We start from the raw sequence: 55,940 nt of genomic DNA, 5'->3' as shown, positions 1-55,940 counted from the left end.
CCTTCGAGACCAACAACGCCCTGATAACGCTCGCCCTCTTCAGGGGTAATGGTGATCACCAGGAAACCATTGCCAACCAGCGTTTTCAAATCGGCGCCTTCCGGGACTTCGCCCTGCACGCGCGCAACACCCCGCATCTGCTGCTGGTTATTGCCGTTAATGACCGCCAGCGTCATCGGACCATCGCCTTGCAGCTGTACGGTGATATCACCGGCGAATTTCAGCGTCGCGGTCAGAAGGCTGGTGGCCACCAGTAGTTCGCCGAGGATATTTTTTACCGGCTGCGGATAGGCGTGGTTTTCGAGGATCTGTTTCCAGGTCTCAGAGACGGTTACCAGTTCGCCACGAACGGCAAATTGCTCAAACAGATAGCGGTGTAATTGGTCGTGTTGGGCCATAATTTTCTCTCTTCAAACGGCGACTATTCATTTTCGCCGTATTTAAATTTCATCAGATCGCGACGTTCTTTTTTGTCCGGTCGTCTGTCGGGGTGCGGCATGGTCAGGGCATTCATCTTGCGTGCCAGCGCCACTTTTTCGCGCTTTTCAACGCTTTGGACAGTCTCTTCGTACAGTTCAACAGCTTCGGTTGCCGGACGACGATGCTCAGTAATGGCTTTAATCACGACTGTTTTTTCATCGTTACCCTGACGCAATGTCAGGGTGGCATTCAGCTCGACAAGTTTACTCGGCTTGCTGCGCTGCCCGTTGTAATGCACCTTTCCGCCTTCAACCATTTCGCGGGCAAGGGCGCGGGTTTTATAAAAACGGGCCGCCCATAGCCATTTATCCAGTCTTACCCCATCAGAGGGCTTCTCTTTCATGGCTTCTCCTTCACGCTGAGTGAGGGGATCATTCGGCGATAGTCATTCAGCGCCGGATGCCGCAGATAGCTTTTTTCAGCCTGGCCAGAATCAGGGTTGGTCACACCCAGACAATAGCGAATACCGAATGTCGCCGCCGCATCCAGAATTGGTTCGCTGTCATCAATGAACAGCGTTCTTTCTGGCTGTAAACCGGTCTCTTCCGCGACGGCCTGCCACAATCGTTGATCCTCTTTCGGATAACCAAATGTGTGGGTGGAAAGCAATAAATCAAGGTGCGACGATAATCCGGTATGTTCCAGCTTGACTGCCAGATTATGCGGATGCGCGTTGGTCAGCAAAATACGGCGTTTACCGCTCGCTTTCAGCGCATCCAGAAAAGGCACGGTATCGTCGCGCAGAACCGCGTGTGGCCCCTGAGCGGTGGTCATGGCGCAAATATCCAGACCCAGACGTTCGCTCCAGTAATCCAGGCAGTACCAGTTTAGCGTATGCTGGACGGCGTGATACTGCTGGCGAATGTAATCCTGCGCTTCTGCCGGAGAAATGCCCTGCTGCGCACCATAGGTTTCAGGTACCAGCTTTTGCCAGAAATGGGTATCGAATGCGAGATCGAGCAGCGTGCCGTCCATATCCAGCAGGACGGTATCAACGTCCTGCCAGGCGATATCAAGATGCATGAGGGGGAACTCTCCAGCCAGAAGAAACGTGCGCGACAGGGTAGCACAACTTGTCGCGCAGAGGCGTTATCCGATCAGGCTCTCCGGCGCGGAGATGAGTTTGGGATTGAGGCAGCTATCGTAATAGGCCTGGATTTCAGCCAGACGCGTGCGGGAGCGTTGATAGCGACGAATCGCCGCGACACCGTTCCAGATAACGCACATCAGCATCGCGAACATCAGCAGCGTGGTGCCGATATAGCGCCATAAGCCTGCGCTGTCCGGCATACGGTGAAGGTCAATGTGACGAGTGCCATTGGCATCGGTAACGATGCCCGTCACAATCCCTTCTGCGCTAAATGGCGTTTGCATCAGCATTTGCGCCAGGCGCTGGAATTCACCCCATTGCTCCTGAGCCGGATAATCATAAAGGGCAACGGGAGGATAGGGCTGATCGACCAAATCGCTACCCTCATCGCTCACAATCACAAAACCGCCCGGAGCCGGACTGTTTAAAGCCTGCGCTGCACGAGTGGTTTCACGCATGACGAATGGCGCAGTGGAAGTGGACACCAGGTTTTCCAGCGACTCGGCGCTGACCGGGCGCAGTAACACGTTTACGCCATCAAGTCGGCCTGCGCTGGCTCGTTTGACCAGCGCTTCCCAGTCTTTGCTGTTGCCGAGGTTAACCAGTGCATTTTTGAGGCGCACACACTCATCTTCCGCAGAACATAAATCCTGTGTTTTCATCACGATGTCACCAAAATCATCCAGCAGCACCATCCCGGATTTCTGAATGGCTGAACGCAGAGACTGGCTCACGCGGGAGTTATCTTCCGGTTTGGGATGCAACTGACGGTTAATGGCCTGCGTCAACGCCGTCGCTTTACTGACGGTATCAGATTCTGGCAGCGGTAACGGCGGGGCATCGTTCCAGATTATCTGTGAACAATCGAACGGCGTGAACGGTGAGTTCTGGCGCGTGTTCCAGGTGCCTGGCGCGTGGATATTGCACATGCCGGTGCCTTTCAGCTGCAGCGTATCACCCACACGAACCCCGGCCTCTTCCAGCTGATTAACGCTGGTGGCCTCCACGGTTTGCGCGCCTTTGATCCACGAAAGAGTGAATTTGATGGGCATATCGAGCGGAACAAAGAACACCAGCATTGCCAGCACGATGGCCGCGCCTCCGGCGATCACCGTGCTACGAAGCCAGTGCTGGAGCGGAAAATTCTTCACCTCATCATGAAGTGATAAGAAACGGCCCTGGCGCACGACCTGGCGATCGAGATAAATATCAATATCGGTTTTTTGCCCCAAATCCTGGGCGATCCACGGCTGCCAGTGGCGCGGGTAGATCAGATCGATAATGCCGAGCGAGATGTTGTTGATATGTTCCTGATCGTTCTCGCCGAACAGGCCCCAGCGCTTTGGCGTACCGCGTAAGCAGTGGATTTCACGTAGCGCGGTTTTAGCCGGTGGGGCAAACAGCCCCCACAGCCCGGCGGCAAGCAGCAGGAGCGCGCCGCCCGCCAGCCACGGAGCAAAAACGTCCGGGGTGATCAGGCAGAAGAAAAAGAGCAGGAAGGCGGCGACGATCAGTACCGCTTCGCGGATCCCATCCGGGCGGCTGAGCGCGTACTCTTCATGCGTCTCCTGACGAATATTAAGCAGCTCAATTTGTTCGGTCTCTTCGCCACGAATGGATGCCTGAGTGGCGCTTGTGCGCTCCAGTGCAAAACGCGGCGCTTCCTGCACATATTCGCTCAGGGTATGGCCATTGAGGGAGATGACCAGAGGAATAGAGTCGGTATGGATCAGTTCAACGCTGTTTTCATCATTAATGTATTGCTCCCAGAATGGCGGCAGATGCACCTCGACCGAATCGAGGTAGTAGCGCCATTTATTGGGATCGTCAGTGTTGATGCCATAGCGGGTGATCGAGCGCGTCACGCACAGCACGGTATCGCTTTGCGCGTTAAGCGTAATTGACACAGGGGCAGTACTGGCGCCGGTTGGTCCAGGCGTCAGTTGAATACGGTTTAACGTATCGAGGTAATTTTCGATCGCGCTGCGTTCTTCGGGCGCAAGTTTACGCGTCGTCGCACCGGCAAAGGCATTTAAAAATGGCAGCCGATATCGACGTTGGGCCCGACGCCGGTATAACCATCCTGCAGCAAATGCGCAGACCAGCATGGCCGCGAGAAATATCAAAATGGTGCTCATGCTTTCCCCATCTTACTTATCTTCAGGTGTAGTCAGTTGCACCTTCTACCGTGAATGAGTCTCTGTGGTTGGCTATCGGCAAGTATGGAGTCGAACTTGAGCATTTTGAAGCGCATCCCAGTGACCGGAGATAATAGCAAAGGCAACCCAGGCGCGATATCAGCAAATTCCTGGAGTTATTTCAACCTCTTGACTTTTGTTTTGAAATGATGATTGATTTAAGATAAGTTGCATAAATGTAAATAAAGCGCAATTGACATTGCCGAAACCGTGCGGCATATCGCACAATGCATTCAGTTCACACAGCAAAGACCCGTCAAGATGAGCAAACCCTTACAAAAACCCATTATTCTGAACGTTGAAACCGTCGCCAAATCGCGTCTGTTCACGGTCGAAAGTGTGGATCTTGAATTCAGCAACGGCGTGCGTCGCGTCTATGAACGCATGCGTCCGTCCACGCGCGAAGCCGTCATGATTCTCCCGATTGTGGACGATCATCTGATCCTGATTCGGGAATATGCGGTGGGGACAGAGTCCTATGAACTGGGTTTCTCAAAGGGGTTGATCGATCCGGGTGAAACGGTTTTCGAAGCCGCTAACCGTGAGCTGAAAGAAGAGGTGGGATTCGGTGCGAACGATCTGACCTTCCTGAAAAAGCTGAGTATGGCGCCCTCGTATTTCTCCAGCAAAATGAATATCGTTGTGGCTGAAGATCTCTATCCGGAATCACTGGAAGGGGATGAACCCGAGCCGCTGCCGCAGGTTCGCTGGCCGCTTGCGCATTTGATGGATTTGCTGGAAGACCCTGATTTTAACGAAGCCCGGAACGTGAGCGCGCTTTTCCTGGTGCGTGAATGGCTGAAAGGGCAGGGACGTTTATAGCTGGCTGATGCCCGCTCCCCACTCTTTTCCCCGTAAGCTGGCAAAAAAAACGGTAACCACTGGTTACCGTTTTTGCTTTTTGCAGGTGTCAGAACAACTCGTGCGTCTCGCCGTTGTCGATAAGCTCGGTTCCCACCTCATGCACCGCCTGAGTGGTCGGCTGCGTGCCTTCGATGAAATACTCTGCCCGGCTGTTGCCGCCGTTCGCTAACTGACCCGTGCTGCGATCGATATTCACCGTCACGACGCCCGGCGGCGGGGTGAGTGGCTGCTCCGGAACGCCTTCGAGCACGGCTTTCATGTAAGCGTCCCACGCCGGTTGCGCACTCTTCGCGCCGCCTTCGTAACCCGAAATCTGGTCTTTGATCGCCCCGGAAGCACTGGTACGACCCAGGTCACGGCGGTGATCGTCAAAACCGATCCAGACGGACGTCACCACACCCGGCCCGTATCCTGAGAACCAGGCGTCTTTCGAGCTGTTGGTGGTCCCGGTTTTACCGCCGATATCATGGCGCTGTAAATCGCGGCCTGCACGCCAGCCAGTACCCTGCCAGCCCGGTTCACCAAAGATGTTGGTATTCAGAGCGCTCTTGATCAGGAACGACAGCGGGGTATTGATCACGTGTGGAGCATACTCCGGCGCACCACTCTGAGCGACCAGCGCCTGGTTGGCCTGTTCAAGCTGCGGCTTCGGAACGAAGGCATTCTGTTGCTCTTGCGACATGGCAACGTCTTCCATGTCTTTATTATCCAGAACGTTAGATTTCGGCGTATCGCCGTAAATCACAGGGATATCACATTCAGGACAGGCAATTTTTGGCTTCGCTTCAAACAGTACGCCGCCCTGATCGTTCTCGATTTTGCTGATGAAATACGGATCGACCAGGAAACCGCCGTTGGCCATTACCGAGTAGCCGCGCGCCACCTGTAATGGCGTAAAGGAGGCGGAGCCGAGGGCCAGCGATTCGGTATGCACGATGTTTTGCGCCGGGAAGCCGAAGCGTTGCAGATATTCAGCCGCATAATCGACGCCCATGGCGCGCATGGCACGTACCATCACCACGTTTTTGGATTGCCCCAGACCCTGGCGTAAACGGATTGGCCCTGAATACTCTGGCGGGGAGTTTTTCGGCTGCCAGTCGGAGCCGGCACCGGCATCCCAGCGCGAAATCGGTACGTCGTTGAGAATACTCGCCAGCGTCAGACCTTTATCCATCGCCGCGGTATACAGGAACGGTTTGATATTCGAACCGACCTGACGCAGCGCCTGAGTGGCGCGGTTAAATTTGCTCTGGTTGAAATCAAACCCACCCACCAGCGCCATGACGGCACCGTTTTGCGGATTGATCGACACCAGCGCGGAGTTCACGTCGGGAACCTGCGCCAGCCACCAGGCGTCGTTGACCTGACGAACCCAGATTTGCTGCCCGGTTTGCACGACATCGGTCACTTTACGCGGGGTCGGGCCTTGCGACGTATCGGAGCGATACGGGCGAGCCCAGCGGATCCCGTCCATGCGCAGCGATACGGAGGTGCCGTCGGCCATCATCGCGGTGGCTTCCTGCGGATCCGCGCTGGTGACCACTGCCGGTAACAGCGGCCCGTAGGTCGGCAGGGTTTTCAGCGAGTCGATGATTTTTTTGCTGTCCCATGCGCTTTCGCCCACTTTCCACAGCACGTTCGACGGGCCACGATAGCCGTGGCGCATGTCGTAATCCATCACATTGTTACGAACGGCCTGCTGCGCGGCCTGCTGTACTTTGCGGGTGATGGTGGTGGTGATGCGATAGCCATCTTCATACGCCTGTTCGCCGTAGCGGCTAAACATCTCCTGGCGCACCATCTCGGTGAGATACGGTGCTGAGAAGGCGATTTCTGGCGCGTGATAATTGGCGTCGATAACATCGTTGCGGGCCTGATCGTACTCAGCCTGGCTGATATAGCCTTCGCTCAACATACGCGACAGCACCACGTTGCGGCGCGCAGTCGCCCGGTCGAGTGAGTAAAGCGGGTTGAACGTTGACGGTGCTTTCGGCAGACCGGCAATGGTGGCCATTTCACTCAGCGTGAGCTGTTCAATCGGCTTACCAAAATAGACCTGCGCGGCAGCACCGACGCCATAGGCGCGATACCCCAGGTAGATCTTATTCAGGTACAGCTCAAGGATCTCGTCTTTGCTCAGCAGTTGCTCGATGCGGATAGCGAGGAACACTTCCTTGATCTTACGTGTCAGCGTTTTTTCCGGGCTGAGGAAGAAGTTACGCGCCAGCTGCTGCGTAATGGTACTCGCCCCCTGAGACGCATGACCGGAGAACAACGCGACGCTGGCGGCACGGAATATCCCCACCGGATCAACGCCGTGGTGTTCATAAAAACGGCTGTCTTCTGTGGCGATAAAGGCCTTCACCATCACCGGCGGGATCTGGTTTAACGTCAATGGGATACGACGCTTCTCTCCATACTGGGCGATCAGCTCGCCATCGGCGCTATAGACCTGCATTGGGATCTGGAGTCGCACATCACGGAGTGTGGCGACATCGGGTAGTTGCGGCTCGATATATTTGTATAAACCGTAAATCGAGCCTGCTCCCAGCAGAATGCAACAGACTGCAAGGATCAATAAATACTTTACGAACTTCACTGGAGATTTCCCATTTAGTTTCACTTGGGCAGTTTCTAAACAATCGCGCGGTAGTATAAAGGCAAGCCTGATTCATTGATATAGCCGTCAACCTGATGGTCGATAAGGAGATCGTGACGCATGGCTTTCAAAACATGGCGAACAGGTGTTCACATTCAACAAGATAGGGTGATAGCCGTTGCCCTTACCAAAGAGCGTTCCGCATGGTATCTGCGCCGTTGGTGGCAAATTCCCTTGCTGCCGGATGCCATACGTGACGGGCAAATCGTCAATCCGGAACAGGTCGTGTCCGCGCTGAGTGAGTGGAGTCGGGCATTGCCGCGTTACCATCGGATATTTCTCGCCTTTCCCGCCGCCCGAACGCTGCAAAAAGCCCTCCCGCGCCCGGGGATGCGGCTGAACGACAGTGAACAGGCTTCCTGGATTGCTTCCGCGATGTCGCGTGAACTTGAGATGGCGCCTGATGCGCTCTGTTTTGACTATGTGGAAGATACCTTGACCCAGGCATTCCACGTCACCGCCGCACAAAACAAAGAAGTTGCGGACCTGTTGATGCTGGCAAAAACGCTGCGTCTGAATCTCACGGCGATCACGCCGGATGCCGGTGCGCTGACGAATCTGTTACCTCTGCTCGCGGCTCCGGTTCAGTGCGTTGCCTGGTGCGACAGCAATCAATGGCTGTGGGCCATGCGCCACCAGTGGGGAAGAAAGAGACACGATGAGGCGGAAAACGTGGCAGATCTGGCAGCGCTACTGGCGCTTAACCCGCAGGAAATTGTCCTCTTCGATGCCCGGCAGCACGATCCTTTTAGCCTGATTTCACGCTATCAGCCGCCGTTACCCGAAAATGGCGCTGACTTCACTGTCGCTCTGGCCCTCGCAATGGGGGAGATACTGGAGTGAAAATGACCAACTTTTTGCCCTGGAGGCAGCAGCGAAAACAGCGCTGCGGGCGTTTTTGGGCACTGCTTATTGTCGGATCACTGATGATTTCGCTCGCTGCGATGATAAGCCTGCGCTCCCTCTACAGCGTTAAGGCGCAAGCGCTACAGGCACGACTGAAGGGCGACACGGCGATATTGCATCAGCTTGAGTCACATCGTGCGCAGTGGCGCGCACAGCATGAGCAGCAGTTAACACAACAAGCCGGATCCGCGCGCGTGAAAAGCCACGCCTGGCAACCCGCGCTGGTTTCACTGGCTTCCTCAATGCCTGAGCAGGCGTGGCTCACGCAGATGAGTTATCAGCACTCCAGTCTGGAGTTGACGGGCTATACCGCGACGTTTTCCGCGCTTTCAACGCTGGCGGAATCCCTGAAAAAAGTGCCAGGGTTTGTCCTTGGGCCTGCAGGTGAAATGCAGCAGGAAAGCCAGGGGCGCTGGATGTTTAGTTTCAGGCTCCAGAGTCAGGGGTGAAGCGTGGGCATCTTATTTGAACGCTGGTATTCGTTTCGTCCGCGCACCCGCATTCTCTGCTGGAGTATGAGCACAGGCGTGATTCTGTTAGGGGTCTGGCTGGCGCTGGCGCGTCCGGTATCGCTGGCGTTATCTGAGTTTGAGGCGAAGCGAGAGACGACCTCGGCTGCGATGACGGCGCTTTGGCACAGCGAGGTACGGCGACCACATCTTAGCTTCTCGGAATCAGAGCGTGTTGCGGCCGTTCCTTTCTCTCCGCTGGATTTTCAAACGCGCGACGTCCGCCTGGTCCGCTGGTCGCCCGATGCGCGGGGCGGAGAATTAACGCTTGATGCAGACTGGGCTCAGATCCCGGCTTTGTTTGAGCGTTTTACGCGCGGCGGTATGGAGATCACGGCGTTTTCGATTGAGCCCGGTAAATCGCTATTGAAGCTGATAGTGCAGGTGGAGAGCGTTAATGCGAATTGAACTGCGCGGCTTAATCCTCTGCTCACTGGTGTTTCTTACCGGCATGCGTGACCCCTTTCGCCCACCGGACGATCGCTGCGCAATCGCAAAGCTCGATCGCTGGCGGTACCAAGGGGCTGTTCGCAGCGTAGACGCCGTGGGCATGGTGAAGGATGAACAAGATCGTTGGCATCGTGTCCGGCAGGCAGATCGCTTGCCCGAGGGCTGGCGAGTGCTTGTGGTCAATGAAACTGAGATGGTCGTCGAGGTCGGTGAAGGGTGTGATCCGAAGGAGTGGCGATGGCAACGAGAAGGAGCGAAAAATGCGATACACAGGGATAGCCGTCCTGCTAATGATGTTCAGCCTGAGCGCATGGAGCGCCACGCCCAAACCCAGGCCGGTGACGCTGGCAATAGATGATGTTCCGGTGATTCAGGTGCTGCAATCACTGGCGGAGCTTGAGAACCGGAATCTGATTGTGTCTCCTGATGTTAACGGCACGCTGTCGCTACATCTGTCTCAGGTGCCATGGCGACAGGCGCTGCAGACGGTAGTCACCAGTGCCGGACTGGTGCTGCGGGAGGAGGGCGGGATTCTGTATGTTCACACTGTCGCTGGGCTGCGTGAACAACAGGCACATAGTGAGGAGGAGCAGACTCGCCGACAGCTGAACGTACCGCTGGCGTCGCGCACGTTGTCGCTGGCGTATGCCGATGCGACTGAATTGCAGAAAGCCGCTGAAAAACAGCTCAGCCCTAAGGGAAGCCTGTCCGTCGACAAACGCACCAATCGTCTGTTGGCAAGGGATATTCCTTCCGCGCTGGATAATCTTCAGCACTGGGTCGAAGAGATGGATTTGCCCGTGGCTCAGGTAGAACTGGCAGCGCATATCGTCACCATTAATGAAAAAAGCCTGCGTGAATTAGGGGTGAAATGGAGTCTGGCAGAAGGGAGCGGTGGCGGTTCTCCCGGGCAAGTGACCACCATGGGAGCCGATCTGTCCGTGGCTAACGCAACCACACATGTGGGATTTAACATTGGCCGAATCAACGGCAGGCTTTTGGATATGGAGCTTTCGGCTCTCGAACAAAAGCAACAGCTTGAGATCATCGCCAGTCCTCGTCTTCTGGCTTCGCACATGCAACCCGCGAGCATCAAGCAAGGTAGTGAAATTCCTTATCAGGTTTCCAGCGGAGAGAGCGGCGCAACATCGGTGGAGTTTAAAGAGGCCGTCCTTGGGATGGAGGTGACGCCTGTCGTTTTGCCGAATGGTCGAGTGCGTCTGAAACTTCATATAAGCGAAAACATGCCCGGGCAGGTTTTACAGCAGGCCGATGGGGAAACTCTGGCTATCGATAAACAGGAAATTGAGACGCAGGTGGAAGTGAAAAGCGGTGAAACGCTGGCACTGGGCGGCATTTTCTCGCAAAAAAACAAGTCGGGCACGGATAGCGTCCCGGGACTGAGCCAGGTTCCGTGGTTTGGACAGTTCTTTCGCCACGATGGAAAAGATAATGAGCGACGCGAGCTGGTGGTGTTTATTACGCCACGCCTGACGGGTATTCCATAATGAAAGCGATCTGGCGGCAGGATTTTGCATCCAGTTTGTTGCAGATGTTTGACGTGGGGCATGAATTAGCATACAAGGAGTACCGATTTGAGTTTCAGCTTATCCTGTCTTTCCTCTTGTTATTGCCTTAAGCATCTGGCGTGGTGATTTAATCAGTTGCCAAACAAGCAGGACTACTGAGATAATTTTTAGTCTGACTCTCGCACTATCGCATATGAGGTTTCAGTTCATGTCCTGCTACGCTGGGTGTCTGCGAAGCGGGAATTACCATTAACGAATAGTCTTAGTAGTACCGAAAAAATGGCAGAGAAACGCAATATCTTTCTGGTTGGGCCTATGGGTGCCGGCAAAAGCACTATTGGGCGCCAGTTAGCTCAACAACTCAATATGGAATTTTACGATTCTGATCAAGAGATTGAGAAACGAACCGGAGCTGATGTGGGCTGGGTCTTCGATGTAGAAGGCGAAGAAGGTTTCCGTGACCGTGAAGAAAAAGTTATCAATGAACTTACGGAAAAACAGGGCATCGTGCTGGCAACAGGCGGTGGTTCTGTAAAATCTCGCGAAACCCGTAACCGTCTCTCCGCCCGCGGCGTTGTGGTCTATCTTGAGACGACCATTGAAAAACAGCTCGCACGTACGCAGCGTGATAAAAAGCGCCCGTTACTGCAGGTTGAAACGCCTCCACGTGAAGTTCTGGAAGCATTGGCTGGAGAACGCAATCCACTGTACGAAGAGATTGCTGATGTGACCATTCGTACCGACGATCAGAGCGCTAAAGTGGTTGCAAACCAGATTATTCATATGCTGGAAAGCAACTGATTCTGGCTTTATATACACTCGCCCGCGGGTATAAGCATTTAAGGTGGATGTCGCGTCATGGAGAGGATTACAGTTACTCTCGGGGAACGTAGTTACCCTATCACCATCGCGGCTGGTTTGTTTAACGATCCAGCTTCCTTCTTACCACTGAAAGCGGGTGATCATGCAATGCTTGTCACCAACGAGACTTTGGCTCCGCTTTATCTCGACAAAATTCGTCATCTGCTTGAACAGGCGGGTGTGAAAGTCGACAGTGTGATTCTGCCTGATGGCGAGCAGTATAAAAGCCTGGCGGTACTGGATACCGTCTTCACCGCATTACTGCAAAAACCGCATGGTCGCGATACGACACTACTTGCCCTCGGCGGTGGTGTTGTTGGCGATCTGACCGGTTTTGCTGCGGCAAGTTACCAACGTGGTGTGCGTTTTATTCAAATTCCTACCACGCTATTATCTCAGGTTGATTCTTCCGTTGGCGGCAAAACAGCTGTTAACCATCCGCTCGGCAAAAACATGATTGGCGCTTTCTACCAGCCTGCTTCGGTGGTGGTGGATATCGACTGTCTGAAAACGCTGCCACCGCGTGAGCTGGCCTCCGGGCTTGCTGAAGTGATCAAATACGGCATTATTCTGGACGGTGATTTCTTCGCCTGGCTGGAAGAAAATATGGATGCCTTGCTGAAGCTCGACGAGAAAGCTCTGGCGTATTGCATCCGCCGTTGTTGTGAGCTGAAAGCAGAAGTCGTGGCAGCAGACGAGCGTGAAACCGGCTTACGTGCTTTACTCAATCTTGGGCATACATTCGGTCATGCGATCGAGGCCGAAATGGGTTACGGCAACTGGCTTCATGGCGAAGCGGTTGCGGCAGGTATGGTGATGGCCGCACGGACGTCAGAGCGCCTGGGTCAATTCAGTAAAGAAGAGACTCAACGCATCATTACGCTCCTTGAGCGAGCGGGTCTACCCGTGGCGGGACCGCGCGAAATGTCTTCGCAAGCGTATTTACCCCACATGATGCGCGATAAAAAAGTTTTAGCTGGCGAGATGCGTTTGGTCCTCCCGCTGGCGATAGGAAAGAGTGAAGTACGCGGCGGTGTGTCGCACGATGTCGTTCTTGGCGCTATTGCTGATTGCCAGCAGGCGTAAAAACTAGAAAGGTCAGGCTACGGTTAAACGTAGCTATTTAGCTTCAGGTGAAATGCAACGTCGTAAGCATGAGCCTTTGAGTGGGGTGTTAAATGGATGAATTCAAACCAGAAGACGAGCTGAAACCCGATCCCAGCGATCGTCGTACTGGTCGTTCTCGTCAATCTTCTGAACGCGATAATGAGCCACAAATCAACTTTGACGATGTTGATTTGGATGCGGACGATCGTCGCCCGTCACGTAGCCGCAATGCGCGCGATGAGCGAGAAGAAGAGGAATATGAGTCTGATGATTCAATGGACGGAGAGCCAGTAGAGCCTCGCCCGCGCAAACGTAAAAAAGCGTCGGCCCAAAAACCCGCTTCTCGTCAGTATATTATGATGGGTCTTGGTGTATTTGTTCTGCTGCTGCTGATTATCGGCATTGGTTCCGCGCTGAAGGCTCCGTCAACCAACTCAAATGAGCAGACCGCTCCCGCCGAAAAGAGCATCAATCTTTCGGGTAACGATGCTGCCGATCAGGCCAACGGTGCGCAGCCAGCCCCTGGCACGACCTCGGCTGAACAGACGGCGGGTAACACCACTCAGTCTCCGCAGGATGTCTCTCTGCCGCCGGTTTCTTCGACACCGACTCAGGGCCAGGCGACTGCCGCTCCTGAAGGCCAGCAACGTGTTGAGGTTCAAGGTGATCTGAACAATGCCCTGACGCAGCCGCAGAATCAGGATCAAGTGAACAACGTGGTGGCGAGCTCCACGCTGCCAACTGAACCTGCTACCGTGGCGCCGATTCGCGGCGGTGCGGCTCAGCCGCAGACAGCCGCAACAGAAACCAAACCGCGTCAGACACAAACGGCTCCTCGTCAGGAACGTAAACAGACCGTCATTGAGCCGAAGCGTGAAACCAAGCCACAGGCCGTTGTGAAAGCTCCGGAAGCGAAACCTGTTACACAGCCGAAGCACACTGAAACCGCAGCCGCGAAAGCGCCTGCTGCGACCACCGCTGCACCGAAGGCCACAGCACCTGCTGCGACGCCAGCGCCAGCAGCGACGGCATCAGCCAGCTCTGCGACAACGGGTAAAACGGCAGGCAACGTGGGATCGCTGAAATCAGCACCATCGAGCAACTACACGCTGCAGCTGAGTAGCTCTTCGAGCTATGACAATCTGAACGGTTGGGCGAAGAAATCGAATCTGAAAAACTATGTGGTTTATCAGACGACCCGCAATGGGCAACCATGGTATGTGCTGGTGAGCGGCGTGTACGCTTCTAAAGACGAAGCGAAACGTGCCGTTGCGGCGCTGCCTGCTGATGTGCAGGCAAAAAATCCGTGGGCGAAACCGATTCATCAGGTTCAGGCCGATTTGAAGTAATGGTTAAAGCGCAGGTTGCTGTCGGAGCTTTCTCCACAGCCGGAGAAGGTGTAATCAGTTAGTCAGCATGAAAAAAAATCGCGCTTTTCTAAAATGGGCGGGGGGGAAATACCCCCTGCTCGACGATATTAATAAACATCTGCCGAAAGGCGAGTGTCTTATCGAGCCCTTCGTGGGCGCAGGGTCGGTGTTCCTGAACACCGACTTTTCTCGCTATATCCTTGCGGATATCAACAGCGATCTCATTACCCTCTACAACATCGTTAAGACTCAGACAAATGAGTATATCGATGCGGCGCGTGAACTCTTTACCCCAGAGAACAACAACCCGGACGCTTACTATCAGTTTCGCGCAGAGTTCAACCAGAGCCAGGATCCGTTCCGGCGGGCGCTGTTATTCCTGTATCTGAACCGACACGGCTACAATGGCCTGTGCCGATATAATCTGCGTGGCGAATTCAACGTGCCGTTTGGCCGCTACAAGCGCCCATACTTCCCGCTGGCCGAGCTGCTGCATTTTGCTGAAAAGGCACAGAAAGCGGAATTCCATTGCATTTCGTATGAAAAGTGCATGGAAATGGCAAACGCGGATTCGGTGGTTTATTGCGATCCGCCGTATGCCCCTTTGTCTGCGACCGCGAATTTTACCGCCTACCACACCAATAGCTTCAGCCCCTTAGAGCAGGCTCATCTGGCTGAAATGGCGGAAAAACTGGTCAGTAAGCAAATCACGGTGCTAATTTCGAACCATGACACGCCGGATACCCGCGAGTGGTACAAAGCGGCGAAGCACCATTTCAAGGTTAAAGTGCGGCGCAGCATCAGCAGCAACGGCGGCACACGTAAAAAGGTGGACGAACTGCTGGCTCTTTATCGACCCTGAGCCGTTTCGCCCGTCGGCAAATACACTTCAAGGAGATGCGGATGAAACAGTTTTTGATTGCTCCCTCAATTCTGTCAGCCGATTTTGCCCGCCTGGGTGAAGACACGGCAAAAGCGCTGGCTGCCGGTGCGGATGTGGTTCATTTCGATGTCATGGATAACCACTACGTGCCAAATCTGACCATCGGACCGATGGTTCTTAAAGCGCTACGCAACTACGGCATCACCGCACCGATCGACGTTCATCTGATGGTTAAACCGGTCGATCGCATCGTGCCGGATTTTGCCGCAGCGGGTGCCAGCATTATCACTTTCCATCCTGAAGCCTCCGAACATGTCGATCGCACGCTGCAGCTGATTAAAGAAAACGGCTGCAAAGCGGGTCTGGTGTTTAACCCGGCAACCCCGCTCAGCTACCTTGATTACGTAATGGATAAGCTGGATGTGATCCTGCTGATGTCCGTCAACCCAGGCTTTGGCGGCCAGTCCTTTATTCCGCAAACGCTGGACAAACTGCGTGAAGTCCGTCGTCGCATTGACGAGTCTGGCTATGACATCCGCCTCGAAGTGGATGGCGGCGTGAAGGTGAGCAATATCGGCGCAATCGCCGCAGCGGGAGCCGATATGTTTGTGGCAGGCTCGGCGATTTTCGATCAGCCCGATTACAAAAAAGTCATTGATGAAATGCGCGGTGAACTGGCAAAGGTAAGTCATGAATAAATTGCAGGCAATTCGGGGTGTGGCGTTCGACCTCGACGGCACGCTGGTGGATAGCGCGCCAGGTTTAACCAGCGCAGTCGATCAGGCGCTGTATGCGCTGGAGCTGCCGGTCGCAGGCGAAGAACGTGTGATAACCTGGATTGGTAATGGTGCCGACGTACTGATGGAGCGTGCGCTGACCTGGGCACGCCAGGAGCGGGCGATACAGCGTGCCGCGCAGGGCAAGCCGGGCGTCGACCATGCGGATATCCCTCAGGACGAGCAGCTGCGTGTTCTGCGTAAGCTGTTCAATCGCTATTATGAAGAGACCGTGGAAGAGGGGAGTTTTCTGTTCCCGGATGTTGTGGAAACGCTGAACGCTTTGCATACCCAAGGCATGCCGCTGGCGCTGGTGACGAACAAGCCGACGCCGTTTGTTGCGCCGCTGCTCGAGGCGTTAGATATCGCGAAATATTTCTCCGTGATTGTCGGCGGTGACGATGTGAAGAACAAAAAGCCGCATCCGGAACCGATCTTACTGGTGGCCGGAAAATTATCCTTAACGCCTGAACAGCTGCTCTTTGTCGGTGATTCGCGTAATGATATTCTGGCTGCCAAAGCGGCGGGATCGCCCTCCGTTGGGTTAACCTATGGCTATAACTACGGTGAAGCCATCACGTTGAGTGAGCCGGACGTCGTGTTCGATCACTTCAAAGATTTACTGCCCGCGCTCGGGCTTTCGCACAGTGAAAATCAGGAATCGAAAAATGACTAAGCCCATCGTTTTTAGTGGCGCACAGCCTTCAGGTGAATTGACCATTGGCAACTACATGGGTGCGTTGCGTCAGTGGGTGAACATGCAGGATGATTACCATTGCATCTACTGTATCGTTGATTTGCATGCGATTACCGCGCGCCAGGACCCTGAAAAACTGCGCAAAGCAACGCTCGATACGCTGGCGCTTTATCTGGCCTGCGGTATCGATCCTGAAAAAAGCACTATTTTCGTCCAGTCCCACGTGCCAGAACATGCACAGCTGGGCTGGGCGCTGAACTGCTATACCTATTTCGGTGAACTGAGCCGCATGACGCAGTTCAAAGACAAATCAGCGCGCTACTCCGAAAACATCAATGCCGGCCTGTTTGACTATCCGGTGCTGATGGCGGCAGATATTCTGCTGTACCAGACCAACCAGGTTCCTGTCGGTGAAGACCAGAAACAGCACCTGGAACTGAGCCGCGATATCGCCCAGCGTTTCAACGCTATTTATGGCGACGTGTTCAAAGTGCCTGAGCCATTTATCCCGAAATCAGGCGCGCGGGTCATGTCTCTGCTTGAGCCAACCAAAAAGATGTCCAAGTCTGACGATAACCGTAACAACGTTATCGGGCTGCTGGAAGATCCAAAATCGGTGGTCAAGAAGCTGAAACGTGCCGTGACGGATTCCGATGAGCCGCCTGTCGTGCGTTACGATGTGCAGAATAAAGCGGGCGTATCTAACCTGCTGGATATTCTCTCCGGTGTCACCGGGCAGAGCATCCCGGAACTGGAACAGCACTTTGAAGGGAAAATGTATGGCCACCTGAAGGGTGAAGTGGCTGATGCGGTGTCTGGCATGCTGACCGAGCTGCAGGAGCGTTACAACCGCTTCCGCAACGATGAAGCATTCCTGCAGCAGGTAATGAGAGACGGCGCCGGGAAAGCCAGCGCGCGTGCTGCTGAAACGCTGAAAGCCGTCTACGAAGCGATTGGCTTTGTCGCTAAGCCGTAGGTAAAAGCAAAACGGTAACCACGTTACCGTTTTTAGGGTTTGTTCCCGCTCCCACAGAGAGAGGGCCTGGGCATCAGGCCATACAACCCATGCACCACCCAAACAAAAAAACCGGGATTTTCCCGGTTTTTTTATGCCTGCAAAACGCTTACTGATCGGCCGCCGGGCCGCAGCCACCGATCATTTTCGAAATCGAGATCGCCGGGTGCAGCAAATAATCGTAGCTACAGTTATTTTTGGTGTTTTGAACGTGTCCGGTGCAAGCAGTAAGGGTCGATAATACGCCGACTAAAATAGCGGCCTTCGCCAGTTTGAACATACTCTTTCCTTGTCTTATGAACTCAGTTTGGATGTAACACGAGGGATTAAATGGAAAAATTCCATTTCGCAGGCGGTATGTTATCGACAGGAGTAAGAGGGGAGTAGTCCAGTTAAGGACTACTCTTTGAAGGGGAATTATGCAGGCTCTTGTTGCGGGTTCTTGTTAGTGGTTGGAAAACCAGTTCAGCTTTTCCCGCAGTTCCACAACGCGGCCAACCACGATCAGCGACGGGCTTTCGACCTGCTTCGCCAGCTCGCCCAGTTGGGTTAATACCCCGCTCACGACACGCTGTTTAATTGCCGTGCCGTTTTCCACCAGCGCCACCGGCATATCCTCCGGCATACCGTGTTCCAGCAGTTTTTGCTGGATGGTGGCGGCCTGGTTCAGCCCCATGTAGAACACCAGCGTCTGTTTTTCCGCAGCCAGATTATGCCAGTCCAGCTCGCTGCCCGTTTTCAGGTGTCCCGTCACCAGACGCACACTTTGCGCATAATCGCGATGGGTGAGCGGGATACCGGAATAGGCCGAACAGCCCGACGCGGCGGTAATACCTGGTACCACAGAGAACGGAACGCCGGCATGACACAGGGTTTCCAGCTCTTCGCCGCCGCGACCAAAGATAAACGGATCGCCGCCCTTGAGGCGCACCACGCGTTTACCCTTTTGCGCTTCGCGCAGCAGGATCTGATTGATCTCCTCCTGCGGCACGCAGTGATAGCCAGCCCGCTTGCCGACGAATACGCGGTCAGCGTCACGGCGCACCAGATTCATGATGTCGTCAGAGACCAGGCGGTCATACACCACGATGTCCGCCTGTTGAATTTGCTGCAGCCCCTTGAGGGTTAACAGTCCCGCGTCTCCAGGCCCTGCGCCCACCAGAACGACTTCTCCGCGATGGTCAAGTGGCTCAGCCAGCAGGCGCTCGGTTGTCTCTGCGACGGCTTTCTGATCCTGATTGGCCAGCGACTGCGCCAGCCGATCGTTAACAAAGAATTTTTCCCAGAAACGACGCCGTTCGCCCACGGTAGCGAAGGTTTTTTTAACTCGGGCGCGGAGCTGGCCCGCGTAGCGCGCCACCTGGCCGAGGTGTTGGGGTAAAATCGCTTCCAGCTTTTCACGTAGTAAACGCGCCAGCACCGGCGATGTACCGCCGGAAGAGACCGCCACCATCAGCGGCGAACGGTCAATGATTGACGGCATGATAAAACTGGCCTCTTTCGGGGCATCCACGACGTTACAGAAAATGCGGCGAGTTTCGCAGGCGTCGCTGACGCGCTGATTGACTTCATCATTGTCCGTTGCGGCAATTGTCAGCCAGCAGGTATCCAGCAGGGATTCGTTGAATTCCCCCTGCACCAGCGTCAGCATCCCTTCCTGTGCCCAGACTTCAAACTGTGGGGCGAAGGCGAGGGCGTTAACGGTCAGACGAGCACCCGCATCAAGCAGGAGGCGTGCTTTGCGCTCGGCAACATCCCCGCCCCCAACCAGCAGGCAGTCGCGATGGCGTAATTGACAAAAAATCGGCAGATGTTCCACGACTTGACCTCACAGCAGTAACGGGTAGAGAGAGGGGAATAATTTGACGTCAGGATAACAGCAGGAGCCGCATAAAACATACGGATTTTCCTGCCGTTACCCATTAGGGGTCATAAGCCTTTCTTATTGAAAAGGCGAGGAATTTGAAGGGATTATCCCCGCAGCTGTACGTGACCGTCTTTTACCCGCACGTCGTAATGCTTCACGGAATGACTTTCATCTTCCATGCACAGTCCATCGCTTAAACGGAAACGCTGCTTTTTCAGCGGGCTGGCAACCCACAGCTCACCCTGATGTTCCGCAATCAGGCCGCGGGACAGCACGCTGGATTCAAAGAACGGGTCAATATTGCTGATCGCAAAGACCTGTTCGTCATGACGAGGGCGGAAAATGGCAACCTGCTCTGTTCCCAAAAGCGCACAGACGCCGGTCGCCGGGATGATATCCTGGATTTTGCAGATGTTTACCCACTGGCTCATGCGTTTTCCTCCACCAGAGTCACCGGAATGCGTTCGTATGGGGTCGCCGGACGATGCTGTTCACGCTCAGGCACAACCTGTACGTTTGGATCGCGCTGGGCGCTGTTGATAAAGTGTTTGAAGCGAACCTGTGCCGCTGGCGTGTTCACGGTTTCAGTCCACTCACAAATTACCGCTTCGCGCAGGCGGGCAATCTCTTCTTCCAGATGTTCGTTCAGACCGAGTTTGTCGTCGATGATCACTGATTTCAGATACTCAATGCCACCTTCGAGGTTATCCAGCCAGGAAGCCGTACGGGTCAGTTTATCGGCGGTACGGATGTAGAACATCATGAAGCGGTCAAGATACTTCAGCAGAGTTTCGCGATCGAGATCGGCGGCCAGCAGGTCGGCGTGACGCGGTTTCATCCCACCGTTACCGCAAACGTACAGATTCCAGCCTTTCTCGGTGGCGATGATCCCCACGTCTTTGCCCTGGGCTTCTGCGCATTCACGGGTACAGCCCGAGACGCCAAACTTCATTTTGTGTGGGGTACGGATGCCTTTGTAGCGGTTTTCCAGCTCAACGCCGAAGCCCACGCTATCGCCCACGCCGTAACGGCACCAGGTGCTGCCCACGCAGGTTTTGGCCATGCGCAGCGCTTTGGCATAGGCGTGACCGGTTTCGAAGCCCGCTTCGATCAGCTGACGCCAGATCTCCGGCAGGTCATCTTTCTGCGCGCCAAACAGACCGATACGCTGGGAACCGGTGATTTTGGTGTACAGGTTAAATTCGCGCGCCACGCGGCCCACGGCTACCAGACCTTCAGGGGTAATTTCACCGCCTGCAGAACGTGGGATCACCGAGTAAGTCCCGTCTTTCTGGATGTTCGCCAGGAAGTTGTCGTTGGTATCCTGGAGCGGCGTGTGCTCCGGTTTCAGAATGTAATCGTTCCAGCAGGAAGCCAGCAGTGAACCGACGGTCGGTTTACACACTTCACAGCCGTAGCCCTGACCGTGTTTTTCCAGTAGTTCGTCGAAGGTTTTGATGCCTTCCACGCGGATCAGGTGGTAAATCTCCTGGCGTGAGTAAGAGAAGTGCTCACACAGATTGTTGTTCACTTCGATGCCCTGTTTCGCCAGCTCGGCGTTCAGCACCTGAGTGACCAGCGGAATACAACCCCCGCAGCCGGTCCCGGCTTTGGTTTCGGCTTTCAGCGCGGCAACGGTATGGCAGCCTTTATTGATCGCCGAGATCAGCATGCCTTTGGTCACGTCGAAGCAGGAGCAAATCTGCGCGCTGTCCGGCAGTTTATCCACGCCGATGGATGGCTTACCGTTGGAGGCATGCGCCGGCAGAATCAACGCATCCGGGTTTTCCGGCAGTTCGATGGCATTCAATACCAGCTGCAGCAGATTGCCGAAATCACTGGTATCACCCACCAGCACCGCGCCCAGCAGGTTTTTGTTGTCCTGGCTGACGATCAGGCGTTTGTAGACTTCTTTGCTTTCATCCAGATAAACGTAGCTGCGACAGCCTGGGGTGCGGCCGTGCGCATCGCCGATACCGCCGACGTCCACGCCGAGCAGTTTCAGCTTGGCGCTCATGTCTGCACCGGTGAAGGCGTTTTCATTGCCGAGGATATGGTCAACGGCGACCTGCGCCATTTTATATCCTGGCGCGACAAGACCGTACACGCGGTTGTTCCAGCTGGCGCATTCGCCGATAGCGTAGATGTCTGGATCGGATGTCTGGCAGGCATCGTTAATCATGATCCCGCCGCGCTGAGCCACGGCCAGACCGCACTGGTTAGCCATTTTGTCGCGTGGGCGGATACCGGTGGAGAAGACGATAAAATCGACTTCCAGCTCGCTACCGTCGGCAAAACGCATGGTTTTGCGCGCTTCGGTGCCTTCCTGCACGATCTCTTTGGTATTTTTGCTGGTGTGAACTTTCACACCCATGCTTTCGATTTTACGGCGCAGCTGGTCGCCGCCCATATGGTCAAGCTGCTCTGCCATCAGCATCGGGGCAAATTCGATGACGTGGGTTTCGACGCCTAAATTTTTCAGCGCACCTGCGGCTTCGAGGCCCAGCAGACCGCCGCCGACTACCGCGCCGCGTTTGCTGCGACGGGCGCAGGATTCGATCGCTTTGAGGTCTTCGATGGTACGATAAACGAAGCAATCCTGTGTCTCTGAGCCTTTAATCGGCGGGATCCACGGGTAAGAGCCAGTCGCCATGATCAACTTATCGTAAAAAACCGTGCGTCCGGCACTGGAGTGAATCACTTTTTCCTGGCGGTTGATGGTGATCGCGCGTTCGCCCACCAGCACTTTGACGCCATGCTTCTCGTAGAAACCTTCACGGACCAGAGAGAGCTCTTCGGCGGTGTGGTGAGAGAAGTAGGAAGAGAGGTGTACACGATCGTATGCTATGCGGGGTTCTTCACAGAAGACGGTAATATCGAACTGGGCAGCGTCAGCTTTATCAAGGAGATCCTCAATAAAGCGGTGGCCGACCATGCCGTTACCGATGATAGCGAGTCTGACTTTGCTCATTTTTGCCTCGATTTCTTTTCTATTACTGCCTACCTTAACGATTCAGCAGGGGCACTTATTGATGCAAATCAAATACGCCTTAACCTACCACTTAGTGGGTATATCGCTGATTTGTCAGGATTTTTATAAGTCATGGAAATAGCTGGCTTTTCGTCGTCGTCGATTTTGTGTACAAATCAGGGGGCAAATTGTGGAAACAACGTACTCCTAAATTTCAGCAGCGCTTTTCGGGAGAAAGGTATGACAACAACACCGCTTTGGCTAATCCAGAATGTCCGCTTACCGGGTCGGGAGGGGTTATGGCAAATTGGCATTGAGAAGGGTCGTTTTGCAGAGATCATCCCGATGAGCGACGCCCATGACGAAAGCCATGAAGTGCTTAACGCTCGCGGTGGGCTGGCGATCCCGCCATTTATCGAGCCTCATATTCATCTTGATACGACGCAAACCGCCGGTGAGCCGAGCTGGAACCAGTCCGGAACGCTGTTTGAAGGGATTGAGCGCTGGGCAGAACGTAAGGCGCTGTTGAGCCACGAAGATGTTAAAGCGCGGGCGTGGAAGACGTTAAAGTGGCAAATGGCCAACGGTATTCAGTTTGTTCGCACCCACGTTGATGTGTCCGATCCGACCCTCACCGCACTGAAAGCGATGCTGGAAGTGAAGCAAGAAGTCGCGCCGTGGATCACCCTGCAAATTGTTGCCTTTCCGCAAGAGGGCATTCTTTCGTATCCCAACGGGGCCGCACTGCTCGAAGAGGCTTTAAAGCTGGGGGCCGATGTGGTGGGGGCGATACCCCACTTTGAATTTACCCGTGAATACGGTGTGCAGTCTTTGCATATCGCCTTTGAACTGGCGAAAAAATATGACCGCCCGCTCGATATCCATTGTGATGAGATCGATGACGAACAGTCGCGCTTCGTTGAAACCGTGGCGGCGCTGGCCCTCGAAGCCGGCATCGGTCCGCGCGTGACGGCAAGCCATACCACGGCGATGCACTCGTACAACGGGGCATACACGTCGCGCCTGTTCCGTCTGTTGAAAATGTCCGGGATTAACTTTGTTGCTAATCCGCTGGTGAATATCCATCTGCAGGGCCGTTTTGACGATTATCCAAAGCGCCGGGGAATCACCCGCGTGAAAGAGTTACAGGAAGCCGGTATCAATGTCTGCTTCGGTCATGACGATGTCTTTGACCCGTGGTATCCGCTGGGTACCGGTAATATGTTGCAGGTGCTGCATATGGGCTTACACGTCTGCCAGCTCATGGGCTATTCGCAGATTGATAGCGGACTTAATCTGATCACCCATAACAGCGCCAGAACCTTTGGCCTGAGCGATTACGGCATTGAGACAGGCAACCCGGCGAACCTGATTATTCTGCCAGCAGAAAGCGGATTTGAAGCGGTGCGCTGCCAGGTGCCGGTGCGCTGGTCAATTCGGCAGGGAAGGGTGATTGCCACAACGCAGCTGGCGCAGACGTGGATACAAACAGACAGCGGGGGAGAAGAGGTCTCTTTCAGTCGAAACAGCCCCTTCGCTGAGCGCAAAGGGGCATAGAGCATTAATGTGAAGCCGCTACCGTGTTGTGCTGACGGTGGCGGGTCACAAAGCCCAGTACCAGACACATCACAAACACCACGGCATACAGGCCATTTGCCGTATGTAACGCTGCCAGCGGGCCGCTGTGCGCCACAATCGGGCCCGTCACCACGAAGGTCAGCATGGTGCCGATGGTGCCGCAGGTCAGGACAAAGTTAACCAGTTTTGGTGATGCCACTTTGGTTTGCAGCGATCCGAGCGTGATAATCGAGGTATAAATCGCGCTGGAGAAGAAGCCAAGCGTCAGGATAAACCACGGCATATGCTCTGGTGAGCCGTTGATGAACAGATACATCAGCACGGTTGCCAGGCCTGCCAGAACGGTCAGGATACGCTGCAGGTCGAAGAAACGCAGGATGAAGCTAAACGCCCACATGCCAAACATGTACGACATCCAGAAATCGCTCACCAGTTTACCCGCATCGTTCAGACTCATGCCCAAACCTTTGGCGTATTCCGGCACCCAGGAGATAAAGCCCAGCTGGCCGAGGATGTAGCACAGCGCGGCAACGGAGAGGAACAGCACGCCGATACCCCATTTTTCTTTTGCGACCGGCTCAGCGGTGGACTGCGCCTTTTTGCCGAGAACCGGGAACTCACAGCCGAAGGTCAGAATAAAGATCGCCACATAGACCAGGCCGATGCAGGCATACACCCAGTACCATTCGATGCTGCGCGCGAGCAGAACCGCGGCAACCATCGGGAAAATCATCCCGGCCATGCTGAAGAAGGAATCGGTGAACAGCAGACGCGCGCCGCGCTGACGCCCTTCATACATGTGGGTGATCAGGAACGTACCGATGGACATGGTGATCCCACTCACCAGGCCAAGCACGAACATGGCGGCCGAGAACAGGGCAATGCTGTGGCTGAGCATCAGGCCTGCGACGGCAGCCACCATCAGCACAAAGCCGAAACGCAGCTGCGTTTTCAGGGGAACGATTTCCATCAGCCAGGCATTCAGGAAAATGGAGATCAGGATCCCGGCGTTAAGGAAGGTGAAGGTGTTACTCATGCTGGAAACGGGCAGCTGGAAGTAGTCTGCGATATTTCCCATCACCATCCCGGTGACAATTACCAGTGCGCCGGTCAGGGCGTACGAGAAGAAGCTGATCCATGTGAGCTTGATGCGGTTGCTGTTAGTCATGTCTGGCCTGTGTTTTACCCGTCATTCTTCAGGACGCCGATGCGCTGGCGACACTTCATCACCCCGCCACTGAGTTGAGTCAGCTTCGGGAGTGCGTCGTTTGCCGCGCTCCTGCATCGTGAATAATTCAGGGTATAAGAATGTAAAGCGCATTGACGCGCTGAGTGCGGGCAGATTTTAGTCATTAAAGTGATCCATTTAAATCTTTTATGCGAAATATGATCGTCATTGCACTATTTGATGTGATCTTGATCACGTTAAGCAGCGCTAAAGACAACCGTTTGCGTGGTTACAACTGTTTCAAATTCGTAAAATTAGGTAAAAGGCTGGCCTCCGTTCATACTGCTCTTTAGAATCAAGCCACTTGCCTTCTTTACTGCGCTTTGTTAAGGAATTCTCATGCTCAAATCAACTCTGGCGGCTGTCGCAGCTGTGTTTGCTCTCTCTGCAGTCTCCCCTGCCGTTCTGGCAGCGAAAGGCGACCCCCATGTTTTGCTGACAACCTCCGCCGGAAATATTGAGCTGGAACTGAACAGCCAGAAAGCTCCTGTTTCTGTTAAAAACTTTCTCGATTACGTGAACAGCGGCTTTTATAACAACACCACGTTCCACCGCGTGATCCCGGGCTTTATGCTTCAGGGCGGTGGTTTTAACGAGCAAATGCAGCAAAAGCAGCCGAACGCGCCAATCAAAAACGAAGCCGACAACGGCTTGCGTAACACCCGCGGCACCATCTCTATGGCGCGTACCGCCGATAAAGACAGCGCAACCAGCCAGTTCTTCCTCAACGTGGCTGATAATGCTTTCCTCGATCACGGCCAGCGTGATTTCGGTTATGCGGTCTTCGGTAAAGTTGTGAAAGGGATGGACGTGGCTGACAAGATCTCTCAGGTGCAGACCCACGACGTCGGTCCTTACCAGAATGTCCCGACAAAACCGGTAGTTATCCTCTCCGCTAAAGTACTGCCTTAATCTTCTCTTCGGCGGGCGTTTCTCGCCCGCACGGCTGACACCTCCCTGCGAAAGCGCGTTTTGCTGCTTATACTTGTGGCAAATGGGCACATCAGGGAGGCGTTAAGTGAAAAAACTCACCGATAAACAAAAATCCCGTCTCTGGGAGCAGCAGCGAAATATTAATTTTCAGGCCAGCCGACGTCTGGAAGGCATTGATAGCCCGTTAGTTGAGCTTAACGCGGAAGCGGCGCAGGCGCGTCTTGAGGAACTCAGGAGGCACTATGAGCGATAAAATTGGTGACGATCGCGACCCGTATCTCTATCCCGGTCTCAATGTGATGCGCAACAAGCTCAGTATCCGTCAGGCGGAGCGTCTGGCGCAGGCCGCTTATGAGCTGACCGCGCTGCGTGCCGCCACGTTGCCGCTCGGACCTCCAGCCCGCGGTTTACCGCACCTGTGCGCTATCCATCGCCATCTTTATCAGGATATTTTTAGCTGGGCTGGCGAGTTCCGTGAGGTTGATATCTACCAGGGCGACACGCGTTTTTGCCACTTTGCTTATATCGAGAAAGAGGGCAATGCGCTGATGCAGGATCTGGAGGACGAAGGCTATCTGACGGGTCTTGAGCGCGACGAATTTATCGCCCGCCTCAGCCACTACTACTGTGAAATAAACGTTTTACACCCGTTCCGCATTGGCAACGGGATTGCTCAGCGCGTGTTCTTTGAACAGCTGGCGATCCACGCGGGGTACCAGCTAAGCTGGCAGGATATCGATCCAAAGGCGTGGTCAGACGCTAACCAAAGTGGCGCGATGGGGGATTTGACCCCACTCAATACCATCTTTGCCAAAGTAGTGAGTGAAGCGCGGGAAACTGAGTAGAATAGGGCGGCCTTTTTGTCCCGGAGCCGCCATGATTCTGCTGATTGATAACTACGATTCCTTTACCTGGAACCTTTACCAGTATTTTTGTGAACTGGGTGCGGAGGTGGTGGTGCGGCGCAATGATGAGCTGACGCTGGCTGACGTTCAATCGCTGTCGCCAGAGAAAATCGTCATTTCGCCGGGGCCCTGCACGCCCGATGAGTCCGGTATTTCCCTGGATGTTATCCGCCATTTCGCGGGTAAATTGCCGATCCTTGGCGTCTGTCTGGGGCATCAGGCCATCGGCCAGGTCTTCGGCGCCACGATTGTTCGTGCTGCGAAAGTGATGCACGGCAAAACATCCCCGGTGACTCACACGGGAACGGGGGTGTTCATTGGCCTGAATAATCCTCTTACCGTTACGCGTTATCACTCGCTGGTTATCGATCCGCCCACGTTGCCTGAGTGCTTTGAGGTTACCGCCTGGAGCGACACCCGGGAGATCATGGGCATTCGCCATCGCGAATGGGATCTCGAAGGGGTGCAGTTCCACCCGGAGAGCATACTGAGCGAACAGGGCCACCAGCTTCTCGCCAATTTCGTCAATCGCTGAATTTTTATTGCCTTGTTGTGATTTTTTATGCATATTTTGTGATTATATTCTCACTAAAAATGTGACATAAAATGGATGGGCATGACATGGCAACTGAGCAATCTGCAATTACACGCGCAACATTCGACGAAGTGATCCTGCCAATTTATGCACCGGCGGAGTTTATCCCGGTTAAAGGCAAAGGTAGCCGGGTATGGGATCAGCAGGGCAAAGAGTACGTGGATTTTGCGGGCGGTATTGCAGTGACGGCGCTGGGGCATTGCCATCCTGCCCTGGTCGACGCGCTAAAAACCCAGGGCGAAACGTTGTGGCATACCAGCAACGTATTTACCAATGAACCGGCGCTGCGTCTGGGCCGCAAGATGATCGACGCGACGTTTGCCGAGCGCGTGCTGTTTATGAACTCCGGCACCGAAGCCAACGAAACCGCCTTCAAACTGGCGCGCTATTACGCATCCACTCGCCACAGCCCCTATAAAAGCAAAATTATCGCGTTCCACAATGCGTTCCACGGCCGTTCGCTGTTCACGGTCTCCGTGGGTGGGCAGCCGAAATACTCTGACGGTTTCGGCCCGAAACCGGCCGATATTATCCATGTGCCATTTAACGATCTGCATGCCGTAAAAGCCGTGATGGACGATCACACCTGCGCGGTAGTGGTGGAGCCGATCCAGGGTGAGGGCGGCGTAACCGCCGCAACGCCAGAGTTCCTGAAAGGCCTGCGCGCGCTGTGCGATGCGCATCAGGCGCTGCTGGTGTTTGATGAGGTGCAAAGTGGAATGGGGCGTACCGGCGATCTGTTTGCGTATATGCACTATGGTGTAACGCCGGATATTCTGACCAGTGCGAAAGCCCTGGGCGGCGGTTTCCCGGTGAGCGCCGTACTGACGACGCAAGAGATCGCATCAGCCTTCCACGTCGGCTCTCACGGTTCCACTTATGGCGGCAACCCGCTGGCGTGCGCGATTGCCGGAGCGGCGTTCGATATTATCAACACCCCGGAAGTGCTGAACGGCGTCAACGCGAAGCGCGAGCAGTTTGTGCAGCATCTTCAGAAGATCGACGCACAGTACGACGTGTTCAGCGATATTCGCGGCATGGGACTGTTAGTCGGTGCGGAACTGAAGCCGCAGTATAAAGGCCGCGCGCGTGACTTCCTCCATGCGGCTGCGCACGAAGGGGTGATGGTACTGAATGCCGGCCCAGATGTAATGCGCTTTGCGCCGTCGCTGGTGGTGGAAGAGCAGGATATCGAAGCCGGGATGACGCGTTTTGCCAGTGCGGTGAAGAAGATCGTTCAGGGCTAATGGAGTCGCCAGGTAGCGGCTTGGTTTTGTCCCGGAATACGGAGCCGCAAAACTTACGACGCCTTACGGCGCATAATCCGCGTCAGCCAAATGCCGTGATGCGGGCGCTGACGCCATGCGACCGACGAAATGGTGTGCATGGTGTTCAGATGTCCCAGAACGCGCTGTAAATGCTGTTCCAGCGTGCTCATAGGGCCCCAGGTGAGCGTTTCCGGTGCTTCAAGAATGTTAGAGTCTCCGGATTCCCCCGGCGCGTCATACTCCAGACGCTGCTGGCATCGCTGCAGCGCAATTTCACACGACTGCAAATAGCGCTGCGCCAGGTCCGGCGTCAGCATCGCATGCTCGCGTGCCAGCGTGGTCATGGCATTGATATGCTCGACGATAAACTGGCTATGGGTGACCCACAGCTTCATATCCGCCAGATAATGGGAATTAAAGCCCGGCTCCTGCATCGCCTGATTGAGGGAGTTAAACAGCGCGTTATGGGCCTGATTGACCTTCATGCGCTGATAGGCCAGCGGGGAAGGCTGCGGATCGTCGCTCAGAATAAGGCGAATCGCCTGCTGATCGGCCTCCAGCGCATCGTGCGCATTCTGTCGCAACAGCCCACTCTGCCACTGGGGCCACAGCCAGACCATGCCGCCAAAGGCGATCAGACAGCCAATCAACGTATCCACCAGTCGCGCGACAATATACTGTTCGCCGTTCAGCGTGAGCAATTGCAGGGTATACACCGCCGTGACGGTAAATCCGACCATCGCCCAGCCGTAGTTTTTGCGGATAATCAGATAACCCACGAGGGTGATCACCAGCATTCCTGCCAGGGCGAAGCCGTCCGGTACGTGGAAGTGCAGCGTTATGCCAGCAATCACCAGTCCTGCGACCGTGCCCGCTGCCCGGTGCAGGATCCGCACGCGGGTGGCGCCGTAGCCATTTTGCGTGACAAACAGCACCGTCATTAAAATCCAGTAGGGTTTCGGTAGATGCAGCGCCATGCCCATCAGGCTGGCAATGCTGAGCATTACGCTGATCCGCGCCGCATTGCGCAGGGCCGAGGATTTCAGGGACAAATAGCTTTTTAACGCTGGCAGCAACGGCAGGCGTTTTTGCTTATCGGCCATCAGGTCGCGGGAATAGAGGGGGCGCTGGGTGCGGAGCACGCGCGCGATGCGGCTAAAGTGCCAGGCGCAGAACTGCCCGACCGGATTGTCCGGATGCTGACGTGCGATTTTCTCCAGCGCGCCCAGCTGTTTTTCCATCGTAAAGCGCGTGGGGTAGCGGTGGTACAGAATATCGTCAGCCAGTACCCGCAGGCGCGCGGCGACCGTTTGCGCATTCCAGCGGATCACCGCTTCGGCGTGGCTGCGCTCCACCAGTTTTTGCACCTCGGCAGGATAATGCAGGCTGACGGAAATATGCTCCTGAAGATCCAGCCCGACCTGAAACGTGCGCAGCAGCCGCTTGTATTCATGATTCTTATTGGCGGCCAGCATATGGAGCTGCTGGTAGCACTGGCTAATCAGATCCACCACCTTTTGCTGGCGAGTGAGCAGCGGCGGCAGCGACTTTTCCGGATCGGTATGTTGCGTCAGCAAGGTGTATTTTGCTTCGCAATACTCCGCGAGCTGGACGTACAGCAGGCTCAGGGATTCGCGTAAGGGCTGTTCGCGCCACATCCAGAACCAGAACCAGTTGAACAATCCGTACCACAACGTGCCGAGGGCATAGATCAGCAGCGGCTCCCAGATGGGCATATTTCCGGCAAGGCTAAGGGTGAAAATCGCGGCGATGAGCGATGCGGGCAGCAGGCGCGCATGAAGCGAACTGATCTCCGCGGTGACGCCGAGCGTCATCGCCAGCACGGTTAAAATCAGCGGCAGAGGAATGTCGCGGGCAAGTAAGAGCTGCACGGCGAGGCTGCAACCGGCAAACAAACTGCCGCCAATAATCAGACGTTTGAAAAAGCGCTTATGCGGGGTGTCCAGACCGGCGATGTTACAGCAGGCAGGCACGAGAGAGAACAGCAGACCATGTTGCAGTTGGCCGAGAATCAGACCGACAGCCACGGGGAGACATAACACCAGCGTTTGCCGAAGTGCGTAGTTAACTTCCGGGTGATAAATCAGCCTGCGCCACATGGTTGCCAGAGACAAAAACGGCGTGACACCTTGCGATGGCACGCCGTCTGACCGGAATTAACGCGTTCCGTAAACCACGATAGTTTTACCGTGGGCGGAGATCAGATTCTGATCTTCCAGCATTTTCAGGATACGGCCAACGGTCTCACGAGAACACCCGACGATCTGACCAATTTCCTGACGGGTAATTTTAATTTGCATACCGTCCGGGTGGGTCATGGCGTCAGGCTGTTTCGCCAGGTTCAGCAATGTCTGTGCGATGCGGCCTGTCACGTCCAGGAAGGCAAGGTTACCCACTTTCTCGGAAGTGACCTGCAGGCGGCGAGCCATCTGCGAAGAAAGACGCATCAGAATATCCGGATTCACCTGGATCAACTGACGGAATTTCTTGTAGGAGATTTCGGCGACTTCACACGCGGTTTTTGCACGTACCCAGGCGCTACGTTCCTGGCCTTCTTCAAACAGGCCCAGTTCACCGATGAAATCACCCTGGTTCAGATAAGAAAGGATCATTTCTTTCCCTTCTTCATCCTTAATCAGCACTGCCACCGAGCCTTTGACGATGTAATACAACGTTTCCGCTTTTTCACCCTGGTGAATCAGCGTGCTCTTCGATGGGTACTTATGAATGTGGCAATGAGACAAGAACCATTCGAGAGTCGGGTCTGTTTGCGGTTTGCCAAGCACCATGCGCTGTTATCCTCTGTTATAAGCTGTCACCAGAGTCATAAATCGCATCCTGACTCTGGGGTTGCAATCGAATTCTTCCCCGTACCTGGGAATGCGGCTGTCATTTTGTTTCGCAGCCAGTAATGTTTGATGTCCTCTGCATACATGTGTAACGTCAATGTATTACTGTAGCATCCAGAGTGTTTTAGCATAGCTTTCGCCGCGTGTCTCCTGGTGTCTCGCTTCAGCATGACGCAGGTCGTCTTCCGTTGCGAGAATTGTAACGCGCGCGTAATCTGTTCGGAAAATTGCAACGTCGGAGTTAATGAATATGCAAGCGCGTGTGAAATGGGTTGAAGGTTTAACGTTCCTCGGTGAATCCGCTTCCGGACACCAGATTTTGATGGATGGTAACTCCGGTGATAAAGCGCCAAGCCCGATGGAAGTTGTGCTGATGGCCGCCGGCGGCTGTAGCGCAATCGACGTGGTTTCGATTCTGCAAAAGGGTCGCCATGAGGTGACGGACTGCGAAGTGAAGCTGACCTCCGAGCGTCGCGAAGAGGCCCCGCGCCTGTTCACGCATATCAATTTGCACTTTATCGTGACCGGGAAAGATCTGAAGGATGCGGCGGTTTCCCGCGCGGTCGATCTCTCTGCCGAGAAGTACTGCTCTGTGGCGTTAATGCTGGAAAAAGCGGTGAAAATCACGCATTCGTATGATGTGATCGAAGGCTGACTGATGGGGCATCGTGCGCACCGATGCCCTCATCGTGACCCTCTGCACGGGGAGAGGGAATAGGGTTACTCGATCTTCTTGCCTTCCATCAGTCGCTGCACCAGCGGCATCATAATCAGCTCCATCGCCAGACCCATCTTCCCGCCCGGGACCACCAATGTATTGATGTGGGAAATAAATGAGCCCTGCAGCATCGCCAGCAGCCAGGGGTAATCAATGTCTTCCAGATTGCGGAAGTGGATCACCACAAAACTCTCGTCCAGTGACGGAATGGTTTTTGCTGCGAACGGGTTTGAGGTGTCCACCGTCGGAACGCGCTGGAAGTTGATGTGGGTTCGTGAAAACTGTGGTGTCAGATAGTTGATGTAATCTTCCATTGAGCGCACGACAGAATCCATCACCGCTTCACGGGAATGGCCGCGTTCGCTCATGTCACGGGTCAGCTTCTGGATCCACTCCAGATTGACAATCGGCACCACGCCCACCAGCAGATCAACATGGCGCGCCACGTCATGCTGGGGTGTCACTACGCCGCCATGCAATCCTTCGTAGAACAGGACATCGGTGGGTTCCGGCAGCGGCTGCCACGGCGTAAACGTACCCGGAACCTGGTTCCATGGGACGGCTTCATCGTAGGTATGCAGATACTTGCGCGACTGACCTTTACCGGTGTGGCCGTAATCAATAAAGGTTTGTTCCAGCAGGCCGAAATCGTTCGCATCAGGGCCGAAATAGCTGATGTGCTTCCCTGAATCGCGGGCCTTGCGAATCGCCATATCCATTTCCGGACGGGTATAGCGGTGAAAGCTGTCACCTTCAACTTCGGCAGCATGCAAATTGAGTTGGGCGAAGATCTTGCGAAAAGCGAGGCTGGTGGTGGTGGTTCCCGCACCACTTGAACCCGTAACGGCAATAACCGGATGTCTGGCGGACATAGCAACTCCCTGACTGGAAAGATGGAACAATCAACCGCGAAACTGATTGCGCGGCATGATGTTGACGGTTTCGTGCAGTTCAGACCACACCAGCAACACCTCGCCACTTTGTAGCTGCCGTTTTACATCGGCGACCTTTTGCTCAAGCGAACGTTCATGTTCACCATAATCGGTGCCCTCGCGTAATACAAAGCTTTCAATCAGGCTATCCAGCGTTTCGGGAGCCAGATCCTGCCAGGGAATCATCATTTTTTGCCTTCCAGGTAGGGGGTTAACCAGTCGGGGATCCGCGCTTCCAGCCACATTTTTGGCCGTCGTAATGTGCCGCTGATAAAGCCGACATGGCCGCCATGCTCAGTCAGTTGATACTGTACGTTGGCGGGCAGATGTTCCGGCGCCGGAATGGAGTGATGATCCATAAACGGATCGTCTTTGGCATGGATGATCAGCGTCGGTTTGGTGATCTGATTCAGCAACGGCATGGCGCTACACTGACGATAGTAATCTATCGCGTCGGCAAAGCCGTGGATCTTCGACGTAATCAGATCGTCGAATTCACGCAGACGGCGCATACGCTTCAGCTGTTGCAGGCTAATTGGCAGCGTGTCCGGATAGGCTTTGAGCTTACGCGCCGCATTGGCTTTGAGCAAATTCAGCAGGTAGCGCTGATAGACCCGTGAAAACCCCTTTTCCATATGGTAACTGCACTGCTCAAGCATAAAGGGCGCAGAGACAATCACCGCCGCATCCAGCGGGATATCGTCACTCTCTTTTGCCAGCAGGCAGGCAAGCATGTTGCCCCCCAGCGAATAGCCGACGGCAGCCGTTGGCGCGGGGCCAAAACTGTCGGCCAGCCAGCGTAAAAACCAGGTCCCGTCTTCGGTTTCGCCGGAGTGGTAAATCCGTTTCTGGCGATTGGGCTCGCCGCTGCATCCGCGAAAATGCATCACCACGCCGAGCCAGCCGCGCTGTTTTGTCGCATGGATCAAGCCGTGGGCGTAGGGGCTGTGCAGACTCCCTTCCAGACCATGAAACACCACCAGACGCGGTTTATGCTTCGCCTGTTCAGGATCTTCGCTCCAGGCCAGATCGACAAAATCGCCGTCAGGCAAATCGAGGCGCTGCCAGTGAGGGGTAAACTGCAATCGACGACGAAGCAGCCTCGGCAGCATGGTTTGCAGGTGCGGGTTAGCCACACCGCGCATAGGAACAAATGCAGTGCTTTCGTCACTCGCGATGTCGAAGTCAGATGGGATGATGTGAGTCATAACGATGCGATATTCATTCTTGTCAGCCGTTTACTATACCTGCCGAAGTGTACTCTGTTTAAGAAAAACGAGGGGTGTTTACCTCTGATTCAGCCCTTTCTGTCTCGTCTAGCCTGTTTTCCGGCTGCGCGAACTGATCTCGATCACAAATCTTTACCTGGATTATTACTCTCAGGCTAATGATTCCGCTCTACGCTTAATTGATGCCTTTCTCACCAGAGCGCACACTTTGTTCAGCGTTAAGCAAATCAGAATGATGTGCTGAATCAGGAGGTTAATAATGTTATCTGGGCAAAAAACCGCCCGGGTCTGGAACACTCGACGCAGCGAAAAAGCGCGCCGTCTGGCTTCTGTCCCGGTGCAAGGCAAGGTCCTGCCAACCGACGATCTCGTCGCGATGCTGGAAAAACTGATCGCTCCGGGCGACAAAGTCGTGCTGGAAGGCAACAACCAGAAGCAGGCCGATTTTCTGTCCCGCTCGCTGGCAGAGGTGAACCCACAAATCGTTCATGACCTGCATATGATCATGCCGAGCGTGGGCCGCAGTGAACATCTCGATATCTTCGAAAAAGGCATTGCCCGCAAGCTGGATTTCTCGTTTTCGGGTACGCAAAGCCTGCGTATTTCGCAGCTGCTGGAAGACGGCCAGCTCGAAATTGGCGCCATTCATACTTACATCGAACTCTACTCCCGCCTGTACGTCGATCTTTCGCCGAACGTGGCGCTGATTGCCGGATTCAAAGCCGACCGCAAAGGTAATTTGTACACCGGGGCCAGTACCGAAGATACCCCAGCACTGGTCGAAGCCGCCGCGTTCCACGACGGTATCGTGATTGCGCAGGTGAATGAGCTGGTGGACGACGAATGCGATCTGCCGCGCGTGGATATTCCCGGCTCCTGGATTGACTACGTGGTCGTGGCTGACAAGCCTTTCTTCATCGAGCCGCTGTTTACCCGTGACCCGCGTCTGATCAAACAAGAACACATCCTGATGGCGATGATGGCGATTAAAGGCATCTACGCGGAACATCAAGTGCAATCCCTCAACCACGGTATCGGTTTTAACACTGCGGCCATTGAGTTGCTGCTGCCGACTTACGGTGAACAGCTTGGCCTGAAAGGCAAAATTTGTAAGCACTGGACCCTCAATCCTCACCCAACCTTAATTCCGGCAATTGAAAGCGGCTGGGTCGAAAGCGTCCACTGCTTCGGCGGTGAGCTGGGGATGGAAGAGTACATCCGTGCGCGTCCGGACGTGTTCTTTACCGGCGCTGACGGCTCCATGCGCTCTAACCGCGCCTTCTGCCAGCTGGCAGGCCAGTATGCGGTGGATATGTTTATCGGTTCTACCCTGCAGGTGGATGCCTTCGCAAACTCCTCTACCGTCACCCGTGGCCGTCTGTCTGGCTTCGGCGGCGCGCCGAATATGGGGCACGATCCGCACGGTCGCCGTCACGCCACCCCAGCCTGGCTCAATATGATCACCGAGCCTGACCCAATGCAGCGCGGTAAAAAACTGGTGGTGCAGATGGTTGAAACCTTCCAGGCAGGCGTTAAACCGACCTTCGTGGAAAAACTCGATGCGGTTGATGTGGCGAAAAGTTCCGGGATGCCGCTGGCTCCGGTCATGATTTACGGCGATGACGTGACCCATGTTCTCACCGAAGAGGGGATCGCCTACCTGTATCGCGCGGAAAATCTCGAAGAGCGCCGTGCAATGGTCGCCGCGGTCGCCGGGATCACGGATATCGGTTTGGGTGTTGACGCCAAACGTATCGCCGCGCTGCGCCAGAGCGGCAAAGTGGTCTATCCGGAAGATATGGGTATTCGTCGTACCGACGCGACGCGTTCTCTGCTGGCTGCCGGCAGCGTGTCTGACCTGGTTGAATGGTCTGACGGACTTTACAACCCACCTGCGAAATTCCGGAGCTGGTAATGAAACTTCTGCCCCGGATTCAGGTTGAAGGCGGTGCCGAATGGCTGGCGCGAACCGCCACGCAGTGTCTGATTGACGAAGCACGGTTAAGCCCGAAACCCGGTCTGGTGGACAGTCGGGGGAACGGCGCGCACCGCGATCTCTCGCTGGCGTTAATGGAGCGATCCGCCCATAGCCTGACCCCCACGTTTCAGGCGCTGGCGCAGCAAAGCTGGCAGCGTCCGGCCGACATTGCGCTCAGACAAACCATCGGGCGACTGGGTCGTGAAGGCGAACAGAGCATGATGGAGGCCACGCAGGGTGTGAACACCCATCGCGGCGCAATCTGGGCGCTGGGACTGCTGGTGAGTGCCGTGGCGATGCTGGGCGGCGATGCCAAAGCGCAGGCCATCGTCTCGACGGCGGCGGCGCTGGCGAAACTGCCGGATGACGCCGCGCCCAAAGTCTTCAGCAAAGGGCTGCGCGCCACGCGCCGATATCGGGTGCCGGGCGCGCGTGAAGAAGCGCAGCAGGGTTTTCCGCATGTGGTACAGCGGGCGTTGCCCCAGCTTCGCCTGAGCCGTCTGAATGGCAGCGATGAACCGCACGCCAGACTCGATGCGCTGATGGCCATTATGACTTCGCTTCCCGATACCTGCGTGCTGTCGCGCGCCGGAATGGAAGGGCTGGAGGTGATGCAGGATGGCGCGCGCGCCGTATTGCATGCGGGCGGAACGGCATTGCCTGCGGGCCAGCGCGCGCTGGCGGTTCTCGATCGCCAGATGCTGGCGCTCAACGCCTCGCCTGGCGGAGCCGCCGATCTGCTCGCCGCCACGCTTTTCCTCGACCGTGTCGAGACGCCTTATTCAAAGCATTAAGAGGATGTTATGGAAAAAATCACATTGACCATGCCAGCCAGTCGCACATTAAGCGGCCGGGCGTTGGCAGGGGTTGTCGGCTCCGGCGATATGGAGGTGTTATTCACCGCCGACCAGGGCCAGACCTTAACCATTGATATCACCACTTCTGTCGATAACAGCCGTGGTCGCTGGGAAGCGCTGTTCAACCGGTTGCAAACCGTGAGCAGCCTGCCCGCCGGGACGCTGACCATTCACGACTTCGGCGCTACGCCCGGCGTGGCACGCATTCGTATCGAACAGGTATTTGAAGAGGTGAGCTATGCGTGATGACCGTAGTTTTATCGAATTAAAAGCACGTCAGCGGGCGCATGCGCTACTGGACGACGGAAGCTACCGCGAACTGTTGGACCCTTTTGAAGAGATTGCTTCGCCGTGGCTAGGCGCGCAGGGCATTGTTCCGCAGGCGGACGACGGCATGGTGGTGGCTAAAGGCACCATCAACGGTCAACCCGCTGTGGTGGTGGCCATCGAAGGCGCATTCCAGGGCGGCAGCATGGGTGAAGTGTCAGGTGCCAAAATGGCGGCTGCGCTGGAGCTGGCGGCAGAGGATAACCGCAACGGCATTCCGACTCAGGCGGTGCTGTGCCTCGAAACCGGCGGCGTGCGTTTGCAGGAAGCCAACCTCGGTCTGGCGGCGATTGCGGATATTCACGCAGCGATTGTCGATCTGCGTCGCTATACCCCGGTAGTCGGGATTGTCGCCGGCACGGTGGGCTGTTTCGGTGGGATGTCTATCGCGGCAGCGCTGTGCAGCTATTTAATTGTGACCCGTGAAGCGCGTTTGGGTCTGAACGGCCCGCAGGTTATCGAGCAGGAAGCGGGGATTGAAGAGTATGACTCTCGCGATCGTCCGTTTATCTGGAGCATGACCGGCGGCGAGATCCGCTATCAGAGCGGTCTGGTCGATGCGCTGGTGGGTGACGGCGTGAATGCGGTGAAGCAGGCCATGAATGAGGCCATCGCCAAAGGGGTTCCGGCAAAACATCGTACCGATAATTACGATGACTATCTGGATCGTCTGAGCCATTTCGACACCCGCAAACAGGCGGATACCGAACAGATTAACGCGCTTTTTGCCCGGGAGGTGAAATGATGACTAACTCAGTAAGCCGCGGCGAATTATGGCTGGAAACACTCGCGCCGAATGCCAAACGTCTGGAAGGGTTATGCCCGTCCGTCCAGGCCGCAGATAGCGAACTTAACGGTGAAATGGTGCGTTTTGTGGCCGTTGTTCCTGATGCCAACAACCATTTTCCGCGCGCAGCGCAAGGCGAAGTGGGGCTGCTCGAAGGCTGGACATTGGCAAAAGTGGTCAATGAAACCATTGCCGCCGATGCCGATAAAACCGTGAAGCGTCCGATTGTGGCGGTGATTGATGTCCCAAGCCAGGCGTATGGCCGCCGTGAAGAGGCATTCGGTATTCACCAGGCGCTGGCCGGTGCGGCTGCGGCGTACGCCAGTGCGCGTCTGGCCGGTCATCCGGTGATTGGTCTGATCGTCGGGAAAGCGATGTCCGGCGCATTTCTGGCGCACGGCTACCAGGCCAACCGTCTGATTGCCTTCAACGACAAAGGCGTGTTGATCCATGCGATGGGCAAAGAGTCCGCCGCGCGTATCACGCTCCGGACCGTTGAGGCGCTGGAAAAACTGGCAGCCACGATCCCTCCGATGGCGTATGACATCAGTAACTACGCCACCCTGGGGCTGCTCTCCAGCCTGCTGGATATCAGCAATCCGGATGCGCCTTCTGCAAGCGATCTGTCGCAGGTGAAAACCACGCTGCAGCAGGCCATCAATGACGCCCGTCAGGACACCACGCTGAAAAACCGCCTGGGTGCTGATAACCGCCGCAGTTCTGCTCTGGTACGCGAACGTATGCGAGCAAGCTGGTAACGAACAATAGACCTGCCAGATGTATCACCCCGTGGGCGCTGTCGCTGCGCCCGCGCGGGAAGCTGCATCCTGAAAAATAATAATCATCGCGCCAGTGCTAAATCTTATTTATTACAGGTGATATATGACTTACGTAATTGTTCATGCTCTTGCACCGATTTTCGTCATCATGCTGCTGGGATTCTGGGCCGGTAAGGCAAAGATGGTCGATAACAAAAATGTTTCCCTGCTCAATATTTTCGTCATGGATTTTGCGCTGCCTGCCGCACTTTTTAGCGCAACGGTTCAAACTCCGTGGACCGGGATCCTCGCTCAGTCACCGCTGATTCTGGTGCTGACACTGGCGATGTGGATCACCTACGCGGCGATCTATTTCCTGGCCACTAAGGTCTTTAAAAAATCGCCGCAGGATGCCGCCGTGCTGACCCTGACGGTAGCGCTGCCTAACTATGCCGCGCTGGGGCTGCCGATCCTCGGCAGCGTACTGGGTGAAGGGCCATCCACCTCATTGTCTGTGGCGGTCTCCATCGCCTGCGGTTCCGTGCTGATGACCCCGTTCTGTCTGCTGATTCTGGAGCGCGAGAAAGCGCGTGCCGAAGGCGGCAATAGCGGCTCTACGCTGGCGATGCTCCCGGTGCTGATGTGGCGTTCAATTAAAAAACCGATTGTGATGGGCCCGCTGCTGGGGGTGATTTTGTCCGCTATCGGCATCAAAATGCCGGAGCTGGTATTGGCGGCGATCAAACCGCTGGGCCTGGCGGCAACGGCTGCAGCGCTGTTCCTGACCGGGGTGATCCTCTCTGCACGTAAGCTGCAGATCAACACTATGGTGATTACCGCCACTATCGCCAAGCTGCTGATTCAGCCTGCCATTGCCTGGGGTCTGGTGCTGATTTTCGGCCTGCATGGATCCGTGGCGATCACCGCCATCCTGATGATTGCGCTCTCCGCCGGTTTCTTTGGTGTGGTCTTCGGCAACCGCTTTGGCGTGCAGTCACCTGATGCAGAAGCGGTGCTGCTGTTGAGCTCGGTCCTGTGTATCCTGTCTCTGCCGCTGTTTATTTCGCTGACATCAGGAATGTAATTATGACTCCAACATTACGACCGCACGATCTTATCTGGCTTAATGCGCGCGATGCGCTGGAAGGTATCACCGAATCCTGGGTGGATGGCGTGTGGCATACCGGTTTGCCTGTGGTGGTGCGGCGTGATGTTGAGAGTGAAGGACGTATCCCCGTTGGCGTGCGCGGTCTGAAGCGCGATCAGCGGGCGGCCGGTTGGGTTAAGCCTGAGAACGTCGTGCGCGTGGTGTCTCCGGAAGATCTGAGCGTACAGACCGATCTGCTGCGCTCGCCGTTTATCACCCAGCCGCCCGTGCAGGTGGCGTTTCAGCTGGCGCAGCAGGCATGGCCCTGGACGTGGGGAATGACGGGCAGTACGGGCTATGCGCTGGCGACGGGCGTTCCGGTGATTCATGCCGACAGCGATCTCGATCTGCTGATCCGCGCCCCACAGCCTTTGCCGACGGAAGTGTTTGAACGCTGGCAGGGTCAACTCCGCCAGGCCCTGTGTCGGGTGGATACGCAGGTTGATACGCCGGAGGGCGGATTTGCGCTGGCCGAATGGTTACGCGATGGAAAAACGCTGCTAAAAACATGCCGTGGGCCGCGCCTGGTGGTCGACCCGTGGCGCAGGGAGGAGTGATGAAAATTCTGTTTACCTTTCCGGGGCAGGGGACTCAGCATGCGGGCATGCTGAAAGACCTGCCAGGAACGGAACGGGCGCAGGCACGCGACGTGCTTGGCGCAGAAATTGACACCCTGGACACCGTAGAGGCGTTGCAACATACCCGGGCAGTGCAGCTTTCACTGCTGATTACCGGCGTGGCATGGGCGCGCGAGCTTGAGCGCCGTGGGGTGTCACCGGATATTGTCAGCGGGCTTTCGATTGGCGCTTATCCCGCTGCCGTTGTTGCGGGGGCGCTGGATTTTGCCGATGCGCTAAGGCTGGTGGCCCTGCGTGGCGATCTGATGGAACAAGCCTGGCCGCACGGCTATGGTCTGACGGCGATCGTTGGGCTGACGCTGTCGCAGGTAGAAGAGCTGACGCAAGGGACCGGCACGTATATTGCCAACCTCAATGCTGAAACGCAGATTGTGATTGCCGGCAGTGATGCAGGAATGGCGCAGGTGGCGAAACGCGCGCTGGAGAAGGGGGCAAATAAAGCCCATCGGCTGGCGGTAAGCGTTCCTTCACACTGTGAACTGCTGGCAGAGCCCGCTAAAAAACTGGCTGATGCTTTTCGTCGCGTAACGCTTTCGCGTCCGCGCTGCGCGTGGCTCAGTGGCAGCACCGGGCGCGTGTTGTGGCAGCCGGAAAAGATTGCCGAGGATTTAGCGCTGAACATGGCGCGGATGGTGCGCTGGCAGGAAGCAGTTATTTCCGCCAACGAGCGAGAGGCGCGGCTGGCGATTGAGATGCCGCCAGGCGGCGTGCTGACCTGTCTGACGCGGCAGGCCGCCTGGGAAGGCGAGTCTGTTTCGCTGGAGCGCAGCGGTATTGATGTGGCCGTTCATCTGGCGCAGCGTCTCAGGAAGTAGCGTTCTGTTCCAGACTGCGGGCATACATCCGACCCTCGGCCGCCAGCGCCCGCAGGCTCGGATCTTGTTCGCGGTTACGGGCAAAAACAATCGCGATCAGCTGTTGCATCTGGTACGGCTGGGCCAGCTTCAGTAACTGTACCGAATTCTCATAGACTTTTTTCATTCTGCACGGCATCAGCGTAAATCCCACCCCTGCCTGTACCAGACTGAGCATCGAAAAGATGTCATTAACGCGAGTGACGATTTCGGGTTCAAAGCCGGCGATCTGGAACGCATCCTGAAAACCGGCATAGGTGGCAAATCCCTCCGCCAGCGAGACGAATTTCTGATCTTTATAATCGCGCAGATCGGCCAGACCGTTGCTGTTGAGTTTTGCCGCCGCGGGCGCGGCAAGAAAAATATCATCGTGGAACAGGGGCAGCACTTCGAGACTATTGCGGTCAATATCGCTCTCGGAGAGGGAGATCAGGATCGCGTCCAGCGATCCCTCGTTGAGCAGATGGAGCAGGGTTTCGTTAGAACCCATCGTCAGATCCATTTCGAGATCCGGGCGACGCAGCTTCATTCCCATGATCAGCCGCGGGACGGTTTCCATGGTCAGCGAGTAAAGCGTGCCGACGCGCAGGCGCCCCTGGCCGATACCGGCAATTTTGCGCGACTCTTCCAGCCCGCGCTCCATCACCTGCATCACCTCCTGGCAATACTCCAGCAGCGTCCAGGCGGACGGTAAGGCAATCAGATTGCGCCCTTTATGAGTAAACAGCGGACAGCGAACGTTCTCTTCGAGGGTGTGCAGCGCGCGATGCACGCTCACGCCGCTCAACCCCAGCGCCTCGGCGGTACGGGCAATATTGCCCTTCTCCATAAAGGTCATGAAAATACTGAGTTTACGAAACGTAATATCACTGGTGATGTCGATACTCATAATCCTGACCGCCTTAGTCGTTTTGCAGCATTCCTTCCAGCTGTTCCTGCGCATCCAGCCATGCCATTTCACACTCTTCGAGACCGGATTTACTTTTCGCCTGGAGCTGTAAACACTCGGTCAGCTCTGCTTTTCGGCTCTGATCGTACAATTCGCTGTCGCCGAGTTTTTCTTCAACGGCTGCGAGTTGGGCGTGCAGTTTCTCCATCTCTTTTTCCAGACGCGTGATCTCTTTTCGCAGCGGCTGAGTCTGCGTGCGCAGTTCTGCTTCGCGGCGTTTCTGATCTTTACGCGCCTGCGCGCTGTTGGCGTTGTCTTTGGCGTCGTCTGCGGGCTGGTTCTCTTGCTTTTGCACGTCGGTCAGCCACTGCTGGTAATCTTCCAGATCGCCGTCAAACGGTTCCACTTTGCCATCGTGAACCAGATAGAGATCGTCGGTGGTAGATCGAATCAGGTGTCTGTCGTGCGAGACCACAACCAGCGCGCCCTCGAATTCAATCAGCGCTTCGGTCAGCGCCTGGCGCATATCGAGATCGAGGTGGTTGGTCGGTTCATCGAGCAGCAGCAGGTTGGGTCGTTGCCAGACGATCAGCGCCAGCACCAGACGGGCTTTCTCACCGCCGGAGAAACGTTCGGTGATTTCGGTGACTTTATCGCCCTGGAAGCCAAAACCGCCGAGATAGTCGCGGAGCTTTTGCTCCATCTCCTGCGGGGCGAGACGCGCCAGGTGTTGAATCGGCGATTCATCCGCGCGTAAAAATTCCAGCTGATGCTGGGCGAAGTAGCCGAGCTTGATGCCCTTAGCCAGGCCGATATCTCCGCTGACCGGATCCAGTTCACCCGCCAGCAGCTTAATCAGTGTGGATTTACCCGCGCCGTTACGCCCGAGCAGGCCGATACGTGAACCCGGCACCAGATTGAGTTTGATCGAGTCGAGAATAATACGCTCGCCATAACCCGCGCTGACCTTTTCCATTTTCAACAGGGGATTGGGCAGGCTCTCTGGCGCACGGAAACTGAAATGGAACGGGTTATCGACATGCGCGGGGGCGATCATCTCCATGCGCTCAAGCATTTTGATGCGGCTTTGCGCCTGCTTGGCTTTAGACGCCTTGGCTTTGAAGCGATCGACGAAGCTTTGCAGATGGGCCACGCGCTGCTGTTGGCTTTCGTACATCGCCTGCTGTTGTGACAGGCGTGTGGCGCGCTGGCGTTCGAATGAGCTGTAGTTGCCGGTGTATTCAAACATCGACTCTTGTTCGATATGAATGATTTTATCCACCACCGGATCGAGGAAGTCACGGTCATGGGAAATCAGAATCAGAGTGCCCTGATAGCTCTTCAGCCATTTTTCCAGCCAAATCACCGCATCGAGATCCAGGTGGTTGGTCGGTTCATCAAGCAGCAGTAAATCAGAGCGGCAGACCAGCGCTTGCGCCAGGTTCAGACGCATACGCCAGCCGCCGGAGAAGTCGCTCACCGGGCGTTCTAACTGTTCGTTGCTGAAGCCCAGACCGTGCAGCAGGCTGGAGGCGCGCGAGCGGATGGTCCAGGCGTCGATGGCATCCAGCTTACCGTGAACGGTGGCGATGGCGTGGCCGTCGTTGCGCTCGTTGGCGGCGTTCAGCTCGGCTTCGAGCTTGCGATATTCGCGGTCGCCGTCAATGACGTAATCGAGAGCGGGGACGCTCAGGGCTGGCGTCTCCTGGTTGACCCAGGCTAACTGCCAGTTACCCGGATAGGTGAAGCTGCCTGCGTCGGCGCTCATCTCGTTTTTCAGCAGCGACAGCAGAGTGGATTTGCCGCAGCCGTTTTTGCCTACCAGGCCGACTTTTTGGCCAGGATTAATAGTGGCTGTAGCGTTGTCCAGCAGGACGCGTACGCCGCGACGAATTTGTAACGAGGAGAAAACAATCATAGAGCGCCGTGTGTTCCGACTATGTTAAGTTGTCATTATAATGGAGTTAAATGTTGTACCGCGCATGGCGCGGGAGTGCCATGTTAGCCCAAAATGGCAGTGATGACGACCCGGGAGGGGAATGATGTCCCAGACAGCGAAAGTGCTGCTGCTGTATGCCCATCCGGAATCCCAGGACTCGGTCGCCAACCGGGTTTTGCTTAAACCGGCTCAACAGCAGAGCAACGTGACGGTGCACGATCTCTACGCGCACTATCCTGATTTTTTTATTGATATCCCTCGTGAACAGGAGCTATTGCGTCAGCATGACGTGATTGTGTTCCAGCATCCGCTTTATACCTACAGCTGTCCGGCGCTACTGAAAGAGTGGCTGGACCGGGTGTTAAGCCGGGGTTTTTCCAGTGGTGTCGGGGGGAACCAGCTGGCGGGAAAGTACTGGCGGAGTGTCATTACGACCGGTGAGCCAGAGAGCGCTTATCGTCACGACGGTCTGAACCGTTATCCCATGAGCGATATCCTGCGCCCTTTTGAATTAACGGCGGCTATGTGCCGCATGCAATGGATGAGCCCCATCGTTGTTTACTGGGCGCGTCGTCAGCCACCGCAAGAGCTGGAAAATCATGCCAGAGCCTACGGTGAATGGCTGGCCTCACCTGTTCCCACCGGAGGCCGCTGATGGAAGGATCGGATCTGTTACTGGCCGGTGTGTTGTTCCTGTTTGCGGCGGTCGTCGCTGTGCCGCTGGCGGCCCGACTTGGGATTGGCGCGGTACTGGGATATCTGCTGGCCGGGATTGCTATTGGCCCGTGGGGGCTGGGGTTTATCAGCGATGTGGATGAAATTCTGCATTTCTCTGAGCTGGGCGTCGTGTTCCTGATGTTTATCATCGGGCTTGAGCTGAACCCCGCCAAACTGTGGCAACTGCGACAATCTATTTTTGGCGTCGGGGCGGCGCAGGTCGCTTTCAGCGCCTTGATTCTGGGCGGTCTGCTCATGCTGACCGACTTCACCTGGCAGGCGGCAGTGATTGGTGGTATCGGGCTGGCGATGTCTTCGACGGCGATGGCGATTCAGCTGATGCGTGATAAAGGCATGAATCGCAACGAGTCGGGACAGCTTGGTTTTTCGGTGCTGCTGTTCCAGGATCTCGCCGTGATCCCGGCGTTAGCGCTGGTGCCGCTGCTGGCCGGATCGGGCGACGATCATTTTGACTGGATGAAGATTGGCATGAAAGTGTTGGCCTTCGCCGGGATGTTGATTGGCGGGCGCTATCTGTTACGTCCGGTGTTTCGCTTTATTGCGGCATCGGGGGTGCGCGAAGTGTTCACCGCCGCGACGTTGTTGCTGGTGCTGGGTTCCGCGCTGTTTATGGACGCGCTCGGGCTGTCGATGGCGCTGGGGACATTCATTGCCGGCGTGTTGCTGGCGGAGAGTGAGTACCGGCACGAGCTGGAAACGGCCATCGATCCGTTTAAAGGACTGCTGTTAGGGCTGTTCTTTATCTCCGTCGGCATGGCCCTGAATCTGGGGGTGCTGTATACCCATCTGCTGTGGGTGGTGGTGAGCGTCGCGGTGCTGGTGGCGGTGAAAACGCTGGTGCTCTACGCGCTGGCGCGGGTGTATCGCCTGCGAAGCGCTGAACGGATGCAGTTCGCGGGCGTATTGAGCCAGGGGGGAGAGTTTGCTTTTGTGCTCTTCTCCACAGCATCTTCTCAGCGTCTGTTCCAGCATGACCAGATGGCGCTGCTGCTGGTGACGGTAACGCTCTCCATGATGACCACGCCACTGTTGATGAAGCTGATTGATAAGCTGCTTGCGCGCCGCTTCAACCAGCCGGAAGACGAGGATGAGACGCCGTGGGTGGAAGACGATAAACCGCAGGTCATTGTGGTGGGCTTTGGGCGTTTTGGTCAGGTGATTGGTCGCTTGCTGATGGCCAACAAGATGCGGATCACGGTACTCGAGCGTGATATCAGCGCGGTCAACCTGATGCGTAAATATGGCTACAAAGTGTATTACGGCGATGCGACTCAGCTTGAGCTGCTGCGTTCCGCAGGCGCTGAAGCGGCAGAGTCGATTGTGATCACCTGTAATGAGCCAGAAGACACGATGAAGCTGGTCGAGCTGTGTCAGCAGCATTTTCCGCACCTGCATATTCTTGCACGGGCGCGGGGGCGCGTTGAGGCCCATGAGTTATTGCAGGCGGGCGTGACGCGCTTCTCGCGTGAAACGTTCTCCAGCGCGCTGGAATTAGGCCGCAAAACGCTGGTGTCTCTGGGGATGCATCCCCATCAGGCACAGCGTGCGCAGCTGCACTTCCGCCGTCTTGATATGCGCATGCTGCGTGAACTGATGCCGGTACATTCCGATACCGCGCAAATCTCCCGCGTGCGTGAAGCGCGCCGCGAGCTGGAGGAGATTTTCCAGCGTGAGATGCAGCAGGAGCGACGTCAGCTGGACGGCTGGGATGAATTTGAATAGGGGAAAAAGTATGGCAGTTCGTAAACGTTTTATTGCAGGCGCAAAATGCCCGGCCTGCCAGGCGCAGGATTCGCTGGCCATGTGGCGCGAGAATAATATTGATATTGTTGAGTGTGTTAAGTGCGGACATCAGATGCGCGAAGCAGATAAAGAAGCGCGCGAGCATGTTCGCAAAGAAGAACAAGTCATCGGTATTTTTCATCCGGACTAGCGATATGCCCTGAGTTTTTTTAAGCTAAAGGGTACACGGGTGCAGATTTCCGCTACAATCTGCGCCAGCAATTTTCCCACGCTCAGGAGATATCATGAAAGTAGCAAAAGACCTGGTGGTCAGCCTGGCCTATCAGGTACGTACAGAAGACGGTGTGTTGGTTGATGAGTCTCCGGTGAGTGCGCCGCTGGACTACCTGCATGGTCACGGCTCCCTGATTTCTGGCCTGGAAAACGCGCTGGAAGGTCACGATGTTGGCGATAAGTTTGACGTTGCTGTAGGCGCGAACGACGCATACGGTCAGTATGACGATAACCTGGTTCAGCGCGTTTCTAAAGACGTGTTCATGGGCGTTGACGAACTGCAGGTTGGCATGCGCTTCCTGGCAGAAACCGACCAGGGTCCAGTACCTGTTGAAATCACTGAAGTTGAAGACGACCACGTTGTGGTTGACGGCAACCACATGCTGGCTGGCCAGAATCTGAAATTCAACGTAGAAGTGATTGCGATCCGTGAAGCCACTGCTGAAGAACTGGCTCATGGCCATGTTCACGGCGCGAACGGTCACGACCACGATCACGACCATGACGGTTGCTGCGGTGGTCACGGCCACGATCATGATCACGGTCATGAGCATGGTAAAGGCGGTTGTGGCGGTAACGGCGGTTGCGGCTGCCACTAAATAACCTTCGCCTTTCGGGTCGCTGGGCGTTGTATGCGCCTTCCTGCAATCCGAAATAGCCGGGTATTTAGCTGTGTCGCAGGCACAAAAAAGCGGGAATATTTCCCGCTTTTTTTACGCCTTAATAATGAGGCGGTGGCGTTTCTTCCGCCTGTGAGGCGATGTGCGATGATTGTGTCGCTTTAACTTTTTCCGTCAGCAGACGCAGCAGATCGCGTAGCTTTGCCATCTCCAGTTCGTGAGCAGTGACGGTCTGGTTAAGCTCATCTATCGTCACTTCCTGAAAAGCCAGGCGGCTTTCCAGCTCGGCCAGCCGCGCTTCCATCGTTGTTTCGTGCATGATTGACCTCGTTGTGGTTCTTGCGCCATCAGGCATTAACGGCAGTAAATTTTACCCGAGTTTACCCCGGTATGCAGTATCCAACCCTATGGCAAGAAACTTATTTAAACAAAAATAGTCTGAAAAGAGACGAGAATAGGGGGAGTCTGTCTGTAGATTTCTTCTGCAACGTTCTATAGTACGCTTCTCATATACGTTTAACGCTGGGGTGAGAGGCCCCGGACCTGGAGAAATGGATGAAATCACTGTTTAAAGTAACGCTGCTGGCGACCACAATGGCTGTCGCACTGAATGCGCCGATGTCCTTTGCTGCTGATACCGCGGCGAAGCCAGCTGCCAGCGCAGACAGCAAAGCTGCGTTCAAAAATGACGACCAGAAATCAGCCTATGCGCTGGGCGCGTCTCTGGGTCGTTACATGGAAAACTCTCTCAAAGAGCAGGAAAAACTGGGCATCAAGCTGGATAAAGATCAGCTGATCGCCGGTGTTCAGGATGCATTTGCAGATAAGAGCAAATTGTCTGACCAGGAAATTGAACAGACTCTGCAGGCATTTGAAGCCCGCGTGAAGGGCGCTGCACAGGGTAAAATGGAACAAGATGCAAAAGATAACGAAGCGAAGGGCAAAGCCTTCCGCGATACTTTTGCTAAAGAGAAAGGTGTGAAAACCTCCACTACCGGTCTGCTGTATAAAGTAGAGAAAGCCGGTACGGGCGATGCGCCAAAAGATAGCGATACCGTTGTGGTGAACTACAAAGGTACGCTGATCGACGGTAAAGAGTTCGATAACTCTTACACCCGCGGTGAGCCGCTCTCCTTCCGTCTCGACGGTGTTATTCCTGGCTGGACCGAAGGCCTGAAAAACATCAAGAAAGGCGGCAAAATTCAGCTGGTGATCCCTCCAGATCTGGCTTATGGCAAAACCGGTGTTCCGGGTATCCCGGCTAACTCCACGCTGGTCTTTGATGTCGAGCTGCTGGATATCAAACCAGCACCGAAGGCAGATGCCAAACCGGAAGCTGCAGCAGATGACAAAGCTGCCGACGCAGCTAAGAAGTAAAACGCTGAAAACCGCCGCCTTTAAGGCGGCGGTTTTTTTATTGTGGGGCAGATATAATTAACACTGGAAAGCGTTACCTACGCTGTATTAATTTAGTTGTCCGTGTAAATATGAGCCTGCCCTGACAACCTAATGACAGGCTCCTGAAAAGGAGTGTTTTTTTCATGTCCAGGTCGCTTTTAACCAACGAAACCAGCGAACTCGATTTGCTGGATCAACGTCCTTTCGATCAGACCGACTTCGATATTCTCAAATCCTACGAAGCGGTGGTGGACGGGTTAGCGATGCTCATTGGCTCCCACTGCGAAATCGTATTGCACTCCCTGCAAGATCTGAAATGTTCCGCCATCCGTATTGCTAATGGCGAGCATACTGGCCGCAAAATTGGATCGCCAATTACTGACCTTGCACTGCGTATGCTGCACGACATGACCGGCGCGGACAGCAGCGTCTCCAAATGCTATTTTACCCGTGCCAAAAGCGGCGTTCTGATGAAATCAGAAACCATCGCCATTCGTAACCGTGAACATCGGGTGATCGGATTATTGTGCATCAACATGAACCTTGATGTGCCGTTCTCACAAATCATGAGTACGTTTGTGCCACCAGAAACACCGGAAGTGAACTCCTCTGTTAACTTCGCTTCTTCGGTGGAAGATCTCGTCACCCAAACGCTGGAGTTCACCATTGAAGAGGTGAATGCCGATCGCAACGTATCGAATAATGCCAAGAACCGCCAGATTGTGCTGAACCTCTATGAAAAAGGCATTTTCGATATCAAAGATGCGATTAACCAGGTGGCCGATCGTCTGAATATCTCTAAGCACACGGTCTATCTCTATATTCGTCAGTTCAAAAGCGGCGATTTCCTGGGGCAAGATAAGTAATGCGTTTTGCCCTGATGGTGACAGGACCTGCCTACGGTACTCAGCAGGCCAGCAGCGCATTGCAGTTTGCAGAAGCGTTACTGGCAGCCGGGCATCAGCTGAGCAGCGTTTTTTTCTATCGCGAAGGGGTCTATAACGCCAATCAATTGACCTCTCCGGCGTCTGATGAATACGATCTGGTTCGCGGCTGGCAGGCGCTTAACGATAAACATGGTGTTGAGCTACACATTTGCGTCGCGGCGGCCCTGCGTCGCGGCGTGACGGATAAAACGGAAGCTGAACGTCTCGGGCTGGCAGCGGCAAATCTGCAGCCCGGCTTTTCTCTCAGTGGTTTAGGGGCGCTGGCGCAAGCGGCATTGACCTGCGACCGGATGGTGCAATTCTGATGAACCGTATCGCTTTTGTGTTTTCTTCCGCGCCTCATGGCAGTGCGTCGGGCAGGGAAGGGCTGGATGCGCTACTGGCGACGTCGGCTCTGACGGAGGATATTGGCGTTTTCTTTATCGGAGACGGTGTTTTCCAGATCCTGGCCGGACAACAACCGCAACAGATCCTGGCGCGGGACTATATCGCCACTTTTAAAGTCCTGCCTCTTTATGACATCGAAACATTTTGGGTCTGTGCTGCCTCTTTAAAAGAGCGCGGGCTCGATGAAAAGACCCCGATGGTGCTGGATGCGACAGTCATAACGCCCGATGTCTTGCGCGAACATCTCGCACATTATCAAACCGTTCTGACTTTTTGAGGCTGTCATGCTCCATACCTTGAGCCATTCACCGTGGCAATGCGATATCGAAGGATTGTTGAGAATGTTGAGCGAAGGTGATGATTTGCTTCTCATTCAGGACGGTGTCCTTACGGCAATTGAAGGCAGCCGATTTGTTGAAATTCTCAACAATGCCCCCATTAAGGTCTCAGCGCTAAAGGAAGATGTTGATGCGCGTGGTCTTGGTGGTCAAATTTCAACCAAAATCGATGTGGTTAGCTATACTGATTTCGTCAATCTTGCAGTAGAGCACGCCAGTCAGATGAGCTGGTGATGCGAGATCGCTGTATATTTCTTGACACCTTTTCGGCATGGCCCTAAAATTTCGCGTCCTCATATTGTATGAGGTCGATTTATTACGTGTTTACGAAGCAAAAGCTAAAACCAGGAGCTATTTAATGGCAACAGTTAACCAGCTGGTACGCAAACCACGCGCTCGCAAAGTTGCAAAAAGCAACGTGCCTGCGCTGGAAGCCTGCCCGCAGAAACGTGGCGTATGTACTCGTGTATATACCACCACTCCTAAGAAACCAAACTCCGCACTGCGTAAAGTATGCCGTGTGCGTTTGACCAACGGTTTTGAAGTGACTTCCTACATCGGTGGTGAAGGTCACAACCTGCAGGAACACTCCGTGATCCTGATCCGTGGCGGTCGTGTAAAAGACCTTCCGGGTGTTCGTTATCACACCGTTCGTGGTGCGCTTGACTGCTCTGGTGTTAAAGACCGTAAGCAGGCTCGCTCCAAGTATGGCGTGAAGCGTCCTAAGGCTTAATGGTTCTCCGTTAAGTAAGGCCAAACTGATTTATCTTAATGTCAAACTAAACTCTTTGAGTTTTGGACAATCCTGAATTAACAACGGAGTATTCCCATGCCACGTCGTCGCGTCATTGGTCAGCGTAAAATCCTTCCAGATCCTAAGTTCGGATCAGAACTGCTGGCAAAATTTGTAAATATCCTGATGGTAGATGGTAAAAAATCTACTGCAGAAGCAATCGTATACAGCGCGCTGGAGACCCTGGCTCAGCGTTCTGGTAAAAATGAACTGGAAGCTTTCGAAGTCGCTCTCGACAACGTTCGCCCAACTGTAGAAGTTAAGTCCCGCCGCGTTGGTGGTTCTACTTATCAGGTTCCAGTTGAAGTTCGTCCGGTTCGTCGTAATGCCCTGGCAATGCGTTGGATCGTTGAAGCTGCTCGTAAACGCGGTGATAAATCCATGGCTCTGCGTCTGGCGAACGAACTTTCTGATGCTGCAGACAACAAAGGTACTGCAGTTAAGAAACGTGAAGACGTTCACCGTATGGCAGAAGCCAACAAGGCGTTCGCACACTACCGTTGGTAATCCCTTCGGAGTCATAGTCATCAGGCGGGCGCTTCAGAGAAGCCGCCCGCTCTGGGTTACTTAACTGAACGCCAAAGAAACAAACGAGGAATCAAATGGCTCGTACAACACCCATCGCACGCTACCGTAACATCGGTATCAGTGCGCACATCGACGCCGGTAAAACCACTACTACCGAACGTATTCTGTTCTACACCGGTGTAAACCATAAAATCGGTGAAGTTCATGACGGCGCAGCTACCATGGACTGGATGGAACAGGAGCAGGAGCGTGGTATTACTATCACCTCCGCAGCGACTACTGCATTCTGGTCAGGTATGGCTAAGCAGTATGAACCGCATCGCGTAAACATCATCGACACCCCGGGCCACGTTGACTTCACTATCGAAGTAGAACGTTCCATGCGTGTTCTTGATGGTGCAGTAATGGTTTACTGCGCAGTTGGTGGTGTTCAGCCACAGTCTGAAACCGTATGGCGTCAGGCTAATAAATACAAAGTTCCACGCATCGCGTTCGTTAACAAAATGGACCGTATGGGTGCTAACTTCCTGAAAGTTGTTGGTCAGATCAAATCCCGTCTGGGCGCGACTCCGGTTCCGCTGCAGTTGGCAATTGGTGCTGAAGAAGGTTTCACCGGTGTTGTTGACCTGGTGAAAATGAAAGCCATCAACTGGAACGAAGAAGATGCAGGCGTCACCTTCGTTTATGAAGATATTCCAGCTGACATGCAGGAACTGGCCGAAGAATGGCACCAGAACCTGATCGAGTCCGCTGCAGAAGCTTCAGAAGAGCTGATGGAGAAATACCTGGGTGGTGAAGAACTGACTGAAGAAGAGATCAAGAAAGCTCTGCGTCAGCGTGTTCTGAACAACGAAATCATCCTGGTAACCTGTGGTTCTGCGTTCAAGAACAAAGGTGTTCAGGCAATGCTGGATGCGGTAATTGATTACCTGCCATCTCCAGTAGATGTTCCTGCGATCAACGGTATCCTGGACGACGGTAAAGACACTCCGGCAGAACGTCACGCAAGTGATGAAGAGCCGTTTGCTGCGCTGGCGTTCAAAATCGCTACCGACCCGTTCGTGGGTAACCTGACGTTCTTCCGCGTGTACTCTGGCGTGGTTAACTCCGGTGACACCATCCTGAACTCCGTGAAAGCTGCACGTGAGCGTTTCGGTCGTATCGTACAGATGCACGCGAACAAACGTGAAGAGATCAAAGAAGTTCGCGCAGGCGACATCGCTGCGGCTATCGGTCTGAAAGACGTGACTACTGGTGACACCCTGTGTGACCCAGATCACCCGATCATTCTGGAGCGTATGGAATTCCCTGAGCCAGTAATCTCTATCGCCGTTGAACCAAAAACCAAAGCTGACCAGGAAAAAATGGGTCTGGCTCTGGGCCGTCTGGCTAAAGAAGATCCATCATTCCGCGTATGGACTGATGAAGAATCTAACCAGACCATCATCGCTGGTATGGGTGAACTGCACCTCGACATCATCGTTGACCGTATGAAGCGTGAATTCAACGTTGAAGCTAACGTGGGTAAACCTCAGGTTGCTTACCGCGAAGCGATTCGTGCGAAAGTTACCGATGTTGAAGGTAAACACGCTAAGCAGTCTGGTGGTCGTGGTCAGTATGGTCATGTTGTTATCGACATGTACCCACTGGAGCCGGGCTCAAATCCGAAAGGTTACGAGTTCATCAACGATATCAAAGGTGGTGTAATTCCTGGCGAATACATCCCTGCCGTTGATAAAGGCATCCAGGAGCAGCTGAAGTCTGGTCCACTGGCTGGTTATCCGGTAGTAGATCTGGGTGTGCGTCTGCACTTCGGTTCTTACCATGACGTTGACTCCTCTGAACTGGCGTTTAAACTGGCGGCTTCTATTGCCTTTAAAGATGGCTTTAAGAAAGCGAAACCAGTTCTGCTTGAGCCTATCATGAAGGTTGAAGTAGAAACTCCGGAAGAGAACACCGGTGACGTTATCGGTGACTTGAGCCGTCGTCGTGGTCAGCTGAAAGGTCAGGAATCTAACGCTACTGGTGTTCAGATTCATGCTGAAGTTCCGTTGTCTGAAATGTTCGGTTACGCAACTCAGTTGCGTTCTCTGACCAAAGGTCGTGCTTCTTACTCCATGGAATTCCTGAAGTATGATGATGCGCCGAACAACGTTGCTCAGGCCGTAATCGAAGCCCGTGGCAAATAAGCCGTAGGGTTAAAAACCAAAATCCCGTGTCCCCTCGGTGAGGGGGCACTATAGTAAGGAATATAGCCGTGTCTAAAGAAAAATTTGAACGTACAAAACCGCACGTCAACGTTGGTACTATCGGCCACGTTGACCATGGTAAAACTACCCTGACTGCTGCAATCACTACCGTTCTGGCTAAAACCTACGGTGGTTCTGCTCGTGCATTCGACCAGATCGATAACGCACCAGAAGAAAAAGCTCGTGGTATCACCATCAACACTTCTCACGTTGAATATGACACCCCGACTCGCCACTACGCACACGTAGACTGCCCGGGCCACGCCGACTATGTTAAAAACATGATCACCGGTGCTGCTCAGATGGATGGCGCGATCCTGGTTGTTGCTGCGACTGACGGCCCTATGCCTCAGACTCGTGAGCACATCCTGCTGGGTCGTCAGGTTGGCGTTCCTTTCATCATCGTGTTCCTGAACAAATGTGACATGGTTGATGACGAAGAGCTGCTGGAACTGGTTGAAATGGAAGTTCGTGAACTTCTGTCCCAGTACGACTTCCCGGGTGATGATACCCCAATCATCCGTGGTTCTGCTCTGAAAGCGCTGGAAGGCGAAGCAGAGTGGGAAGCGAAAATCGTTGAGCTGGCTGGCTTCCTGGATTCTTACATCCCAGAACCAGAGCGTGCGATTGACAAGCCGTTCCTGCTGCCTATCGAAGACGTATTCTCCATCTCCGGCCGTGGTACTGTTGTGACCGGTCGTGTAGAGCGCGGTATCGTTAAAGTTGGCGAAGAAGTTGAAATCGTTGGTATCAAAGAGACTGCCAAGTCTACCTGTACTGGCGTTGAAATGTTCCGCAAACTGCTGGACGAAGGTCGTGCTGGTGAGAACGTTGGTGTTCTGCTGCGTGGTATTAAACGTGAAGAAATCGAACGTGGTCAGGTACTGGCTAAGCCAGGCTCAATCAAGCCGCACACCAAGTTCGAATCTGAAGTTTACATCCTGTCCAAAGATGAAGGCGGCCGTCATACTCCGTTCTTCAAAGGCTACCGTCCACAGTTCTACTTCCGTACAACTGACGTGACCGGTACCATCGAACTGCCAGAAGGCGTAGAGATGGTAATGCCAGGCGACAACATCAAAATGGTTGTTACCCTGATCCACCCAATCGCGATGGATGACGGTCTGCGTTTCGCAATCCGTGAAGGCGGCCGTACTGTTGGTGCGGGCGTTGTTGCTAAAGTTCTGAGCTAATTACTCGCTAATTAGCTTTGAATAAAAAAGGGCGCTTAGGTGCCCTTTTTGCATTTATGATTTATTACCTG

Annotated in this window: 59 protein-coding genes (1 of these 59 cut by a window edge); 41 read left to right on the top strand and 18 right to left on the bottom strand. The window is 54.8% G+C overall.

Annotation, left to right across the window (positions count from 1 at the left end; genetic code table 11):
- The 4 genes from hslO to SOM82_RS19215 all read right to left on the bottom strand — a co-directional run.
- On the bottom strand, positions 1-398 hold the 5' end (the start) of the coding sequence (gene hslO / locus SOM82_RS19230; RefSeq protein WP_154127993.1) for an Hsp33 family molecular chaperone HslO. 481 nt of this gene lie to the left of the window's left edge; 398 of the gene's 879 nt are visible here — the first part of the coding sequence; the start codon lies at positions 396-398; its stop codon lies off the left edge, out of view.
- Positions 399-421: 23 nt separating this feature from the next.
- Positions 422-823: a ribosome-associated heat shock protein Hsp15 gene (hslR, locus tag SOM82_RS19225; protein WP_154127991.1), complete on the bottom strand. Its 402-nt coding sequence runs from the start codon at positions 821-823 to the stop codon at positions 422-424.
- Positions 820-1,503 carry a GMP/IMP nucleotidase gene (gene yrfG / locus SOM82_RS19220; RefSeq protein ID WP_154127989.1) on the bottom strand — a complete coding sequence of 228 codons (684 nt, stop codon included), beginning with the start codon at positions 1,501-1,503 and terminating at the stop codon, positions 820-822. The genes hslR and yrfG overlap by 4 nt, the downstream gene beginning before the upstream one ends.
- Positions 1,504-1,569: 66 nt before the next feature.
- A complete protein-coding gene (locus tag SOM82_RS19215; RefSeq protein WP_320460971.1) occupies positions 1,570-3,708 on the bottom strand; it encodes an intracellular growth attenuator family protein in 2,139 nt (712 codons plus the stop codon).
- 321 nt (positions 3,709-4,029) lie between these two features.
- Between SOM82_RS19215 and nudE the strand changes: the two genes are divergently transcribed.
- Positions 4,030-4,590, top strand: coding sequence for an ADP compounds hydrolase NudE (gene nudE, locus SOM82_RS19210; protein ID WP_320460970.1), 561 nt, complete (start codon positions 4,030-4,032; stop codon positions 4,588-4,590).
- 88 nt (positions 4,591-4,678) lie between these two features.
- Here nudE and mrcA read toward each other — a convergent pair whose 3' ends face one another.
- A complete protein-coding gene (gene mrcA / locus SOM82_RS19205) occupies positions 4,679-7,231 on the bottom strand; it encodes a peptidoglycan glycosyltransferase/peptidoglycan DD-transpeptidase MrcA (protein WP_320460969.1) in 2,553 nt (850 codons plus the stop codon).
- A gap of 120 nt (positions 7,232-7,351) precedes the next feature.
- Between mrcA and SOM82_RS19200 the strand changes: the two genes are divergently transcribed.
- The 12 genes from SOM82_RS19200 (at position 7,352) to trpS (ending at position 17,355) form a co-directional block, all read left to right on the top strand.
- On the top strand, positions 7,352-8,134 hold the full coding sequence (locus SOM82_RS19200) for a type IV pilus biogenesis protein PilM (protein ID WP_320460968.1): 783 nt from the start codon (positions 7,352-7,354) through the stop codon (positions 8,132-8,134).
- Between the two features lie 2 nt (positions 8,135-8,136).
- Positions 8,137-8,646: a PilN domain-containing protein gene (locus tag SOM82_RS19195; RefSeq protein ID WP_320460967.1), complete on the top strand. Its 510-nt coding sequence runs from the start codon at positions 8,137-8,139 to the stop codon at positions 8,644-8,646.
- Positions 8,647-8,649: 3 nt separating this feature from the next.
- The gene (locus tag SOM82_RS19190; RefSeq protein ID WP_320460966.1) at positions 8,650-9,114 is read left to right on the top strand and encodes a HofO family protein; all 465 of its coding nucleotides are present in this window, start codon (positions 8,650-8,652) and stop codon (positions 9,112-9,114) included.
- Positions 9,104-9,514 carry a HofP DNA utilization family protein gene (locus SOM82_RS19185; RefSeq protein WP_320460965.1) on the top strand — a complete coding sequence of 137 codons (411 nt, stop codon included), beginning with the start codon at positions 9,104-9,106 and terminating at the stop codon, positions 9,512-9,514. Before SOM82_RS19190 ends, SOM82_RS19185 begins: the two co-directional genes overlap by 11 nt.
- Positions 9,417-10,664: a DNA uptake porin HofQ gene (hofQ, locus tag SOM82_RS19180; RefSeq protein WP_414672123.1), complete on the top strand. Its 1,248-nt coding sequence runs from the start codon at positions 9,417-9,419 to the stop codon at positions 10,662-10,664. Before SOM82_RS19185 ends, hofQ begins: the two co-directional genes overlap by 98 nt.
- Before the next feature lie 300 nt (positions 10,665-10,964).
- Complete coding sequence (gene aroK, locus SOM82_RS19175) at positions 10,965-11,486, top strand: shikimate kinase AroK (protein ID WP_010436374.1); 522 nt, start codon at positions 10,965-10,967, stop codon at positions 11,484-11,486.
- Positions 11,487-11,543: 57 nt separating this feature from the next.
- Complete coding sequence (gene aroB / locus SOM82_RS19170; RefSeq protein ID WP_320460964.1) at positions 11,544-12,632, top strand: 3-dehydroquinate synthase; 1,089 nt, start codon at positions 11,544-11,546, stop codon at positions 12,630-12,632.
- A gap of 92 nt (positions 12,633-12,724) precedes the next feature.
- Entirely contained in the window at positions 12,725-14,002 is a 1,278-nt protein-coding gene (damX, locus tag SOM82_RS19165) for a cell division protein DamX (RefSeq protein WP_320460963.1), read from the top strand.
- 67 nt (positions 14,003-14,069) lie between these two features.
- Positions 14,070-14,885: an adenine-specific DNA-methyltransferase gene (gene dam / locus SOM82_RS19160; protein WP_154127972.1), complete on the top strand. Its 816-nt coding sequence runs from the start codon at positions 14,070-14,072 to the stop codon at positions 14,883-14,885.
- Positions 14,886-14,926: 41 nt separating this feature from the next.
- Positions 14,927-15,604, top strand: a complete 678-nt coding sequence (gene rpe / locus SOM82_RS19155) for a ribulose-phosphate 3-epimerase (RefSeq protein ID WP_154127970.1) — start codon at positions 14,927-14,929, stop codon at positions 15,602-15,604.
- Positions 15,597-16,358 (top strand): phosphoglycolate phosphatase, encoded by a 762-nt coding sequence (gph, locus tag SOM82_RS19150; protein ID WP_154127968.1) that lies wholly within the window; start codon positions 15,597-15,599, stop codon positions 16,356-16,358. The genes rpe and gph overlap by 8 nt, the downstream gene beginning before the upstream one ends.
- Positions 16,351-17,355, top strand: coding sequence for a tryptophan--tRNA ligase (gene trpS / locus SOM82_RS19145; RefSeq protein ID WP_154127966.1), 1,005 nt, complete (start codon positions 16,351-16,353; stop codon positions 17,353-17,355). Before gph ends, trpS begins: the two co-directional genes overlap by 8 nt.
- 148 nt (positions 17,356-17,503) lie before the next feature.
- On the opposite strand, the gene SOM82_RS19140 is transcribed toward trpS, so the two are convergent.
- The 4 genes from SOM82_RS19140 to nirB form a co-directional block, all read right to left on the bottom strand.
- Positions 17,504-17,674 (bottom strand): YhfL family protein, encoded by a 171-nt coding sequence (locus tag SOM82_RS19140; protein WP_154127965.1) that lies wholly within the window; start codon positions 17,672-17,674, stop codon positions 17,504-17,506.
- Between the two features lie 165 nt (positions 17,675-17,839).
- Positions 17,840-19,213 carry a siroheme synthase CysG gene (gene cysG, locus SOM82_RS19135; protein ID WP_320460962.1) on the bottom strand — a complete coding sequence of 458 codons (1,374 nt, stop codon included), beginning with the start codon at positions 19,211-19,213 and terminating at the stop codon, positions 17,840-17,842.
- Between the two features lie 152 nt (positions 19,214-19,365).
- Entirely contained in the window at positions 19,366-19,692 is a 327-nt protein-coding gene (gene nirD, locus SOM82_RS19130) for a nitrite reductase small subunit NirD (protein ID WP_154127963.1), read from the bottom strand.
- Complete coding sequence (gene nirB, locus SOM82_RS19125) at positions 19,689-22,232, bottom strand: nitrite reductase large subunit NirB (RefSeq protein ID WP_154127961.1); 2,544 nt, start codon at positions 22,230-22,232, stop codon at positions 19,689-19,691. Before nirB ends, nirD begins: the two co-directional genes overlap by 4 nt.
- 240 nt (positions 22,233-22,472) lie before the next feature.
- Between nirB and SOM82_RS19120 the strand changes: the two genes are divergently transcribed.
- Complete coding sequence (locus SOM82_RS19120) at positions 22,473-23,789, top strand: cytosine deaminase (protein WP_154127959.1); 1,317 nt, start codon at positions 22,473-22,475, stop codon at positions 23,787-23,789.
- A 4-nt stretch (positions 23,790-23,793) separates the two neighbouring features.
- On the opposite strand, the gene tsgA is transcribed toward SOM82_RS19120, so the two are convergent.
- Positions 23,794-24,978, bottom strand: coding sequence for an MFS transporter TsgA (gene tsgA, locus SOM82_RS19115; RefSeq protein ID WP_154127957.1), 1,185 nt, complete (start codon positions 24,976-24,978; stop codon positions 23,794-23,796).
- Between the two features lie 399 nt (positions 24,979-25,377).
- Between tsgA and ppiA the strand changes: the two genes are divergently transcribed.
- The 5 genes from ppiA to argD all read left to right on the top strand — a co-directional run bounded on the left by ppiA (position 25,378) and on the right by argD (position 28,718).
- A complete protein-coding gene (ppiA, locus tag SOM82_RS19110) occupies positions 25,378-25,950 on the top strand; it encodes a peptidylprolyl isomerase A (RefSeq protein WP_095283699.1) in 573 nt (190 codons plus the stop codon).
- Between the two features lie 106 nt (positions 25,951-26,056).
- Positions 26,057-26,224, top strand: a complete 168-nt coding sequence (gene ficA, locus SOM82_RS19105; RefSeq protein ID WP_320460961.1) for a FicA/YhfG family antitoxin — start codon at positions 26,057-26,059, stop codon at positions 26,222-26,224.
- Positions 26,214-26,816 carry a putative adenosine monophosphate-protein transferase Fic gene (locus SOM82_RS19100; protein WP_154127955.1) on the top strand — a complete coding sequence of 201 codons (603 nt, stop codon included), beginning with the start codon at positions 26,214-26,216 and terminating at the stop codon, positions 26,814-26,816. The genes ficA and SOM82_RS19100 overlap by 11 nt, the downstream gene beginning before the upstream one ends.
- Positions 26,817-26,847: 31 nt before the next feature.
- Positions 26,848-27,411, top strand: a complete 564-nt coding sequence (gene pabA / locus SOM82_RS19095; protein WP_320460960.1) for an aminodeoxychorismate synthase component 2 — start codon at positions 26,848-26,850, stop codon at positions 27,409-27,411.
- 86 nt (positions 27,412-27,497) lie between these two features.
- On the top strand, positions 27,498-28,718 hold the full coding sequence (gene argD, locus SOM82_RS19090) for a bifunctional acetylornithine/succinyldiaminopimelate transaminase (protein WP_320460959.1): 1,221 nt from the start codon (positions 27,498-27,500) through the stop codon (positions 28,716-28,718).
- Between the two features lie 53 nt (positions 28,719-28,771).
- Here argD and SOM82_RS19085 read toward each other — a convergent pair whose 3' ends face one another.
- Together SOM82_RS19085 and crp are read right to left on the bottom strand one after the other, a co-directional pair.
- Complete coding sequence (locus SOM82_RS19085) at positions 28,772-30,859, bottom strand: YccS/YhfK family putative transporter (protein WP_320461032.1); 2,088 nt, start codon at positions 30,857-30,859, stop codon at positions 28,772-28,774.
- A gap of 57 nt (positions 30,860-30,916) precedes the next feature.
- A complete protein-coding gene (crp, locus tag SOM82_RS19080; RefSeq protein ID WP_000242758.1) occupies positions 30,917-31,549 on the bottom strand; it encodes a cAMP-activated global transcriptional regulator CRP in 633 nt (210 codons plus the stop codon).
- A 310-nt stretch (positions 31,550-31,859) separates the two neighbouring features.
- On the opposite strand from crp, the gene SOM82_RS19075 reads away from it, so the two are divergent.
- A complete protein-coding gene (locus SOM82_RS19075; RefSeq protein ID WP_320461031.1) occupies positions 31,860-32,264 on the top strand; it encodes an OsmC family protein in 405 nt (134 codons plus the stop codon).
- Positions 32,265-32,329: 65 nt separating this feature from the next.
- Here SOM82_RS19075 and SOM82_RS19070 read toward each other — a convergent pair whose 3' ends face one another.
- From SOM82_RS19070 to SOM82_RS19060, 3 genes are read right to left on the bottom strand one after another with little or no spacing between them, the layout of a single operon-like run.
- Complete coding sequence (locus SOM82_RS19070) at positions 32,330-33,199, bottom strand: phosphoribulokinase (RefSeq protein ID WP_154127950.1); 870 nt, start codon at positions 33,197-33,199, stop codon at positions 32,330-32,332.
- A 30-nt stretch (positions 33,200-33,229) separates the two neighbouring features.
- Positions 33,230-33,448, bottom strand: a complete 219-nt coding sequence (locus SOM82_RS19065; protein WP_095283693.1) for a YheU family protein — start codon at positions 33,446-33,448, stop codon at positions 33,230-33,232.
- Positions 33,445-34,467, bottom strand: a complete 1,023-nt coding sequence (locus SOM82_RS19060) for a hydrolase (protein WP_320460958.1) — start codon at positions 34,465-34,467, stop codon at positions 33,445-33,447. The genes SOM82_RS19065 and SOM82_RS19060 overlap by 4 nt, the downstream gene beginning before the upstream one ends.
- A gap of 280 nt (positions 34,468-34,747) precedes the next feature.
- Here SOM82_RS19060 and mdcA point away from each other — a divergent pair, with 280 nt between their 5' ends.
- From mdcA to mdcH, 8 genes are all read left to right on the top strand, one after another.
- A complete protein-coding gene (gene mdcA / locus SOM82_RS19055) occupies positions 34,748-36,403 on the top strand; it encodes a malonate decarboxylase subunit alpha (RefSeq protein WP_154127946.1) in 1,656 nt (551 codons plus the stop codon).
- On the top strand, positions 36,403-37,260 hold the full coding sequence (locus SOM82_RS19050; RefSeq protein ID WP_320460957.1) for a triphosphoribosyl-dephospho-CoA synthase: 858 nt from the start codon (positions 36,403-36,405) through the stop codon (positions 37,258-37,260). The genes mdcA and SOM82_RS19050 overlap by 1 nt, the downstream gene beginning before the upstream one ends.
- Before the next feature lie 9 nt (positions 37,261-37,269).
- Positions 37,270-37,569, top strand: coding sequence for a malonate decarboxylase acyl carrier protein (mdcC, locus tag SOM82_RS19045; RefSeq protein WP_154127942.1), 300 nt, complete (start codon positions 37,270-37,272; stop codon positions 37,567-37,569).
- The gene (locus tag SOM82_RS19040; RefSeq protein ID WP_320460956.1) at positions 37,562-38,395 is read left to right on the top strand and encodes a biotin-independent malonate decarboxylase subunit beta; all 834 of its coding nucleotides are present in this window, start codon (positions 37,562-37,564) and stop codon (positions 38,393-38,395) included. Before mdcC ends, SOM82_RS19040 begins: the two co-directional genes overlap by 8 nt.
- On the top strand, positions 38,395-39,195 hold the full coding sequence (gene mdcE, locus SOM82_RS19035; protein WP_154128207.1) for a biotin-independent malonate decarboxylase subunit gamma: 801 nt from the start codon (positions 38,395-38,397) through the stop codon (positions 39,193-39,195). Before SOM82_RS19040 ends, mdcE begins: the two co-directional genes overlap by 1 nt.
- A 124-nt stretch (positions 39,196-39,319) precedes the next feature.
- Entirely contained in the window at positions 39,320-40,279 is a 960-nt protein-coding gene (locus tag SOM82_RS19030) for an AEC family transporter (protein ID WP_154127938.1), read from the top strand.
- A gap of 2 nt (positions 40,280-40,281) precedes the next feature.
- On the top strand, positions 40,282-40,899 hold the full coding sequence (locus SOM82_RS19025; RefSeq protein WP_320460955.1) for a malonate decarboxylase holo-ACP synthase: 618 nt from the start codon (positions 40,282-40,284) through the stop codon (positions 40,897-40,899).
- Entirely contained in the window at positions 40,899-41,795 is an 897-nt protein-coding gene (mdcH, locus tag SOM82_RS19020; RefSeq protein ID WP_320460954.1) for a malonate decarboxylase subunit epsilon, read from the top strand. The genes SOM82_RS19025 and mdcH overlap by 1 nt, the downstream gene beginning before the upstream one ends.
- Here the strand turns inward: mdcH and SOM82_RS19015 are convergent.
- Together SOM82_RS19015 and SOM82_RS19010 are read right to left on the bottom strand one after the other, a co-directional pair.
- The gene (locus SOM82_RS19015; protein WP_320460953.1) at positions 41,785-42,723 is read right to left on the bottom strand and encodes a LysR family transcriptional regulator; all 939 of its coding nucleotides are present in this window, start codon (positions 42,721-42,723) and stop codon (positions 41,785-41,787) included. The genes mdcH and SOM82_RS19015 overlap by 11 nt on opposite strands.
- A gap of 13 nt (positions 42,724-42,736) precedes the next feature.
- The gene (locus SOM82_RS19010) at positions 42,737-44,641 is read right to left on the bottom strand and encodes an ABC transporter ATP-binding protein (RefSeq protein ID WP_154127930.1); all 1,905 of its coding nucleotides are present in this window, start codon (positions 44,639-44,641) and stop codon (positions 42,737-42,739) included.
- Between the two features lie 124 nt (positions 44,642-44,765).
- Here SOM82_RS19010 and kefG point away from each other — a divergent pair, with 124 nt between their 5' ends.
- The 4 genes from kefG (at position 44,766) to slyD (ending at position 48,015) form a co-directional block, all read left to right on the top strand.
- Entirely contained in the window at positions 44,766-45,317 is a 552-nt protein-coding gene (gene kefG, locus SOM82_RS19005) for a glutathione-regulated potassium-efflux system ancillary protein KefG (protein ID WP_503421177.1), read from the top strand.
- Positions 45,317-47,122, top strand: coding sequence for a glutathione-regulated potassium-efflux system protein KefB (gene kefB / locus SOM82_RS19000; protein ID WP_320460952.1), 1,806 nt, complete (start codon positions 45,317-45,319; stop codon positions 47,120-47,122). The genes kefG and kefB overlap by 1 nt, the downstream gene beginning before the upstream one ends.
- 10 nt (positions 47,123-47,132) lie before the next feature.
- The gene (locus SOM82_RS18995) at positions 47,133-47,333 is read left to right on the top strand and encodes a YheV family putative zinc ribbon protein (RefSeq protein ID WP_039031545.1); all 201 of its coding nucleotides are present in this window, start codon (positions 47,133-47,135) and stop codon (positions 47,331-47,333) included.
- 94 nt (positions 47,334-47,427) lie between these two features.
- Positions 47,428-48,015: a peptidylprolyl isomerase gene (slyD, locus tag SOM82_RS18990; protein WP_320460951.1), complete on the top strand. Its 588-nt coding sequence runs from the start codon at positions 47,428-47,430 to the stop codon at positions 48,013-48,015.
- 121 nt (positions 48,016-48,136) lie between these two features.
- On the opposite strand, the gene SOM82_RS18985 is transcribed toward slyD, so the two are convergent.
- Positions 48,137-48,355: a protein SlyX gene (locus SOM82_RS18985; protein WP_154127923.1), complete on the bottom strand. Its 219-nt coding sequence runs from the start codon at positions 48,353-48,355 to the stop codon at positions 48,137-48,139.
- Between the two features lie 236 nt (positions 48,356-48,591).
- Between SOM82_RS18985 and fkpA the strand changes: the two genes are divergently transcribed.
- The 9 genes from fkpA to tuf all read left to right on the top strand — a co-directional run bounded on the left by fkpA (position 48,592) and on the right by tuf (position 55,869).
- Positions 48,592-49,413 carry an FKBP-type peptidyl-prolyl cis-trans isomerase gene (gene fkpA, locus SOM82_RS18980; RefSeq protein WP_154127921.1) on the top strand — a complete coding sequence of 274 codons (822 nt, stop codon included), beginning with the start codon at positions 48,592-48,594 and terminating at the stop codon, positions 49,411-49,413.
- Between the two features lie 164 nt (positions 49,414-49,577).
- The gene (locus tag SOM82_RS18975) at positions 49,578-50,300 is read left to right on the top strand and encodes a helix-turn-helix transcriptional regulator (protein ID WP_154127919.1); all 723 of its coding nucleotides are present in this window, start codon (positions 49,578-49,580) and stop codon (positions 50,298-50,300) included.
- Entirely contained in the window at positions 50,300-50,686 is a 387-nt protein-coding gene (gene tusD, locus SOM82_RS18970) for a sulfurtransferase complex subunit TusD (protein WP_320460950.1), read from the top strand. The genes SOM82_RS18975 and tusD overlap by 1 nt, the downstream gene beginning before the upstream one ends.
- Positions 50,686-51,045, top strand: a complete 360-nt coding sequence (tusC, locus tag SOM82_RS18965) for a sulfurtransferase complex subunit TusC (RefSeq protein WP_320460949.1) — start codon at positions 50,686-50,688, stop codon at positions 51,043-51,045. The genes tusD and tusC overlap by 1 nt, the downstream gene beginning before the upstream one ends.
- 7 nt (positions 51,046-51,052) lie before the next feature.
- A complete protein-coding gene (tusB, locus tag SOM82_RS18960) occupies positions 51,053-51,340 on the top strand; it encodes a sulfurtransferase complex subunit TusB (protein ID WP_320460948.1) in 288 nt (95 codons plus the stop codon).
- Between the two features lie 124 nt (positions 51,341-51,464).
- Positions 51,465-51,839 (top strand): 30S ribosomal protein S12, encoded by a 375-nt coding sequence (gene rpsL / locus SOM82_RS18955; RefSeq protein WP_000246815.1) that lies wholly within the window; start codon positions 51,465-51,467, stop codon positions 51,837-51,839.
- Between the two features lie 96 nt (positions 51,840-51,935).
- Positions 51,936-52,406, top strand: coding sequence for a 30S ribosomal protein S7 (gene rpsG / locus SOM82_RS18950; protein ID WP_004106370.1), 471 nt, complete (start codon positions 51,936-51,938; stop codon positions 52,404-52,406).
- Positions 52,407-52,501: 95 nt separating this feature from the next.
- Positions 52,502-54,616, top strand: coding sequence for an elongation factor G (gene fusA, locus SOM82_RS18945; protein ID WP_154127915.1), 2,115 nt, complete (start codon positions 52,502-52,504; stop codon positions 54,614-54,616).
- 68 nt (positions 54,617-54,684) lie between these two features.
- Positions 54,685-55,869 carry an elongation factor Tu gene (tuf, locus tag SOM82_RS18940; protein ID WP_324723110.1) on the top strand — a complete coding sequence of 395 codons (1,185 nt, stop codon included), beginning with the start codon at positions 54,685-54,687 and terminating at the stop codon, positions 55,867-55,869.
- Positions 55,870-55,940 lie beyond the last annotated feature (71 nt).

Source organism: Lelliottia sp. CFBP8978 (assembly GCF_034046055.2).
In the GTDB taxonomy this organism is placed as follows: Bacteria; Pseudomonadota; Gammaproteobacteria; order Enterobacterales; family Enterobacteriaceae; genus Enterobacter.
The sequence above is the reverse complement of the archived record's forward strand: the minus strand, read 5'-3'. Positions and strand labels throughout refer to the sequence as shown.

Bases quoted from the DNA above. Each gene is read 5' to 3' on its own strand.
- hslR (WP_154127991.1), bottom strand. From the start codon at position 823: ATGAAAGAGAAGCCCTCTGATGGGGTAAGACTGGATAAATGGCTATGG.
- yrfG (WP_154127989.1), bottom strand. From the start codon at position 1,503: ATGCATCTTGATATCGCCTGGCAGGACGTTGATACCGTCCTGCTGGAT.
- SOM82_RS19215 (WP_320460971.1), bottom strand. From the start codon at position 3,708: ATGAGCACCATTTTGATATTTCTCGCGGCCATGCTGGTCTGCGCATTT.
- nudE (WP_320460970.1), top strand. From the start codon at position 4,030: ATGAGCAAACCCTTACAAAAACCCATTATTCTGAACGTTGAAACCGTC.
- SOM82_RS19200 (WP_320460968.1), top strand. From the start codon at position 7,352: ATGGCTTTCAAAACATGGCGAACAGGTGTTCACATTCAACAAGATAGG.
- SOM82_RS19195 (WP_320460967.1), top strand. From the start codon at position 8,137: ATGACCAACTTTTTGCCCTGGAGGCAGCAGCGAAAACAGCGCTGCGGG.
- SOM82_RS19185 (WP_320460965.1), top strand. From the start codon at position 9,104: ATGCGAATTGAACTGCGCGGCTTAATCCTCTGCTCACTGGTGTTTCTT.
- hofQ (WP_414672123.1), top strand. From the start codon at position 9,417: ATGCGATACACAGGGATAGCCGTCCTGCTAATGATGTTCAGCCTGAGC.
- aroK (WP_010436374.1), top strand. From the start codon at position 10,965: ATGGCAGAGAAACGCAATATCTTTCTGGTTGGGCCTATGGGTGCCGGC.
- aroB (WP_320460964.1), top strand. From the start codon at position 11,544: ATGGAGAGGATTACAGTTACTCTCGGGGAACGTAGTTACCCTATCACC.
- damX (WP_320460963.1), top strand. From the start codon at position 12,725: ATGGATGAATTCAAACCAGAAGACGAGCTGAAACCCGATCCCAGCGAT.
- dam (WP_154127972.1), top strand. From the start codon at position 14,070: ATGAAAAAAAATCGCGCTTTTCTAAAATGGGCGGGGGGGAAATACCCC.
- rpe (WP_154127970.1), top strand. From the start codon at position 14,927: ATGAAACAGTTTTTGATTGCTCCCTCAATTCTGTCAGCCGATTTTGCC.
- gph (WP_154127968.1), top strand. From the start codon at position 15,597: ATGAATAAATTGCAGGCAATTCGGGGTGTGGCGTTCGACCTCGACGGC.
- trpS (WP_154127966.1), top strand. From the start codon at position 16,351: ATGACTAAGCCCATCGTTTTTAGTGGCGCACAGCCTTCAGGTGAATTG.
- SOM82_RS19140 (WP_154127965.1), bottom strand. From the start codon at position 17,674: ATGTTCAAACTGGCGAAGGCCGCTATTTTAGTCGGCGTATTATCGACC.
- nirD (WP_154127963.1), bottom strand. From the start codon at position 19,692: ATGAGCCAGTGGGTAAACATCTGCAAAATCCAGGATATCATCCCGGCG.
- nirB (WP_154127961.1), bottom strand. From the start codon at position 22,232: ATGAGCAAAGTCAGACTCGCTATCATCGGTAACGGCATGGTCGGCCAC.
- SOM82_RS19120 (WP_154127959.1), top strand. From the start codon at position 22,473: ATGACAACAACACCGCTTTGGCTAATCCAGAATGTCCGCTTACCGGGT.
- tsgA (WP_154127957.1), bottom strand. From the start codon at position 24,978: ATGACTAACAGCAACCGCATCAAGCTCACATGGATCAGCTTCTTCTCG.
- ppiA (WP_095283699.1), top strand. From the start codon at position 25,378: ATGCTCAAATCAACTCTGGCGGCTGTCGCAGCTGTGTTTGCTCTCTCT.
- SOM82_RS19100 (WP_154127955.1), top strand. From the start codon at position 26,214: ATGAGCGATAAAATTGGTGACGATCGCGACCCGTATCTCTATCCCGGT.
- pabA (WP_320460960.1), top strand. From the start codon at position 26,848: ATGATTCTGCTGATTGATAACTACGATTCCTTTACCTGGAACCTTTAC.
- argD (WP_320460959.1), top strand. From the start codon at position 27,498: ATGGCAACTGAGCAATCTGCAATTACACGCGCAACATTCGACGAAGTG.
- SOM82_RS19085 (WP_320461032.1), bottom strand. From the start codon at position 30,859: ATGTGGCGCAGGCTGATTTATCACCCGGAAGTTAACTACGCACTTCGG.
- crp (WP_000242758.1), bottom strand. From the start codon at position 31,549: ATGGTGCTTGGCAAACCGCAAACAGACCCGACTCTCGAATGGTTCTTG.
- SOM82_RS19075 (WP_320461031.1), top strand. From the start codon at position 31,860: ATGCAAGCGCGTGTGAAATGGGTTGAAGGTTTAACGTTCCTCGGTGAA.
- SOM82_RS19070 (WP_154127950.1), bottom strand. From the start codon at position 33,199: ATGTCCGCCAGACATCCGGTTATTGCCGTTACGGGTTCAAGTGGTGCG.
- SOM82_RS19065 (WP_095283693.1), bottom strand. From the start codon at position 33,448: ATGATGATTCCCTGGCAGGATCTGGCTCCCGAAACGCTGGATAGCCTG.
- SOM82_RS19060 (WP_320460958.1), bottom strand. From the start codon at position 34,467: ATGACTCACATCATCCCATCTGACTTCGACATCGCGAGTGACGAAAGC.
- mdcA (WP_154127946.1), top strand. From the start codon at position 34,748: ATGTTATCTGGGCAAAAAACCGCCCGGGTCTGGAACACTCGACGCAGC.
- SOM82_RS19050 (WP_320460957.1), top strand. From the start codon at position 36,403: ATGAAACTTCTGCCCCGGATTCAGGTTGAAGGCGGTGCCGAATGGCTG.
- mdcC (WP_154127942.1), top strand. From the start codon at position 37,270: ATGGAAAAAATCACATTGACCATGCCAGCCAGTCGCACATTAAGCGGC.
- SOM82_RS19040 (WP_320460956.1), top strand. From the start codon at position 37,562: ATGCGTGATGACCGTAGTTTTATCGAATTAAAAGCACGTCAGCGGGCG.
- mdcE (WP_154128207.1), top strand. From the start codon at position 38,395: ATGACTAACTCAGTAAGCCGCGGCGAATTATGGCTGGAAACACTCGCG.
- SOM82_RS19030 (WP_154127938.1), top strand. From the start codon at position 39,320: ATGACTTACGTAATTGTTCATGCTCTTGCACCGATTTTCGTCATCATG.
- SOM82_RS19025 (WP_320460955.1), top strand. From the start codon at position 40,282: ATGACTCCAACATTACGACCGCACGATCTTATCTGGCTTAATGCGCGC.
- mdcH (WP_320460954.1), top strand. From the start codon at position 40,899: ATGAAAATTCTGTTTACCTTTCCGGGGCAGGGGACTCAGCATGCGGGC.
- SOM82_RS19015 (WP_320460953.1), bottom strand. From the start codon at position 42,723: ATGAGTATCGACATCACCAGTGATATTACGTTTCGTAAACTCAGTATT.
- SOM82_RS19010 (WP_154127930.1), bottom strand. From the start codon at position 44,641: ATGATTGTTTTCTCCTCGTTACAAATTCGTCGCGGCGTACGCGTCCTG.
- kefG (WP_503421177.1), top strand. From the start codon at position 44,766: ATGTCCCAGACAGCGAAAGTGCTGCTGCTGTATGCCCATCCGGAATCC.
- kefB (WP_320460952.1), top strand. From the start codon at position 45,317: ATGGAAGGATCGGATCTGTTACTGGCCGGTGTGTTGTTCCTGTTTGCG.
- SOM82_RS18995 (WP_039031545.1), top strand. From the start codon at position 47,133: ATGGCAGTTCGTAAACGTTTTATTGCAGGCGCAAAATGCCCGGCCTGC.
- slyD (WP_320460951.1), top strand. From the start codon at position 47,428: ATGAAAGTAGCAAAAGACCTGGTGGTCAGCCTGGCCTATCAGGTACGT.
- SOM82_RS18985 (WP_154127923.1), bottom strand. From the start codon at position 48,355: ATGCACGAAACAACGATGGAAGCGCGGCTGGCCGAGCTGGAAAGCCGC.
- fkpA (WP_154127921.1), top strand. From the start codon at position 48,592: ATGAAATCACTGTTTAAAGTAACGCTGCTGGCGACCACAATGGCTGTC.
- SOM82_RS18975 (WP_154127919.1), top strand. From the start codon at position 49,578: ATGTCCAGGTCGCTTTTAACCAACGAAACCAGCGAACTCGATTTGCTG.
- tusD (WP_320460950.1), top strand. From the start codon at position 50,300: ATGCGTTTTGCCCTGATGGTGACAGGACCTGCCTACGGTACTCAGCAG.
- tusC (WP_320460949.1), top strand. From the start codon at position 50,686: ATGAACCGTATCGCTTTTGTGTTTTCTTCCGCGCCTCATGGCAGTGCG.
- tusB (WP_320460948.1), top strand. From the start codon at position 51,053: ATGCTCCATACCTTGAGCCATTCACCGTGGCAATGCGATATCGAAGGA.
- rpsL (WP_000246815.1), top strand. From the start codon at position 51,465: ATGGCAACAGTTAACCAGCTGGTACGCAAACCACGCGCTCGCAAAGTT.
- rpsG (WP_004106370.1), top strand. From the start codon at position 51,936: ATGCCACGTCGTCGCGTCATTGGTCAGCGTAAAATCCTTCCAGATCCT.
- fusA (WP_154127915.1), top strand. From the start codon at position 52,502: ATGGCTCGTACAACACCCATCGCACGCTACCGTAACATCGGTATCAGT.